Origin of the sequence: Novosphingobium hassiacum (genome assembly GCF_014196055.1) — a bacterium.
In the GTDB taxonomy this organism is placed as follows: Bacteria; Pseudomonadota; Alphaproteobacteria; order Sphingomonadales; family Sphingomonadaceae; genus Novosphingobium; species Novosphingobium hassiacum.
Map to the genome: position 1 here is coordinate 119497 of NZ_JACICY010000008.1, position 41788 is coordinate 161284.

The following is a 41788-nucleotide window of genomic DNA, read 5'->3' on the forward strand; positions in this document are numbered from 1 at the left end:
GCGGATTGGCCTTGGGTGTTTTTTTTTTTTCTGGTGTTTTGGGCGCGGGGCCGGACCCACCACCCCCCCCCCCGTGGGTCTCGCGGTGCCCCCCCCCCCGGGGGGGGGGGCCCCCCCCCCCCCCCCCCACGAACGGGGGTGGTTTGGCAGGAATGGATCAGAGTTGAGCGTCTGTTCAGTCTCGACAGCGCAAACCTGAACGGCTACCCGCCCAACCGAGCAACGGGGCACGCGGCATGAAGCTGATCATCGGCAACAAGAACTACTCGAGCTGGTCATTGCGGGGTTGGCTGGCGGCCAAGCAATCGGGCCTGCACTTCGAGGAAATCACCGTCCCGCTCTATGGCGAAGACTGGGACGAGGCGCGGCGCGATGACAGTCTTGCGCCATCATCGGGCAAAGTGCCGATCCTGTGGGACGGCGAGGCGGTGGTGTGGGACAGCCTCGCAATCATCGACTATCTGGCCGACAAGGTCGGGCGCGACCGGTTCTGGCCCAAGGACGATGTCGCCCGTGCGATGGCACGCTCGATGGTTGCCGAAATGCACTCGAGCTACCTGCCGCTGCGCCGCAGCCTGCCGATGAACATCCGCAAGCGCGTCGAAGGCGTCGAGATCGCGCCCGAAGTCCGCGCCGATATCGTCCGCATCCTCACGCTCTGGGCCGAAGCGCGTGCGCGGTTCGGCAAGGGCGGGCCGTTTCTGTTCGGCACGTTCTGCGCCGCCGACATCATCTATGCCCCGGTCGTCTCGCGGTTCATGACGTATGGTGTACCGGTTCCGGGCTTTGCCATGACGTACATGGAAGCCATGTGGACCCATGACTGGATGCAGGCGTGGATCGAGGCGGCGGAAGCCGAGGACTGGGTGATCGGGCAGTTCGAGGAGCCTGTCGCGTGAGCCTGGACCCTGTAAGTATCGCTGAACGCCTGATAAATTGCCCGAGCGTGACTCCGGCGACCGGACCAGTGTTCGACTGCCTCGCTGGCATGCTGGAGCCGTTGGGCTTTGAAGTCCATCGCTTCATTGCGGGCGAGGCGCCGGATGGTCCGGTCGAGAATCTGCTGGCGATCCGCACGGGGCCAGAAGGCTCGCGCCACTTCGCCTTTGCTGGGCACCTTGACGTCGTGCCGCCGGGTGAGGGTTGGTCCTCGGGACCGTTCGAGGCCGAGCGGCGCGGTGAACTGCTCTACGGGCGCGGCGCTGTTGACATGAAGGGTTCGATTGCCGCGATGGTCGCCGCTGTGGCCGACATTCCGGCGGACGCGGGAACGATCAGCTTCATCATTACAGGCGACGAGGAAGGGCCGGCGCGATTTGGCACGCTGCCGCTGATCGACCTGATCCGCGAACTGGGTGTCGAGCCCGATCTGTGCCTCGTCGGTGAGCCTACCTCGGTCAACCGCCTGGGCGACATGGTGAAAATCGGGCGGCGCGGGTCGGTCAACATGTGGATCACGTGCAAGGGCGCGCAGGGGCACGTCGCCTATCCGCACCTCGCGGACAATCCGATCCCGCGGTTGATTGCGCTGCTGGCCGAACTTGATGGGCTGAAGCTGGATGATGGGACCGAGTGGTTCCAGCCTTCGAATTTGGAAGTCACCGATCTGGAGGTGGGCAACCGCGCGACGAATGTCATTCCGGCGGAAGCGCAGGCACGGATTTCGATCCGCTTCAACGACTTGCATTCGGGTGCGTCGCTGGTGGCGATGGTCGAGGACATCGCTCGCCGTCACAAGGGCGAAGTGCGCGCGGTGATTTCGGGTGAGAGTTTCATCACGCTACCGGGTTCATTTTCCACGATTATCGCCGACGCCGTGCGGGCCGAGACGGGACTTGATCCTGAGCTGTCGACCTCCGGCGGAACTTCGGACGCGCGGTTCTTGCGGGCGGTCTGTCCGGTGGTCGAATTCGGGCTGTGCAACGCAACGATGCACAAGAAGGACGAGGCTGTGGCGATTGAGGATCTTCGGACACTTCAGCGCATTTACAAACGCATAGCGATCAGCGCGCTGGCCTGACAGTGCCCACCCGCTGTGACTAAACTCGGTCTCGCTCACCCCCCGCTAGCGGGACGGGTTGCGGGTGGGCCTTATCGGGACTTCCTGAGCACGATATAGACTGCGCCGGCGCCGCCGTGGCGGGGCTGAGCCGGGCGGACTGCGGCGATCTGGCTGGCGTGAGCGCTGTGGGCGAGCCAGTCGAGGAGCTTGGCGCGGATCGCGCCGCGTCTTGAGCCGCGCAAATCGTGTCCGTCGCTCGGGCGCTCTTTCCCAGCAATCAACAGGATAACCCGCGATCCCATGGCGAGGGCTTGGGCGATGCCGCCATTGAGCCGACCATGGGCCGCATCAAGGCCGAGGCCGTGGAGGTCGATGGTCACGTCGGGGACGATAGGCCCACGCGAAAGCCTACGATCCCAAGTCGAATCAAGGCCTTGGCTCTGCAAGGGTCGCGGATTGGGAGAAGGGGGAGGGACGGGGAGGACCCGGAGGGGCGGGACGCGGCCCTTGATGGCTTTGGGCGGTGTCAGCGTGGGAAGTGCCGTGACTTCGACGGGCACAACCTTCGCCTTGCGGACGGGGTGCATTGGCACCGTCGTCGCTGCCACTCTTTCCCACAGCGCAGCCTCCTCCACGGACAATCCGCGAGGGGGTTTCATCGCTGTTGAGCGAGACGCGCCAGCGTCCCCTTAGGCAGGAGGATGAGGGCGCGGCCGCGTGCGCTCATGCCGCCAGCGATGCGTCGGGCCTCGGCACCCGCGCCCCAGAAGCTGTCGAAGCGGTTCGCGCCCTGGATCGCGCCGCCGGTATCCTGCGCCACCCACAACCCTGATGCTTCCTTGCGGTCGAGCTGGAGAAACACGGGCGCGCCAAGTGGCACGAAGGCCGGATCGACGGCGACCGTCGAGCGTCCGGTGACGGGCACGTTTAGCGCACCGACCGGGCCCGCGCCGGTAAGCTCGCGGAAGAAGACGAAGCTGCGGTTCTGGCGCATCAGGGCGCGGCCTTCCTCGGGGTGTTCGCGCAAGTACTGCTGGATGCCCTGCATCGAGCCCGAGTACTGGCCGGGCGCGCTGCCGATCAGGCCGCGTTCGCGCATCAGCGAGCCGATGCCCGTGTAGGCGTAACCGTTCTGCCCGGCATAGCCGATGCGGATCACGCTGCCGTCGGGTCCGCGCAGGCGGCCCGAGCCCTGGATCTGGAGGAAGAAGAATTCGACCGGGTCTGCGGCCCAGCCGATTTCGAGGCCCTTGCCTGCGAGTTCGCCATCCTCGATCTGGCCGCGATCGTAGTACATCGTGAAGACGCCCGCATCGTCGTAGCGCCCGAGCGGCATCCGCCCATCGGCGAGTGGTTGCGCGTCGCCGGGGCGGGCGCGGACGAGGTCCGGCGGGAGGCGGTAGATGGGTACCTCGTAGCCGGGTTGGCGGTTGCGCGTGCCCGCAATCTCGGGCTCGAAGTAGCCGGTGACGAAGGCGTTGCCATCACCCACCTCGGCGGTTTCGAAGTAGGTGGCAAAGAAGTTCGCGGCATCGCTGGCGGGCCAGCCGGAGGCAGCGGCGCAGGCAGGTGCCCAGTCAGCGGGGCGGGTGAGGCCGGAGTTGTCGGCGCGCTTGGTCAGCCTGCCGCACGATTGGGTGAAAGTTGTCAGAGCCACTGAGGCGTTGTCGGGCCTGAAGCCCAGGCCTGCGGTGATGGGGCCACGCGAGACGCCGGTAAGGGCGGCCGTCGCGGGTCCAACCGGCTGGCCTGGGATGATCGGCGGCGCAACCGGGCCGGGGCGTGAGCCTTGCGGGATGATCGAGCCGCACCCTGCCAGCATCGCCAGCGACATGAGCGCGGCAACCATGCCGCCCATGCGCCGGGTCCAGATCACACCTGCCCCCGGCATGGCTTCGATCAGGCTTCGTCGGTCTCGTCGAGCAGCCAATCAGGATCGCGCGCGGTGAGGTCGCGGCTGAACGTCCACAGGTCCCGCGCATCGACAGCGTCATCGAGCGAACCTGCGATGACATGGCCATCCGAGTCGCGGGTGATCGAGGCGATGTCGGCAATGAAGCGCACGGTGATGCGCGCCATCTGACCATCGAGCGAGGCAGCCACGATGCGCGCTTCCTCAATGCGGACGAGGCGGGCATCGACCGACTCGCCAGCCGCAGTGCGGGCGTCGATGGCAGAGGCAAAGCCCTGATAGACGTCATCATCGCACAACTGCTTGAGCTCGTCCTTGTCACCACGCCAGAACGCTTCGAGGATCATGCCATATGCAGCCTTGGACCCGGCAAGGAACTGGGCCAGATCAAAACGGCGATCAGCCGCGATGATTGCGCGCACGCCGATTTCGGCAGCATTTTCGAAGGTATTGGGCTCGGGCGTGACCAGCTCACGAGGGCGAGCTGCGGCGTTGCCGCTCTCGGCCCCGCGTTGGGCGATCTGGCGCGGCTGAGCCGGCTGGTGCGGGTTGGCCGAAGGATCGGGCTGCTCGATCCGGCGACGCATCGGTTCCTCATCCCGCTCGGGCCGACGGCCGAGCACGGAATAGAGGCGCAGGCCGAGAAAGGCCGCAATCATCGCCAGGATCACAATTTGAACAATCACGCGCAGGTATCCCAATCTGGCCCCCGTTGGCAAAATCCCTTTGCCACAGGCGCTATGCGTCAATTCAACGTGCCTCAAATAGGTACGAAATACAAATGAACAACGCGTGGATGCCTCATTGGGTAGCCCATGCGTGCGCAATTTTCGCTGATCCGTGACCAATCGGTCGCAGTGGGGCACATCAACAGTGCATTGCCGCACGAATGCCTTGGTGCTAGGCGCGCGGCCAAGGAAAACCACTGGGAAAGTAGTCCTCACATGGCCGACGAAGGCAACATCATCTCGAATCTCAATCTGGACCACACCGAGGGCCCGCTGCAGAACGGCGAGGATACTTCGCCTGCTATCGGCCTGATTTCGCAGTATGTGAAGGATCTGTCGGTCGAGAACCCGAACGCGCCGGAAAGCTATCAGTGGACCGAAGCGCCCGAGATGGCGGTCGATTTCAACATTTCGGCACGCGCGATCCAGCCCGAGATCCACGAGATCGAGCTGAAGATCAACGTGACCTCGAAGGGTTCGCAAGGGACCGCATTCATCGTCGAACTGGCCTATTGCGGTCTGATCGGCATGCGCAACGTGCCCGAGGATCAGGCGCATCCGTTCCTGTTCGCCGAAGGTCCGCGCATCCTGTTCCCGTTCGCCCGCCGGATCATCGCCGACGCGGTGCGTGATGCAGGCTACCCGCCGATGATGCTTGAGCCGATCGACTTCAATGGCTTGTACCTGTCGCAATTGGCGCAGGCTCAGGCGACCGCCGAGGCAACTCCGGCCGGTCAGGCCTGAGTCCGATCTGCGCCCGATCAAGAACACGCTCATGCTGAGCTTGTTGGAGCAGGTGCGCCCGGCTTTTGGGGCGTGCGGCATCCTTCGACAGGCTCAGGATGAGCGGGTGCTTTTGGTTGGGGGCCGTCTGAAATGAACCTGCTCAAGGCCACTGGCACGGTGGGTGGGCTGACCTTGCTCAGCCGTGTACTCGGGCTGGTGCGCGACAGCCTGTTCGCGCGCTATGTCGGTGCGGGGTTTGCCTCGGACGCGTTTCTGGTCGCGTTTCGGCTGCCCAACATGTTTCGCGCGTTGTTTGCCGAAGGCGCGTTTTCCTCCGCATTCATTCCGATGTTCAACCGCAAGGTCGGCGATCCCGAGGGACGCGGGCTTCGCGACGGACTCGATTTTGCCGAAGCGGCGCTGGCGGTGCTGCTGCCGGTGCTGATCGTCATGACGGTGCTGCTCGAAGTGTTCGCCTGGCCGGTGACGCTGGTGCTTTCGGGCCGGTTCAACGGCGTCAGCCCTGAACAGTTCGCCTATGCGGTCGAGCTGTCGCGGCTGACCATACCGTACCTCATGCTGATCAGTGTGGTGTCGCTGTTCGGCGGCATCCTCAATTCCATGCACAAGTTCTGGGTCAATGCGGCGGCCCCGATCCTGTTAAACCTGACGCTGATCGTGGCGCTGCTGGGCTTCCATTCGGACGATCCGATGGTGACCGCGCGCAATCAGGCGATCGGCGTTTCGGTCTCGGGCGCGTTACAGCTGGCGTGGCTGGCGTGGGCCTGCCGTCGCAATGGCGTCCGTCTGAAACTGCGCCGCCCGCGCCTCTCGCCCGAGGTGAAGCGGTTGCTGAAGCTGATCTGGCCGGCTGCTGCAGGCGCAGGCGCGGTGCAGATCAACCTTGTAGTGTCGACAGCGCTTGCCGCGTCGCTGCTGGCGCATGGAAGCGTGACCTACATCTACATGGCCGACCGGTTGAACCAGTTGCCGCTGGGGCTGATCGGGATCGGGCTTGGCACCGTGTTGTTGCCGACAATCTCGCGCCAGTTGGGCGCGGGCGAAGACGCAGCGGCAATGGAGACGCAGAACCGGGGCATGGAACTGGCGCTGCTGCTGACCCTGCCCGCCACGATGGCGCTGGTGCTGTGCGGTGAACCGATTGCCGCCGCGCTGTTCGGCTATGGCAAGTTCGATGCGCTGGACACGCATTACACCGCGCAGGCACTGGCCGCGTTCTCGATCGGATTGCCGAGCTACATTCTGGTCAAGGTGCTGACGCCGGGCTTCTACGCGCGCCAGGATACCAAGACGCCGGTGCGCTATGCGATGATTTCGATGGCGGTGAACCTTGTCGGCAACCTGATCCTGATCCTGCCGCTGCAACACATGGGCCCGCCGCTGGCGACCGCGATCGCATCGACGGTCAACGTGTGGATGCTGTACCGGACGCTGGTCAAGCGCGGCCATTTCGTGGTCGATGCGCGGCTTAAGCGGCGCGCGTGGCGGCTGGCTCTGGCTGCGCTGGCGATGGGTGGCGTGCTGTGGGCCGGGCAGGGGCTGGTGATGCCCTATGTCCACGGCACGTGGACCGTGCGCATTGCGGCGATGGCCGGGCTGGTCACCGCTGGGGTGGTGGTCTATGGGCTCGCCACCGTGCTTTCGGGGGCATTCTCGAAGCAGGATCTCAAACTTCTCCTGCGGCGCCGCCGCACCAATTGAAGGCCATTTCGATGCGTATCGTTTCGGGTATCCAGCCCACGGGCAATCTCCACCTCGGCAATTACCTGGGTGCGATCCGGAACTGGGTGCGCATGCAGGACGAGTGGACCGCGCAGGGCCACGATTGCCTGTTCTTTCTGGCCGATCTTCACGCGATCTCGATGCCGCATGATCCGGCGGGACTGCGCGCGAACACGCGTGAGATGGTGGCGGCGCTGGTTTCGTGCGGGATCGATCCGGACAAGTCGATCCTGTTCAATCAGGCGCAAGTGCCCGCTCATGCCGAGATGCAGTGGCTGCTGAACGGTACGGCCCGCATGGGCTGGCTGAACCGCATGACGCAATGGAAGGACAAGGCGGGCAAGAACCGCGAAGGCGCTTCTGTCGCGCTGTTTACCTACCCGGTGCTGCAGGCCGCCGATGTGCTGCTCTATCAGGCAACGCACGTTCCGGTGGGCGAGGATCAGAAGCAGCATCTGGAACTGGCGCGCGACGTGGCGCAGAAGTTCAACAACGATTTCGGTTCGGAGGACGCGCCGGTGTTCACGCTGCCCGATCCGATCATCCCGCCCGAGGCCGCACGGATCATGTCGCTGCGCGATGGCAGCGCCAAGATGAGCAAGTCCGATCCGTCGGACATGAGCCGCATCAACCTGACCGACGATGCCGATGCGATCATGCAGAAGGTGAAGAAGGCCAAGACCGATCCCGAACCGCTGCCCGCAACGATCGAGGGGCTGGAGGGGCGTGCGGAGGCGCGCAATCTGGTCGGGATCTTTGCCGCGATGGCGGGCGTGACGCCTGCTGAGGTGCTCGTGCAGTTCGAGGGCAAGGGTTTCGGCGCGTTCAAGCCGGCGCTGGGCGAGCTGCTGGTCGAGACGTTGAGCCCGATGGCAACGCGCTATCGCGAGTTGCGCGAAGACATCGAGGCACTGGATGCGATCCTGTGCAAGGGCGCGTTGAAGGCGCGCGACCTTGCTGCACCGACCCTGGCGCGGACTTACGAAGCACTTGGGTTGGTAAGGGGCTGATTTTACTTTAAATTGTTGCGCATTGTGAATGCCCTGCAACATATGATGCAGGTGCCATTCAACGTGCATTCAGCACGTCGCGTCTAAACCGGCACCATGCTATGCAGCCCATGCGTCCTTAGCGGGAGCGGCGGATGCACACAGGAGTCGCAACGATGAAAAGTTCAATGCAGAGCAAGCGCCGCCGTCTTGTCGGCATGGTTGCTGTTCCGCTCATGCTGGCCGCCCTGGCCGGCTGCGCTACCCCGTTCAAAGCCGATGTTCAGCGGTTCCAGACGCAGCTCCCCGCGCCGCAGGGCCAGACCTTTGCGGTCGTCGCCGATGATCCGCGCGATGCGGGCGGACTTGAGTTCTCGCAGTACGCCTCGCTGGTTGCCGCTCGGATGCAGCAACTGGGCTACGTGCAGGGCAATCCCGAGAGCGCCGACCTGCTGGTGCGCTTCGATTACGGCGTCGATCAGGGACGCGACCGCATCCGCCAGACCGGTTTTAACGACCCGTTCTGGGGTCCGTGGGGCGGTGGCTACTACGGCCGTGGCTTCGGTGGCGGCTGGGGCCGTGGAGGCTTCGGCCGGGGCGGTTTTGGTCGCGGCTGGGGCTACGGCTGGTACGATCCGTTCTTCTTCGGCGGTGGCGGCTGGGGTAACCAGGTCGACGTGGTGACCGTCTACACCAGCGGCATCGACCTCAAGATCGACCGTCGCGCCGATGGCGCGCGTCTGTTCGAGGGCAAGGCCGAGGCGGCTTCGCAGTCGAACCGCCTGTCGTACACGGTGCCGAACCTGGTGGAAGCGATGTTTACCGACTTCCCGGGACATAACGGCGAGACGCTGCGCATCTCGATCGCGCCGGAAAAGAAGACCACGACGGTGAAGCGGATCAACTGAACTTCCTAGACGGGAAAACGAAAAGGCCTCGCAGCGATGCGGGGCCTTTTTCTTTTGCCCCCCCGTTCGTGTCGAGCGAAGTCGAGACACTTGCGCGCGGTGTTTCGACTTCGCTCGACACGAACGGAATCAGGGTTCAGCCGGGCAGCGCGGCCAGGCCGCCGGTCGAGCCGAAGCCGCCCTCGCCGCGCGCGGTTTCGTCGAGTTCGCCGACTTCCAGCCATGTGCCGCGGGTGACCGGGGCGACGACGAGTTGGGCAACGCGGTCGCCACGGCGGATCGCGAAGGTTTCAGGCCCGTGGTTGATCAGCAAGACCTTCAATTCGCCGCGATAGTCGCTGTCGATCGTGCCGGGGGTATTGGGCACCGTCACGCCGTACTTGAACGCCAGCCCCGAGCGGGGGCGGACCTGAATTTCGTAGCCATGCGGGATCGCGACCGAAAGGCCGGTTGCGACTGCGTGGCGCATTCCGGGCGCAAGCATGACGTCCTCGGCCGCGACGACGTCCATCCCCGCAGCGCCTTCGGTGGCGTAAGCTGGGAGGGGCAGGTCCTCGCCGTGGGGCAGGCGCTTGACGAGGATCGGAACTTCAGGCGATTGCATCACTTATCCTTTTCACCAGCGCGGTGGCGGCGGCGTCCTTGGTCATTTCGGGCAGGCTTTCGACGCCTGAGGCACTGACGATGTGCAGGGCGTTGACCTCGCCCCCCATCAGGTGCGTGGCGACATCGTTGGCGACGATCCAGTCGGCGCCCTTGCGCGCAAGCTTGGCGGTTGCGTGGGCCAGGACGTCGTTGGTTTCGGCGGCGAAACCGATGACGAGCGGCGGGCGGCGGTCCGATTTGGCGAGCGTGGCGAGAATGTCCGGGTTCTCGACCAGATGGAGCGGCGGGATTTTGCCCGAGCCGTCTTTCTTGATCTTCTGTTGCGCCTCGTCCGCGCTGCGCCAGTCGGCGACGGCAGCGACCATGATCGCGACGTCTGCGGGGAGCGCTGCATCGACTGCGGCGTCCATCTGGCGTGCGGTCTCGACATCGACGCGCGTAACGCCGGGGGGCGTGGGCAGGGTCACCGGGCCTGCGATCAGGGTGACCGTTGCGCCTGCGCGCGCGGCGGCGGCGGCGATGGCGAAGCCTTGTTTGCCGCTGGAGCGGTTGGCGATGTAGCGGACCGGGTCGATCGGTTCGTGTGTCGGGCCTGCGGTGATCAGGATGTGTTTACCGGTCAGCGGGCCTTGTACCGGTTCAAGGTGGCTGGCGATTGCCGCCATCACTGCTTCGGGTTCGGGCAGGCGGCCGGGACCGTACTCACCACAGGCCATCACCCCTTCATCGGGATCGAGCACGGTAACGCCCGAGCCGCGCAAGGTGGCGACGTTGCGCACCGTGGCGGCGTGTTGCCACATGCGTACGTTCATGGCAGGCACGGCGAGCACGGGCTTGTCGGTGGCGAGCAGCAGTGTCGTCGCCAGATCGTCGGCGATGCCGGCGGCCATGCGGGCCATCAGGTCGGCGGTGGCGGGGCAGACGACGACCAGATCGGCTGCCCGCGAGAGCTGGATGTGGCCCATCTCGACCTCGTTCTTGAGGTCCCACAGCGTGGTGTGGACGGGGTTTTCGCTGAGCGCCGCGAGCGTCATCGCGGTGACGAAGTGCGATCCGCCGTCGGTGAGGACGCAAGTGACGTCACCGCCCTGCTTGCGGATCAGGCGCACGAGTTCGCAAGACTTGTAGGCCGCGATTCCGCCGCCGACGATGAGAAGGATACGTTTGCCGATCATCGCGGGCGCTTGTGCAATGGCGCGCGGGCGTGCGCAATCCTTTTGCGCAAGGGGCGGGGTTGGGGCAGGATGTCTTGACGAAGAAGGGCCCCACCCCCGCCCCCTCCCGCCAGCGGGAAGGGGGGAAGAAAGAGGATTTACCGATGAGACTTGTCCTGACCGCGCTGGTGTTTCTGTTCGGGTTGTTCGACCTGTTTCTCGCGATCGGGTTCCTGACGGGGCCTGAGCAGGCCGGGACGACGCTGGGTGTGCTGGCGAGCGGGGCGGCAGGAATTTCGACGATCCGTGCGGACTTCACAGCGTTCTTCGGCGTGGCGGCGGTGTGCATGATGTGGGGCGCTTGGCGGCGCAACGCGGACCTGCTGCTGGTGCCTGCCCTGCTGTTCGGCATGTCGTTCGTGGGCCGGGCGACCGATCTGGTTGTGGCCGGGCCGTATCCGGGCTGGCCTTTTCCGATGGCTGTCGAGGCCGCGCAGGTGGTGCTGATGCTGGCGGCCTGGCGCTTGCTGCCGCATCACCGGTTGGGCGAGATTGCGGCGTGACGGCGCGCGCCTACAGGCTGGGTGAGTATTTCGCGCAGCTTGCGGGCGCGGATGGATGTTTGCCGGTCGCGGTGGACGCGGCTTTCTGGGAAACCGGGGTGCACGCCCTGCCGCCGGGACGGCTGGTCAGCATGTTCGAGAGCGCGAGCGACTGGCAGGTGTGGGAGATGCACCCCCAGGGCGAGGAGATGATCATCCAGATCGAAGGCGAACTGGTGCTGATCCTCGAGCAGGACGACGGCGAAGTGCGCGTCCCGTTGCGCGCAGGCGAGTTCGCGTTCGTGCCCAAAGGCGTTTGGCACACTGCCGATGCGCCGAGTGCAGGACGTGCGATCTACATCACCCCGGGCGAGGGGACACAGAACCGCGAACGTTAGGCCGTAGGCATCGTCCCGGGGCGGATGTACTGGAACATGTGTGCGACATAGTCCACCTTGCCGAGCGGGACGCCCTGTTGGCGCAGGATGGCGTATGCGGCCATCAGGTGAAAGTAGAACTGACCGAGCGCCCAGTCGCGCGCAAACTGGTCGACGGTCAGGTCGAACACCATGCCGTTGGGGATGTCGTGGGCAATGGCCCCGTCGGCTGGCGTGTCGACCGGAGATAGCGCGGTGATCAGCGCCAGGGTCTGATCGATGCGCACCTTGGCATCGGCGAGTGAGCCGGGGTTGTCCTGCGCGCCGCGTCCTTCTGCCAGCAGCTCATCGCGCATGGGCGGAAACGGCTCTCCGCGCAGGCGGCTCAGGCCCTCGAGAGCCTGCGCACACGTAAAGCGGATCTGGGTGGATAGCGGAAACATGTCGGGCGCAAGGCGTGCAGACATCAGCGCGTCGGTTTGCGCAGGCGCATGCTGTTCGGCCTTGGCGAGCCAGTTCGCCAGCGCGGCGAGCATCTGCAGGTAAGTGGGCGCGAGAAGGTCAGTCGGGGTCATGGCGCTTCCTTCAGGCTTTGCATCAATGGGTTAGCCCATTACGTCAGGTGCGCCGCTCTTTCCACCTGTTCCACAAGACGAAGACCGCGCGCTGGGCTGGCCGTTCGAATTTGGCGTGGCTGACAAAGCCTGCGATAATCGCGAGCGTTACGTAAAACACCATGAACCACGGCGTCCGGGCGATGTTGCGAGTGCCGCCGGTCGAATCGATCAGCAGGACGAGCAAAAGCTGCAGCGGGATGTGCCACAGGTAGATGCCGTAGGAGGCATCGCCCAGTTTCTGGCCGAATTTGAGGCAGCCCTTGGCGTCGGACTGGTCGAGCGCGAGCGTGAGGAACAGTGCGGCGAAAGTGCCCGCGATGGTGGCGGCATCGCCTTCGGGAAAGCGCGCCTTGAGCGCGAAGGCGATGGCGACGAGCGCCGCCCCCAGCGGCAAAAGGCTCGCCGGGCGCAGCCAGCCCTTGAGCGCGGCGCCGTATGCTGCGGCGCCGAGGAAGAAGTAGCCGACGCAGGACAGCACGTCCTTGTTCGGGCCGCCTTCCAGCATGATCCACAACAGGCCCGCTCCCAGTGCGAACGCAAGCACAAGCGGCGCGCGGCGTAGCGCCGGCAGGGCGAGCCAGAACACGAAGTAGGCGAGGATTTCGGTCGAAAGCGACCAAGACGGGCCGTTGAACGACTGGTTCTCCTGCCAGCCCCAATAATGCATCAGCGGGATCGACAGCAGGAAGTGTTTGAGGTCGTTGGTGTGGTAGATGAACTCGGTGCCGCTGCGGGCGAAGTACCACCCTTGCAGCAGCGCCATCAGGCCGAGCGTCAGCAGGTGCAGCGGCCACAGCCGCGCAACCCGCGCCAGCCAGAAGCGCCCCTTGGCATTGGGGTCGGCCAGGTAGACATGGGCGAAGACGAAGCCCGAGACTGCCCAGAAATACTGCACCGCGACGTGGCCGTGATTGTAGAACCAGCGCAGCGTTCCGTACCACGGCTGGATCGCGCGGTTGACGTCGACGTGGTAGGGCACCGGGGGAACGAAGAAGTGCTGGTAATGCCAGAACAGCACCATGATCGCCGCCAGCAGGCGCGACAGGTCGAGCGCGTGGAAATGGCGCTTGGGCAGGCGCAATTGCGAGATGTCGAGGGTGGGCAAGGGTGTTTGCTTACCTACAGATCTGTAACCGCACCCAACCCCGTTCGCTTCGAGCGAAATCGAGAAGTCGCGCGCAGTGTCTCGACTACGCTCGACACGAACGGGGTTAGGTAAAAGTTCAGCCCCACAGGCCGAGCGCGTGGGCGGCCGCGACAAGTGCGCCGCCTGCCAGGAACGGCAGGATCTGCGCGGGCCAGTTGCGGCGGCGGCGGTTTGGGCCGACGATCAGGTCGATTTCGGGCAGCGGTGGAGCTTCGGGTGCGCCGCCTTTGGGAGGATACTTGTCCTCGATGCGGCGGATCAGGCCGGGCAGGCGCAGGAGTGTGTCGATGTCCTCGCGCACGCGGTCGGCGATGGCGGCTTCGGGGCCGAGTTCGTCGCGGATCCAGCTGCGCACGAAGGGGGCGGAGACGTCCCACATGTTGATCTGCGGATCGAGTTGCGTCGCGATGCCCTCAACCATGACCATCGTCTTTTGCAGCAGCAGCAGGTGCGGCTGGGTCTGCATGTCGAAATCGCGGGTGATCGCGAACAGCCCGTCGAGCATCTGGCCGACCGAGAGTTCCGAAACCGGACGCCCGCGCATAGGTTCGCCCACCGCGCGCAGGGCCGTCGCGAATTCGTCGACCGAGTGATAGCTGGGGACGTATTGTGCTTCGAAATGGATTTCGGCAACGCGGCGGTAATTGCCCGTGGTCAGCCCATAGAGAATCTCGGCAAGCCACTGGCGGGCGCGCCGGTCGATCCGACCCATGATACCGAAGTCGATCGCGGTGATCGTGCCGTCGGCTTCGACGAACAGGTTGCCCTGATGCATGTCGGCATGGAAATAGCCGCCGCTGATCGCCTGCGTCAGGAACGCGATGACGAGGCGCTTGGCCAAGTCCTTGCGGTCGTGCCCGGCGGCATCAAGCGCGGCCGTCTCGCTGATCTTGATCCCGTCGATCCAGTCGAGCGTGAGCACGCGGCCGTTGGTCCGGTCCCAGTCGATGGCGGGTACGCGATAGCCTGCATGGGCGCGCATCTTGTCGGCCAGTTCCGACGCTGACGCCGCTTCGCGCCGCAGATCAAGTTCGCGCACGGTCCAGCGCTTGAAGTTGGCGATGACGAGGCGCGGGCGCAGGCGGCTGGCTTCGCCGCCCAAGGCTTCGAGGTGGGCGGCGGCCCATTCGTAGGTGTCGATGTCGCGCGCCAGCTTTTCGCGGACGCCGGGGCGCAGGACCTTGACCGCGACGTCGCGGCCTTCGATCGTCTTGGCGCGGTGGACCTGTGCGATCGAGGCGGCACCGATCGGGACCGGGTCGAAGCTGGCGTAGAGCGCTTCGAGCGGCTTTTCGAAGGTACGCTCGATCTCTGCACGGATTAGCGCGAAGTCGACAGGCGGTAGATTGTCCTGCAACGCCAGCAGGTTGTGCGCCGCTTCCTCTCCGACGAGATCGGGGCGGGTGGCGAGCGTCTGGCCGAGCTTGATGGCGGCGGGGCCGACCGCGCGGAAGGCTCCGGCGTAGTCTGGCGTCTTGGGTTGCCGCGTGCCGAACCTTGCGACCTTACACAAGGTGCGCACGGGCGCGGGCGTGTTGGGATCGGACTCGATCCCCCGCAGCGCGCCGTGGCGGGCAAGCGTGCGGCCCCAGCCGAGCAGGCGGCGCAGGTGTGTGGCGGGGTGAGTCATTGCGCGGGCTTAAGCCCTCTCCTTTTCAGAGGAGGGGGTTTGGGGGTGGTGCGGACTGGGCGGGGTGCGTTGGGCTGCACCACCCCCCGGCCCCCTCGTCCGAAGAGGAGGGGGGGAAGTAGGGACGCAGTATGCATCACACCTTCCAGCCCGAATGGATCGCGACGAGGCCGCCGAGAATCGGTTCGACCTTGGTGTGGCGGAAACCAGCATCGCGGATCATGCCTTCGAACTGCGGCATCCCGGGGAAGCGGCGGATCGATTCGATCAGGTAGCGGTAGGATTCAGCGTCACCCGCGATCATCTGGCCGAGCTTGGGGACCAGCTTGTGCGAATAGGCGTCGTAGACCTCCGAGAAGCCCGGCCATTGCGTGGTCGAAAATTCGAGGCAGAAGAAGCGGCCGCCGAACTTCAGGACGCGGTGCGCTTCGGCCAGCGCCTTGTCGATGTGGGTCACGTTGCGGATGCCGAACGCGATTGTGTAGGCATCGAAGAAACGGTCGCCGAAGGTCAGTTCCTCGGCATTCTGGCGCGACCAGACGAGGCCATCCAGTCGCTGCTTCATCGCGCGTTCGATGCCGACGTCGAGCATGTCCTGGTTGATGTCCGACACGGTGATCTGCGCGCCCGAAGGCTCCATGCGGAAGGCGATGTCGCCCGTGCCGCCCGCCATGTCGAGGATCGTCTCGCCCTGCTGTGGGCGGACGCGGCGGACGAACTTGCCCTTCCACAGCCGGTGCATGCCGACCGACATGGCGTCGTTCATCACGTCGTAATTGGCGGCGACGTTGGAAAAGATCGCGCCCACGCGGGCTTCCTTTTCCTGCGCGGGGATGTCGTCGTAGCCGAACGATGCGGTTTCGGAGGTCGTCATGCCTTGCGCCTTTAGTGGGGAATTGCCCGAACGGCAAAGGGTGTTAGGGGTGATCGGGATATGCCCGAATTACCAGAAGTAGAAACCACCGTTCGCGGTCTGGCAACGGTCCTTGATGGGCAGGTCATCGCGCGCATCGCGGTGCATCGCGCGGGGTTGCGGCGGGCGTTTCCCGTGGATCTCGCACAGGCACTGACCGGGGCGCGTGTGACGGGGCTGTCACGGCGGGCGAAGTACGGGCTGATCCATACCGATCGCGAACGGACGCTGGTGTTTCACCTCGGCATGTCGGGGCGCTGGCGAATCGATCCCGAAGATATCGGCAAGCACGACCATCTGGTGCTCGAAACCGGCGCGGGCCGCGTGCTGTCGCTGAACGACGCGCGGCGATTCGGGTCGGTGGATCTGGTCGATGAGGCGACGCTGGACGCGTGGCCGCAATTCGCCGCGCTGGGGCCTGAGCCTCTGGGCGAGGACCTGACGCCGCAGCATCTGGCCGGCGCGTTCAAGGGGCGGATCGCGGCGGTAAAGCTCATGCTGCTCGACCAGCGGATCGTGGCGGGGCTGGGCAACATCTACGTATGCGAGGCGCTGTTCCGCGCAGGGATTCATCCGGCGCGCGAGGCGGGAAAGGTCCCGCTCAAGGCGCTGAAGCTGCTGGTGCCTGCGATCCGCGACGTGCTTGAGGAATCGATCGCGGCGGGCGGATCGACCCTGCGCGACTATGCGCGGCCGAGCGGGGAGCTGGGCTATTTCGCCAAGGACTTTCAGGTCTACGGGCGCGAGGGTGAGCCTTGCGTATGTGGCGGGACCGTCGAGCGGATCGTGCAGGGCGGGCGTTCGACGTTTTTCTGCGCCAGATGCCAGAAGTAGACCGGTTAGTATTTCCACTCGGTCAGGATCTTGCCTGACTGTACGTCCTCGATGCCGACGCCGGTGAATTCGACTGCGACGACGCAAAGCGGAGGCGCTGAGGGATTGCTTGTGTGGCAGTGAACCGGGTGGCCGTCCGCAAACCCACTGATCCGGCCGGTGAGCCTCAGCCGCATCGCGCCGCCCAGCGCAGGGTCTGCCGGGTCCGGTTTTCCTACATAAGTGTACGGGCGGTTCCCGCGTTGCGAGGTTCGCGGCGCGTCGGGCTTAAAGAACTGTGCGATTGCGAGGGTCTGCGGCGCGGCAGGTTGTGGATTGGGCGCGTTTCCGGTCGATTGAACGGGGGCTGATGGAGCCGATTTGGGGCAGGTTTCCGCCGTCGTCCATGGCCGCTCGATCCAGAAACCTTCGATGGCATCGAAGGGCTCGCCGGCAGCGGTCGCAGCGATGCGCTGGTTTTGTCCGAAGCGTTCCGGCGTGACGGAGACACGGAGAACCGAGGTCGATGGATCGCGTCTGACCTGACCCCAGGCGCTGCCTGCGTCCGGACCGCATCCGAACGGGAGGTGGAGTTCGAACGTGCGATTGGCGAGCGTGAGATTCGCTTCGGGCAGCGGTAGCCCGGCGGCCGTGGCATCTGCCGCCGAGGCGACTGCGGCAACAATTTCGGTCCGCGTAGCAGGCCCAAGGGTCAAGGTCGGGGCGGGTGCCGGTGGCCGGATGGTCGGAATTGCAGTGGAGGCCTCGTCTGGCTCGTCGCCTGCCGGTGCCTTGACCTCGCAGCCTGAAACAAGCGCGACGCAGGCAAGCCCGGCGAGGGCACGTGGGATGAGGCTGATGCCGCTCAATTTATCGAAAAATCCGGCCATGGCATTGGATTAGCACGTTAGATTAACGCGGGCGAGAGGCTGCCGACATTGTCGGTGGGGCATTCTCTGCTACAGCCGGTGCGGATATGACCCTCGAACAGATCATAACTCTTGTCGTGCTGGTGGGCGTCGTTGCGGCCCTGATCGCCGATAAGTTGCGAGCCGATGTCGTGGCCCTGTCCGGTGCTGCGGTCCTGCTGATGAGCGGCGCGGTCAGGCCCAGCGAAGTGCAGGGGGCCTTCGCCAGCCCGGCCATCATCACGCTGGCATCGCTGTTCGTGATTGCGCATGCGATGGAACTGTCGGGCCTTCTGGACCGGGCCATCGCGCTGGCGGTAACGTTGTGCAAGCGGATCGGCGTGGTCGGACTATGGATAATCATCGGGTTGGCGGGGTTCGGTTCGGCGTTTCTGAACAACACGCCGATTGTCGTGGTCGCAGCCCCCGTCGTGCGCGATGTCGCGCAATCGCTGAAGTTCGACCCCCGACGCTTTCTGATGCCGCTGTCCTACGTGGCGGTACTGGGAGGGACGTGCACGCTTATCGGAACCTCGACCAACCTGCTGGTCGACGACATGGCGCGCTCGTCCGGGCAGGCCGGGTTCGGGATATTCGAGATTACGCCGGTCGGGCTTGCGATGGCTTTGGTGGGCGGCTTGTACCTCGTGCTCTTTACCGGACGCCTGCTGGGGCGTTCGGCGCCGCGACCGGCGCCGCAACGGAGCGATGTTGACCAGCACTCGGTCACGCACGTCGATATTTCGGGAGACAGTCTCGAGGATACCCGTGTGTTTGCCGATACGCATGTCTTCAAACCGGCAATGGCGGCTTTGTCGGTCGCGGTGTTCGTCGCGGTCATTCTGGTCGCGGCGCTGAACCTTGTGCCGATTGCCGCATCGGCCTTTGCCGGTGCGGTGCTGCTGATCCTGATGCGGGTCATCTCGCCCGACGAGGCCTATGGCGGACTGCGTCCCGAAATCCTGTTGTTGATCGCCGGGATGGTCGTGCTCGGCATAGCGATGGAGCAGACCGGCCTTGCGGCGCAGGTGACGGCGTGGATGATCGGTTCGGTCAATGGGGTCGAGCCGCTGACCGCGATGATCCTGCTCTATGGCGTGACGCTGCTTCTGACCGAACTGCTTTCGAATGCCACGGTCGCGGTTCTGCTGACCCCGGTGGCGGTTGCCCTTGCCGAGAGCCTTGGCGTCAGTCCGCGACCGTTCCTCGTCACGATCATGATGGCTGCCAGCGCGGCCTTTGCCACGCCATTCGGCTACCAGACCAATGTGCTGGTCTTTCAGATGGGCGGATATCGCTATCTCGACTTCGTGCGCGTGGGCCTGCCCCTGAACCTGATTACGTGGGCTGTTGCGGTTGTCGCCATTCACCACTGGTTTCCGTTCTGAACGGGTGAGGCCTGCGCGTGACAGGGGGGCGGGTCGAGCCCTGGTGCCAACAAAGGGGTTCTGCGTTTCGTGTCGGGCAGTTAAGCTGGGCGGCTTGAATGAGGGGGCTCCTTTGCGAAACGTCACGCGACAACTCATTGCAGCGCTACTGATGGTGGCAACGGCAATCATCGCAGCCCCGGCTTTTGCCGCCGAGCCGCCGCCGCTGTCGCTTTACGGCAGCCTGCCGGGGGTTGAGCGCGCGGCGATGTCGGCTTCGGGCGCGCGCGTCGCGCTGATCGGGCGGGTCGGAGAGAAGCGCACGCTGGTGTTGCTCGACGAAGCCAAGAAGCCGCTACGAGCAGTGGACCTAGGCGATGCCAAGGTGCGTGGCCTCTACTGGGCGGGCGACGACCGGGTGCTGCTGTACAAGTCGGATACAACCAACCTTGGCGCGGGTTTCACGACCGATCGCGCCGAGCTTTTTACGATGCTGGTGATTCCCGTGGGGCAGGAGAAGCCCTGGATCGTGTTCGACCATAACGAACGGATCACCGGCGGCGTGCAGGGGTTCTATGGCATCCAGCAGCGCGAAGGGAGGTATTACGGGTACTTCGGCGGGATCACGCTCGAAGGCGATTTCCGGTCCACTCCCTATCTCAGAACCACTGACCCGATGCTTTACGAGGTCGATCTGGTGACCGGGAAGACGCTCGAGATCGCGCGGCGCTATGAGGGTGAGGGCTTTCGCGACTGGTTGATCGGCAACGACGGCAAAGTGCGGGCGTGGCTGGATTTCGAGGCACGCAGCGGGAAGTGGGAAGTTCAGAACGCCAAGGGCCAGCGGATCGCGCAAGGCGTGAACCGGCTGGGGCAGGTCAGTCTTGTCGGGCTTGGCGGTACGCCGGGCACGGTGATTCTGGCAGAGGAGCCCGAGGGGCAGGACGGCCGTTGGACTGAAATTCCCGAATCTGGCGGCGAGGCAAAGGAGATCATGGTCGGCACGAACGTCGATCACGCGTATTTCGACGAGAATAGTCGCCAGTTCATCGGATGGCGGGAGGAGGCGGACCGGCCCGCGTATCACTTCAGCGATGCGTTCCGACAGAAAGTCGCGAACGCCACGGTGAAGGCGTTTCCGGGCCTGTCGGTGCACATCCAGGGCTGGAACGACGCGTTCGACAAACTGCTGGTGATGACCGAAGGCGTGGGCGATCCGCAGACGTGGTGGCGGGTGAACATTCGCACCGGGGCTGCGGGCGAGCTGGGTGTGTCGTATCCGATGGATGCAGGCTCGGTCGGGCCGATGCAGATGGTGAACTACAAGGCAGGCGACGGGCTGGACATCGCAGCGGTGCTGACGCTGCCGCCCGGGCGCGAGGCGAAGAATCTGCCGGTAATCGTGATGCCGCACGGCGGTCCGACCGCGCGCGATTATCCGGGGTTCGACTGGTGGGTACAAGCGCTGGCGTCGCGCGGTTATGCGGTTCTGCAGCCCAATTTCCGAGGGTCGGATGGCTATGGCGTGGCATTTCGGCGCGCGGGCAATCGCGAATGGGGCCGCAAGATGCAAAGCGATATTTCGGACGGGCTTGCCTGGCTGGCGGCGCAGGGCATCGCTGATCCCAAGCGGGCGTGCATCGTCGGCGCGAGTTACGGCGGTTATGCAGCGCTGGCGGGCGTCACGCTGCAACAAGGGCTTTATCGCTGCGCGGTGGCGGTGGCAGGCGTGAGCGATGTGGCAAAGCTGGTCGCGACCGACTTGCGCGCATCTGCCTACGACAAGACGATGAAGGCCGCGCTCGCCGAGGAAATCGGGGCGAAGACCGACTTGAAAGCGATTTCTCCGGTGGCGTTTGCCGCCCGGGCGGATGCGCCGGTCATGCTGATCCACGGCAAGGACGATCTGCGGGTGCCGTTCGAGCAGAGCAAGGCGATGGACGCCGCGTTGCGCGCTGCGGGCAAGCCGGTCGAGCTGGTCGTGCTACCGGGTGAGGATCACTACCTGTCCCGCAGTGCGACGCGGTTGGCGATGCTGGAGGCGTTGGTGCGGTTCGTGACCGCTCACAACCCGCCGGATGCTGGGCGGTAGTCTACGCCCCGGGGAGAGTGATGAACCGGGAAAGAAGGGTGGGAGCGCATCACCATAGGCTGCGCCCCCGCCCGGATCGATATGATTACCTTTTCACGCGCGCACGCGTTTCGAGGTCGACGATGCGGCGTTCGAGGTAGGCTTTATCATCGCTGGTCGGAGTGGACCGCGCATAGGCCGCTTCCAGACGCATCAGGTCGCCGAGTTCGACGCGCAGCCGCGTCTGCTGGGCCGTGCCGAGGCCGCTGGTGCTGACGGCGCGGTCGATATTCGCCAGACGGGTGCGGCTGTCGAGCGTCGCGGTGGTGCTGCCGTAGGCCGTGTCACCGACGCGGGCATCGAGTGCATCAAGGCGCTGGTCGAGCATGTCCTGCTCGCTGCTGCTGATGCCGTCGCGGGCGTATGACGCTTCGGCAGTGATCAGGGCGGCGTAGTCCGCTTTCAGGCGGGTGGCCTGGGTGCGGGTGAGACGGCGCGCGGTAACGCCGGCATCGACGCGGCGTTCGAAGTCGGCGCGGCCTTCGGCTACGGCCAGCTTGGTTGAAGTCGTCGTGTCGGCATAGCCGCCGTCGGTGAGGGCCTGAGTCAACGCACCGTAGCCATCGGCGAGTTCAGTGCGCTCCTGTGTGGTGAAGCGCCCATCGGCACCGTAGCGTGTCTCGAGCGCAACCAGCCGGTCGTATTCGGTCTTCATGCGCGTGCCGTTGGTCGCGGTCAATTTGCCCGAGCCGACTTCCGCGTCGATCTTCGTGTTGAATTCGGCGCGCTGCGTGGCGAGCGGCTTGCGCCCTGTGGCCCATTGCTGTTCGACCGAGGTCGAAACGCCGAGACGGTCACCGAATACCGAGCGCAGGATCGAACCGACAGTGTTCTCCTGCGTGCTGGACGTCTGTGCCTGAGCAACGCCGGGTGTGGCCGCAAGTAACAGTGCGCCAGATGTGAGTGCGAAAAGGGCTTTGGTCGAAACCATAAGAAATTCTCCTGTAATTGCAGGAGGTAACGCGCGCTCGGTGGATTGGTTTCATTCCGCAGGAGGTGCCTCGACTGCATCGGTATCGAATGGAGGCGCGAAGGTCAGGGCTTTTTGGCCATGCCCAGCTTTTCGGCTTCGGCGATTGCTGCCTTGGCGACAGGGTCCATCAGCGCGTAGCCGCGGGCGTTGGGATGGATGCCGTCGGGGGCGAGGTCGGCGTTGATCCCGCCTTCGGGATTGGCGAGCGCCTTGTAGTAATCGGCGTAGACCGCGCCGCGTGTCTTGGCGAAATCACGCAGCCACGCGTTGAGCGCGACGACTTGCCTTGCGGGTGCCAGAGCAGGCTTCCACGGGAATTTCGCGGCGGGCAGGACGCTGCCAAGCACCACCGCGATGCCGTTGGAACGCGCGATATCGACCATCGCGGCGACGTGGTTGGTATACATTTCAGCGCTGGTCGGGCCGGTGTTGCCGGCAAGATCGTTGGTGCCGATCATGATGTGAACGACCTTCGGGCGCAGGCGTACGACGTCCTGATAGAAGCGCACGAGGACCTGCGGGCTGGTCTGGCCGCTGATGCCGCGCGCCACCGCGCCGCTGACGAATAGCGTGGGCGCAAGGCCGACCCAGCCTTCGGTGATCGAATCGCCGATGAACACGGCGCGGGGGCGTTGCGGTGTCTGCTTGTTCGCCTCGGCATAGCGGCATTCCCACGCCCAGTCGTACTGGCGGACGTATTCGCTGGCAAAGTTCAGCCCGGCGGGTTGCGAGGTGCAGGGTTTGTCGACCATTCCGTCCGCGGGCAGGGCGACCGGAGCGGACGGGCGGACTTGCGCCGCCGCGGGTGCAGCGACCAGCGTCAGCGCGGCGAGCACCGCCAGGACTACTTTCATCAGATGATCCCCACGGCCTTTCCGGCACGCTCGAACATGCCGAGGATGGTCTGGACCTGTTCGGCGGTGTGTTCCGCACAGAGCGAGCAGCGCAGCAGGGTCATCCCCGCAGGCGTTGCGGGCGGGCGCGCGAGGTTGACGTAAAGGCCTTCGTGGAGAAGCGCCTCCCACATCGCCGCGCCACGTTCGAGATCGGGCATGATCACCGCGATGATCGCGCTTTGCGGTTCATCGGTGCCGAGCTGGAAGCCCAAATCGCGCATGCCTTTGTGTAGGGTGCGCGAGTTTTCCCATAGGTGCGCGCGCTTTGCCTCACCGTGCATCAGCTTGCGGATCGAGGTTGCTGCGGTGTGGACGACGCTGGGCGGGAGCGAGGCGGTGAACACATACGGACGGCAGACGAGGCGCAGGATTTCGAACTTGGGATGGTTCGACACGCAGAAGCCGCCGACTGTGCCGACCGACTTGGAGAAGGTGCCGATCACGAAATCGACGTCGTCGAGGCAGCCCTGATCTTCAGCCACGCCGCGCCCGTTGGGTCCGATGAAGCCCATCGAGTGTGCCTCATCCACCAGCACCATCGCGCCGTTTTCCTTGGCGATGCGGATCATTTCCTTGAGTGGGGCGATGTCGCCCATCATCGAGTAGACGCCTTCGAGGATGACCAGCTTGCCCGCGCCTTCGGGAATGCGCTTGAGGCGCTTTTCCATGGCTTCGATATCGTTGTGCTTGAACGGCACGACTTCGGCATCGCCCAGCTTGCAGCCGTCCCAGATCGAGGCGTGGCTGTCGATGTCGAGGATGATGTAGTCACCCTTGCCGGCCATCGTGCTGATGATGCCGAGGTTGGCCTGATAGCCGGTCGAGAACACCATGGCATGATCCATGCCGTAGAATTCCTTGAGCGCGTCTTCGCATTCGCGGTGCCCGCGATAAGTGCCGTTGAGCACACGGCTGCCGGTGGTGCCCGAGCCGAAATCGTCCAATGCCTGCTTGCCCGCCGCGATCACGTCGGGGTCGAACGTCATGCCCATGTAGTTGTAGGTGCCGAGCAGGATCGTCTCGCGCCCGTTGCACACGGCGACCGTGGGGCTGACCACGCGTTCCATCACGAGGTTGAACGGATCCTCGACGCCGCCTGCCAGGAGAGCGCGGCGCTGTTCGATCAGTGGGTCGAACTTGGAGAAAAGGTCGGTCATCGGTTTGTTCAACCCTGAAGCTTGGTTACCGCGTCGATCAGCTGGCCGTAGGTTTCGATTTCGGCCTGCTGGTTCATGCTGATGATGATATCGAAATCGTCCTCGATCGCGGCGACGAAGTCCATGACTGTCAGGCTGTCCCATTCGAGATCGCCGGCAAAGGTGGTCGTTTCGGTGACGTCCACACCCTTCTTGTTGAAGGGCTCGATCAGCTCGGCGATCTTTGCGGCGGTTGCTTCGCGATCCATTTTGTCATTCTCCAAGGGCGTGAGCAGGCGCACGGTGGCCCTGCCAGAGGAATACGGCGGAAAAGCGGCGATTGCGCGTGCTTGTCAAGCGCCGCCCCCCTGTGTCATCCCCGGTTTACAGACAAATGCCGCAAAAGCGGGAGGGGATGAATCATGGCAGAGACCGGAACGCAGGCTGAACGGCACCAGGAGCCGGTGCTGGCAACTCCTTCGCCGCTCTCGCCATCGGGCTTTTCCAATCATGCGATCCACCTGGTGCGCACGACGCAGCAGATCAACTTGTCGCTGAGCCAAATGGCCGATGCCAAGGCCTCGATTCTGATGGGCGCGACGTTCCTGGTGTTCACGATCGCGGTGGGGCAGGCCAAGAACGGATCGATGCCATGGTCGCTGGGCGTGCTGGCGATCTTTGCGTTCATATCGGCGATGTGTGCGGTGTTTGCAGTGCTGCCCTCGGTCAGCGGACCCAAGGCGGCGGCGCTCAACGACGGCAAGCCGAACAAGCTGTTCTTCGGCTATTTCACCCACATGGACGAGGACGTGTGGCTGGATTCGATCCTGGCAGAACTGCACGCCGACGAGACCGTGTTCCGCACGATGCTGCATGACATCTATCAGAACGGTCAGGTCCTGCAGCGCAAGAAGTACAAGTACCTCGCCTATGCTTACAAGAGCTTCATGGTCGGCCTGTGCCTGACTGCTGTCACATTTGTGATCGAGCATGTCAGCAACATGGCTGCTGCGATGTAGCGGTGGCGCTCCCCCGCGGAGGCGGGGGCCTCAGGCCGGATGGCTCCCACCTGGAGGCCTGAGGTCCCCGCCTGCGCGGGGACGCATTCTCGCAGGATAATCGGCAGCTATAACAGCTTGTTGACCGCGACCATGAACGGGCCAATCGAGACGGGCTTGGCGAGGTAGCCTTCGGCGCCGGCGTCGCGGATCGCGTCTTCATCGCCCTTGCCCGCATAGGCGGTGACCGCCAGGATCGGGATTGGCGCAAGTTCCGCGTCGGTCTTGAGCGCGATGATCAGGTCCATGCCCGAGACGTGGGGCAGCTGGATGTCCATGATCACCAGATCGGGCATGAACAGGCGGGTCTTGTCGATCGCTTCGCGGCCGTCGGCCACGGGCTCCACCTCGAACCCGTTGGCGCGGAGCAGATCGCAGAACAGTTTGCGGTTGAGGTCGTTATCCTCGACAACCAGAATTCTTTTTGCCACTGACACGCCTGTTCCGAGAGCGGCGGAAAATCGCCGCGATCGGCGCTCTCATATTGACCGCGAAAGGCCCTGACAATCATCCGCGACAAAGCCCCTGCGCCCGATGCTGCCGCGATCGCGCTCCAGGCGCTCGGCTGGGTGCTGTCCGATGGCGATCGGGCGGAGCGGTTCCTGGCGCTGACGGGGCTGACGCCGGACGATCTGCGTGCCGGGATCGGTGAGGGTTCGGTACTGGGCGCGGTGCTCGATTTTCTCAGCAATCATGAAGCGGACCTCGTAAACGCGGCCTTCGCACTCGATATGTCGCCAGCGGCCATCGTGGCTGCGCGAAAGGAACTAGGATGAGCCGTCCGCTGATCATCAGCGATTGCGACGAGGTGCTGCTGCACATGGTCGCCCCGTTCCGCGACTGGCTGGCGGAGAAGGAAGGCATCGTCTTCAGCATGAAGAACGCCGATTTCGCGCGCGCGTTGAGCTATGCCAAGGATGGCAGCCTGGTGCCGACCGAGCAGATCTGGGGGCTGCTCAACCGGTTTTTCGATACCGAGATGTACCGCCAGCAGGCGATTGCGGGTGCCGTCGCGGGGATCAACGCGATCGGGCAGGACGCCGATGTGGTGATCCTGACCAATCTCAACGATCATCGCCGCGAGATGCGTGCGCAGCAGCTGGCCGACGTCGGGATCAACGCGCGGGTATTCACCAACCAGGGGCCGAAGGGGCCGGCGCTGAAGGCGATCCTCGACGAATACAAGCCGACGCGGGCGCTGTTCATCGATGACTTGCCACAGCACCACGATTCTGTGTCGCAGTTGACGCCGGACGTGATCCGGTTGCACTTGTGCGGAGAGCCGTTGCTGGCACCGCACATCGATTGCGCACACCGCGCAGGGCATGCCCATGCACGGATCGACGATTGGGACGCGGCGCTGCCGTGGATACTGGCACAGATGCATGGAGAAGATGCGTGAGCGATACCATTGAAACCCGGCTGGCCGAACTGGGCCTGACCCTTCCGCAAGCAGCCGCGCCTGTTGCCGCCTATGTACCCACGGTCGAGGCGGGCGGGATGCTGTACGTTTCGGGGCAGTTGCCGTTCATCGACGGCAAGCTCGTGACCGGGCGTCTGGGCAAGGACGTCGAGCTTGAGCAGGGCACCGCAGCTGCGCAGGCCTGCGGGCTGATGATCCTGGCACAGGTCAAGGCGGCGCTGGGCTCGCTCGACCGGGTGGAGCGCGTGGTGAAGCTGGGCGCGTTCGTCGCGTCGACCAAGGACTTTACCGATCAGCCCAAGGTAGCCAACGGCGCCTCTGAACTGATGGCCGCGGTGTTCGGCGATGCGGGCAAGCATGCGCGCAGCGCGGTGGGCGTGCCGGTGTTGCCGCTGGGAGCAGCGGTGGAAGTCGATGCTATCATTGCCATTCGCCCTGCTTGACCGGTTTCTGGTCCCCGCGCCCGATCAGGCGCGCGTGGGCTGGCTGCGTGGGGTAAGCTACGCCCATCGCGGGCTGCACGGGAACGGTGTGCCCGAGAATTCGCCGACCGCCTTTGCCTTGGCGATCGAACGCGGGATGGGGATCGAGTGCGATGTGCAGCGCACGTCCGACGGGCACGCGGTGGTGTTCCATGACTGGGAACTCGACCGGCTGACTGGCGAAAGCGGGCCGGTGATCGAGCGGCGGTCAAGCGATCTGTCGAAGATACAGCTGACCGGCGGGAGCGACTGCATCCCGACGCTGCGGCAGTTCCTCGATCAGGTGGCAGGCCGCGTGCCGGTGCTGATCGAGATCAAGTCGAAGCGCGATGTGCGGGTGGTGCCGCTGTGCCTTGCGGTGCGGCGGACGCTCGAGGGCTATCGCGGGCCAGTGGCGGTGATGAGCTTCGATCCGCGCGTCTCGCGCTGGTTCTCGCGCCATTCGCCGCGCATCGTGCATGGGATGGTGGTGACCGAGAACGGCAACCGCGCGTTGCTGGCCACGATCAAGCTGCATCTGGCGTTCTGGCAGGCCAAGCCGCAGTTCCTGGCGTGGGACGTGCGCGATCTGCCGAGCCGGTTCGTGGCGGCGCAGCGTGAGCGCGGGTTCCCGGTGCTGACGTGGACGGTGCGCTCGGCGGAGTTGGCGCAGCGCGCGGCGGACTGTGCCGATGGACCTATTGCCGAAGGGGCGGGCGTCAGGGCATGACGCCCAAGTGACCTACACCGCGCGCATCCATCAGGCCGTTTCGCAGATCGCCGCCGGGGATTGGGACCGGCTGGCCGGGGCGGGTAACCCGTTCGTTTCGCACGCTTTCCTGACATTGCTGGAGGAGTCGGCGTCAGTCGGCGCGCGAACCGGGTGGTCGCCGCTGCCGATCGTGATCGAGGGTGATGACGGGCGTCCGGTGGCGGCCTTGCCTGCTTATCTCAAGAGCCACAGCCAGGGCGAATATGTGTTCGACCATTCGTGGGCGGATGCGTGGCAGAGGGCTGGCGGGGACTACTATCCCAAGCTGCAGATCGCCGCGCCGTTCACGCCTGCGACCGGGCCGAGGCTGCTGGTGGGCGACCGCCCCGAACTGGCGCTGCCGCTGCTGCGCGCAGCCGAGCAGTTGTGCGAGAGCAACGGGCTGTCGTCGGCCCACGCGACGTTCATCGCGCCCGATCAGTTGCCGCTGTTCGAGGAGGCGGGGTGGATGCTTCGCAGCGACATCCAGTTCCACTGGACCAACCGGGGTTACGCGAGCTTCGAGGAATTCTTGGGGGCTTTGTCGTCCGAGAAGCGCAAGAACCTGCGCAAGGAGCGCGCCAAGGCACAGGATGGCGTGGACATTCGCGCATTCACCGGCGCGGACATCCGGCCCGAGCACTGGGACGCGTTCTGGGTGTTCTATCAGGATACCGGCGCGCGCAAGTGGGGGCGGCCCTACCTGACCCGCGCCGCGTTCGACCTGATCGGCGAGCGTATGGCCGACAAGGTGCTGCTGGTGCTGGCTTTTTACGACGGTGAGGCGATAGCGGGCGCGATCAACTTCATCGGTGCCGATGCGCTTTACGGGCGGTACTGGGGCTCGGTCGTGGACAAGCCATTCCTGCATTTCGAGCTGTGCTACTATCAGGCAATCGACGCGGCGATTGCGCTCGGGCTGAGCCGCGTGGAGGCAGGCGCGCAGGGCGGGCACAAGCTGGCACGCGGGTACGAGCCGGTGCAGACGTGGTCGGCGCACTACGTGGTCGATCCGGGTTTCCGGCGGGCGATTGCGGACTTCCTGGAGCGCGAGCGGGCGGGAATTGCGCAGGACCAGTTGCTGCTGGGTGAGCGGACGCCGTTCAAGCGGGGGTGAGGGGGTTCTTTGCAACCGCAACCTGCGACGTTAGGCTCTCGTCTGGCGGAGTTAGGGGTGATGGACTCTGAGCCGAATATCAGGAACAAGATCAACCGGGGTGATTTTTACAGCGGTGTTTTGATCCAATGCTTAGAAGCTATCGGGGAGTCATCCTTGCACTTGGATTGATCTTATCCGGTCCAAGCCACGCCCAGCCCGGCGAGGACAATCAATCCAAAACCGAACAGGATAGCGCCAATCAACTTGCGCGCATTGCTGCGGCCATCGAGAAACAACCAATAACTACGGCTGCAGATCGCGGCTGCCCCCCCTCCCAAGATAATCGTCAAAGCGATCTTTGCGCCCAGTGGAAGGCCGCAGACGCCGCTGCTGAATCGGCACAATGGGCCTTGTGGTCGTTTTGGTTGACCGGGCTGGGGCTTTTGGTGGGCAGCGGGACTTTGTTTGCCGCTTGGCGTGCTGCCCATTGGGCTAAGAAGGCTGCGGAACACACTGAAACTGGCGCTAACCAATCTCGGCGCGCTGCTGACGCGGCAGAAGAAACCCTTTCTTTGACTAGGTTTCAAACCCAACAAACCCTCCGTGCCTATGTCGGACTGGAGAAGATGACCATCTCCATGCCACTTATGAAAAATGGTGAAGAAATGCGGCAGTTCGAAGCTGTGTTTAAAAACTATGGCTCTAGCCCGGCTCTCAACTTCCGCTTTGGTGGGGCAACGATCGTGACTAACCAAATTGACTTTGAGCCATCCTCCGATCCCAGGATCAAACCCGACGCGTTTGACCGGCCTGGATCTATGCTCGCTCAAGGAGGAGCAATTGTTAGGGGCCTTGGCCAGTCGAGCGTTGCCGAACTGATGTCTATTATTGGCAAGGAAAAGCATCTTTTCGTTGCTCTCTATTGCGCCTACTTTGTCGCTGGCGATGCGGAAGAAAAAGTATGGCGGCAGTTGTATCGTTTCGAGACTTATGGCCACGAAAGTTCGAGCGAATTCACTATCGCCAGTTTGAATTATGCCTTCGAAATCGCGGGTGATTGGCACAAAGCGACCTGAAGCAAAGCAAACAATGTCGCCTGCCACCAAAGGGCAATAAACGTGCCCAGCACGGTGCGTTTGCTACGTTATATCGGATAATTACATCAGAGGGCGCACTGAGCCGAATATCTTCGAGCACTACTGGCTCGAAGGCGAATTCAGCGCAGGCATTTACGACACAGTACGCCGTCTATGAGGCTTCAATTGCGCGAGGCTCAGAGGCCGGGTGATGATAGCGCCTCAAGCAGCGGCACGTCCCGCCCGCAGCCACTCGCGCGCACGCCGCTGCGCCTCGGCAATCTCACGCGCGGTCATCTCTTCAGCCACATCGGCGCGGCAGCTGGCGGCGTCTTCGTGGCCGCCGGTTGCGGCCAGGTTGAACCACTTGTGGGCTTCGATCATGTCGCATTCCACGCCGTGGCTGCCGGTCGAGTAGGCGACGCCCAGGTCGAACAGGGCGTTGCCGTCACCGTTGGCGGCGGCTGCGAGGCAGGTGGCGACGAGCAGGTCCGCGCCGTGCGAATCAACGCTGGCTGCGGGTGCGGAGTCGTCGGCTACGAGCTTGATCCAGGTCTGTCCCATTAAGCTTTACCCCTGTCGTGGAGCGCAATCCCCTTGCAGCCCCGATAGGCACAAAGTCACCAATCTTGGTCAATAAATGGTTAACGCGCGCGCTGGACTGTTTTCGTTTGAAACATAATCGATTGCGCGGCTGTTGGCGCCGTCCGCTTCAGCCGCCCTTAATGCGCTCGATGCTCCAAATCGCTTGTGCGGTTCTGGGGGCGACCCTATAGGCGCGCCATCCATGGAGCACGCCCGCCCGCAAGGGGAAGAGGCTGGCCCGGGAGGGGTTGATAGCTTGTGATGCGGAGGGCCGAATGGCTGGGGTCTTGAGTGACGAAATCGACGTTCTGGCCAAGGCGCGCCGCGCACTGGCAGGCGATTATGTGCCAAGTGACGACGAACCCTACATGAGCGAGCCGCAGCAGGATTATTTCCGCAAGCTGCTGCTCGAATGGAAGCGTTCGATCCTGTCCGCGTCTGCCGGAACGCTGTCCGCGCTGCAGGACGGACCGATGCGCGAGCCAGACCTGAACGACCGTGCATCGAGCGAAACCGACTGGGGAATCGAGCTGCGCACGCGCGATCGCCAGCGCAAGCTGATCGCCAAGATCGATTCGGCGATGCGGCGGATCGACGAGGGCGAGTATGGTTACTGTGAAGTGACCGGCGAGCCGATCGGCTTGGGTCGGCTGATTGCGCGCCCGATCGCAACGATGACCGTGGAAGCGCAGGAAGCGCATGAGCGGCGTGAAAAAATCTCGCGCGACATGTGACGCTGAGACCGACTTTGGTTGGTCTGTAGCATAACGTTCTGGTTAATTTGTTTCCACGCTAACGCGTTGTTTACTCTGCTCGTTTACGAAGCAGCGAGAAATTTCTGCGATTGCTTCGCAGGCAGGCGCAAGGGGCGTTCTGCAGAAGCGGAATTTCTCGAGAACGGCAGGTTCCTTGGTGACTGAGATGGACCATCGGCAGCTTGGGCGTGACAGCCTGTTCCTTCTGGCAGAGGTGCGCCTGGTCGGGACCGAGGTCGAGCACCGCGTCAAGGTTCGCAACCTGTCTGTCGGCGGCATGATGGCCGAAGGCGACATGAAGGTCCTGCGCGGCACGCGGGTCGAAGTGAACTTGCGTAATATCGGCTGGGTCGAGGGCGCTGTGGCGTGGATTCAGGACAACCGCTTCGGCATCGCCTTCGTCGAGGACGTCGACCCCAAGCTGGCGCGTGCGCCCGTGGGCGAAGGCCCGAGTACGCCGCGCTACGTCAAGCCGGTGTTTTCGCACATGCAGGCAGGCCCCCTGCGCAAGATCTGAAGCGTAAAATCTGAAATTGGCACGCTGACCGCGCCGAAGCCTTCTGCTAGGCTCGTTCGATGGTGGCGCGCATTCCGGCATTTCCGACGTTCCTGCTGCTGTCCGCTGGGCTGCTGGCATCGTGTGGCAAAGGGCAGGACGGTGAACTGGGCGTTGCGGTAATCGGCAACGCGAGCGCGATCAACGAACGCGGGGCGCGGCTTTCATCACCTGCACAACTGATCCGCTCGGCCACGACCGAGGGTTTGGTCGGGTTCGATGAGCAGGGGCGGGTGGTGCCTGCGCTGGCCGACCGCTGGATCGTGACCGACAACGGGCAGAGCTATATCTTCCGGCTGCGCGACGGCACCTGGCCCAACGGCAAGCGGATCACGGCCGATGGCGCTGCGGCGGCGGTCAAGAAGGCGATCGCGGCGCTGCGGGGCACGGCGCTCGGGCTTGATCTCGCGGCGATCGACGAAGTGCGGGTGATGGCCGACCGGGTTATAGAGATCGATCTTGCCGCGCCAGTACCCGAGCTGCTGACGCTGCTCGCGCAGCCCGAATTGGGGCTGCCGTTCGGCGGACGCGGGATCGGACCGATGGCGGTGAAGGCAGGTGAGGGCGGCGCGCGGGTATTCACGCTGATCCCGCCCGAAACGCGCGGCCTGCCCAAGCAGGCAAAGTTCGCCAAGCGCGCGCGACCCTTGCGCGTAACCGTGGCGCCTTCTGCCAAGGCAGTGGCGCTGTTCACCGATGGCACGGTCGACGTGTTGCTGGGCGGAAAGATCGATACGGTGCCGCTGGCGGGGCGGATCGGACTGACGCGCGGCAACGTGCGGCTTGACCCGGTGACCGGACTGTTCGGACTTGTGGTCGATCGCGCCGACGGGTTTCTGGGGGATTCGGCCAATCGCGAAGCATTAGCGATGGCGATCGATCGCGACGCCTTGCTGGGCAGCTTCAACATCGGTGGCTGGCAACCGACGACGCGGGTCGTGTCGGGCGACGTCGAGGACGATCTGGGCACGATCGGCGAACGCTGGCAGGGCATGACGCTCGACGAGCGCCGGTCGCAGGCAGCGGCGCGCGTGGCGGCATGGAAGGGGGCGGGCAGGGCCATTCCTACGCTCAATATCGCGATGCCGGATGGTCCGGGCTCGGGGCTGGTATTTGCGGCCTTGCGCGACGGGTTTGCCCGGATAGGCTTGTCGGTGCGCCGCCTGCCCGAGGGCGAGCGTGCAGATCTGCGGCTGGTCGACATCGCCGCGCGCTATGGCCGGGCGACGTGGTTCCTCAACCAGCTGTCGTGCGCGGTGCAGAAGGCGGTGTGCAGCCCGATCGGCGACGAGCGCGTGGCCGAGGCGCGCCGCGCGATGGACCCGCAGGCGCGCGCCGCGCTGCTGGCTGAGGCGGAGGCGGAGATTACGGCCGCAAATGGCTTCATTCCGATTGCGCGGCCGTTACGCTGGTCGATGGTGCGCAGCGGCACTACCGGCTTCGCGCAGAGCCCCTGGGGCTGGCATCCCTTGCCCCCGCTGGCATGGCTCCCCAAGTAAGGGGAATGGACAAACCCGCTTCTGCAGCTTCGCCAACCGCCACCGCCCGTCCGCAACGGATGCGGCCGGAACTTCCGCCGCTCAGCAATGATCCTGCAGCGGTGCGCCAGCGTGTGGAAATGCTCGAGCGCGTTCTGGAGCGCAGTTTCAAGATCCCGGTAATCCGCCGCGATGTCGGGCTGGATGCCATCGCGGGGCTGGTGCCGGTGCTGGGCGATGTGGTGACGGCCGCGATGGGCGCCTATGTGGTGTGGGAGGCGCGCAACCTGGGCATGTCGAAGTGGCAGCTGTGGCGGATGGGCGGCAACGTGGCGTTCGATACGGCCATCGGCGCGATCCCGCTTGTGGGCGATGCGTTCGACTTCTTCTTCCGTTCGAACACGAAGAACCTGAAAATCCTGCGCAAGCATCTCGATAAGCATCACCCATCAAGCGGCGTGATCGAGGGGTAGGCCACGGCTTCGGGGGGCCCTTTGTCTCCGCCCATGTTCTGACATCTCGGCTGGATCATCGTCATCCCCGCGAAGGCGGGGATCCAGTCATGCGCGTGGGCCGCTGGGTCCCCGCCTTCGCGGGGATGACGAGCGGGGTGGTGGTTGGCGCAACAGGAAGTGTCTAGCGCCCGCTCAGAAATCGATCGCTATCCCGTTCTTTTCCCAGTCGCCGAAGCGGGTGGGGTCCAGGCCGTCTGGATCGTTGCGATGTTCGGGCACCTTGGGCACGGGCGCGGGATCGTTGGTCCAGTGCGAGGGGCGCGTGAAGTCTGCCGGACGGGTGGTGGCGCGGGGCGTGGGCTTGTCCATGCCGCTTCAGATGGGCGCTCCCAACCTCAAGCGCAATTGCCATTTGGGGCAGCACGCGCGATAGGCCGCAGCCATGGCCCGTCCCGACACATCCGAAGATGCCTCGCCCCAAGAAATTCCCGGCGTTTCTGCGCGCAAGGCCGCGCTGCGCCTGCTCGATGCGGTGCTACGACGGGGGGAGCCGCTCGATCAGGCGGCGCCACCCATCCTGCGCGGGATTGAGCGCGGCGACGACCGCGCGCTGGCGACCGCGATTGCGCAGGAAGCGCTGCGCTGGATGAGCGATCTCGATGCGCTGATCGATCAGGCGACGCGACAGGTGCTGCCGCAGGATGCCAAGGCGCGCAACGTGTTGCGGATCATGCTGGCGCAGGCGTTGCGGCTGGGCTTGCCGGGGCACGCGGTGGTCGCGACCGGGCTGCCGCTGCTGATGGGCGGTCCGCGACGGCTGGCCCATGGCGTGTTCTCGGCCGTGACCAAGGCCAACCCCAAGCTGCCCGATGCGCCGAGCCTGCCCGATGCGGTTGCGGATCGCTGGGATGTGGCATGGCCCGAGCGGGTCGAGGCGATTGCACGCGGGCTGGCCTTGCCGCCGCCGCTGGACCTGACCTTGCGCAACCCTGCGTTGACGGATGACTGGGTGGCGAAGCTGGAAGGCGTATCGCTCGCGCCGGGGCATGTGCGCATCGCCCGGGCGGGGGCGATCGACGCGTTACCGGGCTTTGCCGAGGGTGCGTGGTGGGTGCAGGACCTGGCTGCCAGCGTGCCGGTCCGGCTGCTGGGCGCGGGCGAGGGGCGGCGTGCGCTCGATTTGTGTGCCGCGCCCGGTGGCAAGACGCTGCAACTGGCGGCGGCGGGCTGGCAGGTCACCGCGCTCGACAAGTCGGCGCGGCGGGTGGAGCGGCTGCGCGCCAATTTGGAGCGGAGTGGGCTGAGTGCCGAAGTGGTGGTGGCCGATGCCCTGACGTGGGAGCCGGACGCGTCGTTCGACGCGATACTGCTCGATGCGCCGTGCAGCGCGACGGGCACGTGCAGGCGGCACCCCGATGTGTTGCACCGGCAGGCGAACTTGGCTGAGCTTGGCGAATTGCAGCGTGCGATGCTGGAGCGCGCGGCGGGCTGGCTCGCGCCCGGTGGCCAGCTGGTCTACGCGGTGTGCTCGCTCGAGCCGGAAGAGGGTGAGGCGCGGGCTGCGGCGTTCGATCTGCTGACGCCGGTGGCGGTGCGTGATGACGAACTGCCGGAGGGGATCGTTGCTGCTGATGGGTATTTCCGCGCCGACCCCGGCATGTTGCCAGAGGTCGGCGGGATCGACGGGTTTTTTGCCGCGCGGTGGGTAAAGTCCGTGGAATGATCAGGGGTCGAGCACCCACCCCCGCCCCTCCCTTAAGGGAGGGGAGCGAGACTTATGGAGCCGCAGGCGAAATTAGTCGCAGCGGGGTGGGTGTTCGGCGCTTATTTGATGCACCTTACGCCTTCACCTTGTCCGCAAAACTCTTGCGCAGTTTCATCAGCTTGGGCGGGATGATCGCAAGGCAGTAGGGGTTGCGCTGGCCTTCGCCCTCCCAGTATTCCTGGTGGTAGTCCTCGGCGGGATACCACTTGGCCGGGCCTTCGATCGTGGTGACGATCGGCTGCGGCCAGTTTGCCTGGTTGCGCGCGATGCCGGCTTCGGCTTCGGCGCGCTGGGAGTCATCGAGCGGGAAGATCGCCGAGCGGTACTGCGTGCCGACGTCGTTGCCTTGCCGGTTCAATTGCGTCGGATCGTGCGTGGCAAAGAACATGTCGAGGATCTGGCCATAGCTGACCACGTCCGGATCGAACGTCACCGCGATCGCCTCGGCATGGCCGGTACTGCCCGAGCAGACCTGCTTGTAGGTGGGGTTTTCGACATGGCCGCCGAGGTAGCCGCTTTCGACCTTGCTCACGCCGATCACGTCGCGGAACACCGCTTCGGTGCACCAGAAGCATCCGCCGGCAAGAATCGCCGTTGCTTGTTCGCTCATGCGCATTAATCTCCTTGAATGATTGCAAGATAGGCAGGCGCACCGCGCTTGTCATCGGCACGAAGGAGATTCCGATGCGCAGACTTAGCCTTGCCGTGATGGTCGCCCTTGCCACTGCCAGCCTGGCCGGCCCGGTAGCCGCCCAGAAGGCGACGACGATCGATCCGGCGCTGGCGGCTGCGGTTGCCGATCCGCTGCGTGAAAAGGACCGTGCGCGCGACGTCTATCGCAAGCCTGATCAGACGCTGGCGTTCTTTCAGGTCGGCCCGACGATGAAGGTGGGCGAATACGCGCCCGGTGGCGGGTGGTATTCGCGGCTGCTGGGGCTGTACCTCGGGCCGAAAGGCAAGCTGGTGGGGCTGTTTTTCGATCCAAATTCGCCCGCGTTCGGCGACAAGATGAAGGCCGGTATCCGCGAAGGCGTGACCAAGTATCCCGGTGAAGTCGCCGGTTGGTCCAACCAACCTGCAGAGCGTTTCTCTGCCTTTGCACTCGACACCGTGCCCGAAGGAGAGAAGGGCACGTTCGACCGCATCCTGGTCATGCGCATGATGCACAACCTGTTGCGGTGGAATCTTGCCGACCACGAAATCAAGGCGATGCGCGAACTGCTGAAACCCGATGGTATGATCGGGATCGAGCAGCACCGCGCCAAGCCGGATGCACCTTATGCGTTTACCGATGGCTCGAAGGGCTACTTGCGTGAGGCGGACGTGATCAAGTTCATGGAGGTGAACGGGTTCACCTTTGTCGGCAAGAGCGAGGCCAATGCGAATCAGAAGGATCCGGCGAACTGGCCAGAAGGCGTGTGGACGCTGCCGCCTTCGATGGATGGCGCGAAGGATGACGCGACCAAAGCGCGGTTGACGGCCATCGGCGAGAGCGACCGGATGACGCTGCTGTTCCGCAAGCGGCCGTGAAGCACATGGCGACGGTTGAATCCGGCGCGCCGGGGGCTTAGGTCCGACCCATGAGCCAGATCACCGTCGCCGCCCTGCAACTTGCCCTCAACGCGGGCGAGGCCGAGAATATCGCCGCTGTTGCCGCGCTGGTCGAACAGGCGGCGGCAGGAGGCGCGCAAGTCGTACTGCCGCCCGAGCTGTTTGCAGGGCCGTACTTCTGCAAGGTCGAGGATGAGGCGCTGTTCGCGCTGGCCTATCCGCTCGATCAGGACCCCTCGGTGCGCGAAATGAGGAAACTCGCCAAGGCGCTCGGGGTCGCGATTCCGACCAGCTTTTTCGAGCGCGACGGGCACCACTATTACAACACGCTGGCGATGGTCGGGCCAGACGGCGAAGTCATGGGCATCTATCGCAAGAGCCACATTCCCGATGGGCCGGGGTACGAAGAGAAGTTCTATTTTCGCCCGGGTAACACCGGATTCAAGGTGTGGGACGTGTTTGGCACGCGCATCGGTGTGGGCGTGTGCTGGGACCAGTGGTACCCCGAATGCGCGCGCGCGATGGCGCTGATGGGCGCTGAAGTGCTGTTCTATCCGACCGCAATCGGATCCGAGCCCTATGACGAGGATCTCGACACCAGCCGGATGTGGCGGCGCGCGATGCTGGGCCATGCGGTGTCGAACTGCATGCCGGTGATCGCGGCCAACCGCATCGGGCGGGAAGACGGCCAGAAGTTTTATGGCCACAGCTTTATCAGCGACGAATGGGGCGATTACCTGGCCGAGTTCGGCGCAGGCGAGACCGGCGTGCTGAGCGCAACGATCGACTTGGAACGCGCAGCCAAGCACCGCGCGGGCATGGGCTTCTTCCGCGATCGTCGGCCGCAATTGTATACGCGCCTTTCCGAGGACGTGTGAACCGCTACCTGATCGCGTTGGGATCGAACCAGCGGCATGTGCGCTGGGGCGGGCCGAGGGCGATCCTGCGTGCGGCGGTAGCGGACTTGGCGACGCGACAGTTGGTGGTGGAGGGGGTGAGCGCTTGGACGCGGAGCCGTCCGCTGGGACCGTCGTTGCGGGAATACGCGAACGGGGCCGTGGTGGTGCGCAGCGGTCTGGAGCCGCGCGAGATGCTGGCGGTTCTGCAAGCCATCGAGGTTGCGTTCGGGCGCAAGCGACAGGGGCAGCGGTGGCGGTCGCGGACGCTGGACCTCGACATCGTGCTATGGTCTGGCGGGTGCTGGGCGGACGAGGTGCTGATGGTGCCGCACCGCGAGTTTCGCGCGCGGGCGTTCGTGCTCGGCCCTGCCGTGCAGATCGCGCCGCGCTGGCGTGACCCTGTGTCCGGATTGACGCTCAAACATCTGCGCGCCCGCTTGACCCGCCGCGCCCCGCCCCCTAGGTGACGCGCCACGTCAGGCGCTTTGCGTACCTGAACCGGTGTGGACCCGTAGCTCAGTTGGTAGAGCAACGGACTTTTAATCTGTAGGTCTCGGGTTCGAGTCCCGACGGGTCCACCATTTGATTTTCTGGCACTTTTTGGACTGTGTGGATCGCCGGAATTTCCATCGTTGTCACAAGCGAGTATCACTGGCTAATCACCAAGCCTTCCGGAGGTTGTCTGCATTGCATCTTGCCGACCGCCTTGGTCGCCCATAACACCACTTTGCACGCTGTTTTGTTCGCGGGCATATTGACACTCCTGGCCGTTCCGTGATTCTTATCCCTGCATACAACGGCGGCGTAAGATGGATGACGGGGCGCTCTGCAATCCACGGCGTGGTCGCAAGACCCAATTGCGACTCAATCTTTCAGTATGGCATTCACGATGCCACCGTTAACCCTGCTTGTGAGGGAACGGTAAGGGCGCCCAATAGTAGGAGATATACCATGGCTGTCGATACTCCTCCTCAGGACAACGAAATCCTCGATCTGATTGGCGCGCACGAGGGCCATATGGATCCGAACGCGCTTATCGCGGCCCTCTGCGATGCTCACCAGATGAGTAATGTGATCGAAGCGCTCCAGCGGGCGATTGAGCGTGGCAAAATCACCCTCGACAGTGAGGGGATGGTGATCTCCACTGTATCTCTGGCTCACGCCGCTTAAGCGCGCGCAGTAGTTTTGTCAGCCCTCGACGCGGATCGTACCGCTCGCTGTCATAGTACCGATGACGCCTCACCAACAGATCAACGGCGATCCTTCGAGCGGGACAGAGATCGTGTATTGTATTCCTCGGCCTTCCACAGGCTTGCTGGTGTAACGCAGATCGTCCGCGCCGGCGAGCTTGATATTTTCCACACACGCCAGCAACATACGTACAAGGTTGCCCAGATTGGCCGCCGATTGGCGGAGAATTTACTCCGCAAACAAGAAGCGGCAGCCCGGCTGCATGGCCTCGATCCCGAGGTGGTGGAAGCTGCATGCTTGGCGCACGATCTTGGGCACCCCCCATTCGGTCACGCTGCCGAATCAGAGTTGGACAAGATAGTTACGGATCCGACATGCTGCGGTGGCGTGAAAGAAGATGCCGCCCCAGACGGCTATGAAGGCAACGCGCAAACGTTTCGCATATTAACCAAGCTTTCAGTCCGGTATGGTCGCGAGAGTCCTGGCCTTGATCTTACGCGAGCAACCCTCGCGGCCACACTGAAATATCCATGGCTTCGAGATCGAAACGTGGAGAAAAAGGCTGGTAAATGGTCCGCATATGAGACCGAGCGCCGGGAATTTGAGTGGGCGCGACAGCATTGTCGAGGTGAATTCAAAACCGCTGAAGCCGAATTGATGGATTGGGCGGACGACATTTCTTATTCGGTGCATGATTTGGAGGATTTCCACAGGGTCGGCATCATTCCTTGGAGCGAAATACTCTCTGAGACTGATACGTCTGGTTTGATCACAGGGGCTGTAAAGTCTTGGACCAAAGACCCGTCCATGCCCGCTGATGCAAACGCACGAATGAAATCAGCGTTAGAGCGGATCAAGCGAAAGATCGTCATTTTCCCGAGCATGACACACGAAGTATACGACGGGTCGCGTGAACAGCGGCGGCAGCTTCGCAACTTCGGTTCAATCTTGATTGGCACCTACGTTCGTGCGGCATCCCTTGCCAATGGGCATGATGGACCGGCAGTGGTCATCGAGCAGACCGCAGAAGATGAAGTGCGGCTACTCAAATATTTCGCGCGCAAGTACGTCATCGGACTTCCGGCACTACATGCCCAGCAGTATGGTCAGAAGCGGATTGTACGAGACCTCTTTTCAATTTTTCTGGCAGAAGGGAAAGTCGGAGGTTCGAAGCTTTTACCAGCTCGAATGCGCTATATTTGGGAAGACAATTCCGGCGTTGCCCCGGCGCGTCTTGCAGCGGATTGTGTCGCATCCTTGTCCGAGAACGAGGCTTATCAGTTGCATCACCGCTTGACGGGCAGCAACAGCGGATTGATCTTAGATCCTATAGTTCGTTGAGTCTCGACGGATCGCAGTTTTGATAGCCTCGTAGTTTACCGGCAATGGAATGCGCTGGCCTTGGGGCTGGCTGGACTTTTAATCTGTAGGTCTCGGGTTCGAGTCCCGACGGGTCCACCATTTGATTTTTCGGCTTTTATCCATAATTTCCGGACCGGTGGAAAGAGCCGTTCGATCCGTCGCTGCTGGCCGGTCTCGCGGCCGAGCGAGCGCAGATTCTGGCGCAGATCGTCGCAGCCGAGCAGGCGATGGCCGACCGACCAGCGCAAATCAGGGTGTGCGGCGGGTGCGTGTCAGGTCGTCGCGACTGCGAGGGGCGTGCGTCTTTCGTCCAGATCGATGACGACGTCCGCCCGGTTCGGCATTTCGGCGAGAATGTGCCGCGAGAGCCGCTCGTAGAACATCACGAAGCGCTGGATCGCAGCTGTGTCCATGAGCGCCGTGGCATGCCGGGCGGCATCGCCGAGGCTCTGGCGCAGCGTTTCCTCCTGCTGTTCACGCCATCGTGCGACGACTTCGAAGCACGGGGCTCGCAGCATGACCAGCAGGTCGATCCGAGCGAAGAGATCCTGATATCCTCTGCCCAGACAGTCGTTCGCGTGGGTGCGCCAGCGGCAGTCGGCGTCTTCCTCTGCTTCGAGGACGTTGACTGGCGTTGCCAGCGCCGCTTCCTGTTCGGGCCTTGCGCCCACGCACCAGCCTTCGAACAGGATCACGTCGAACGGAGCATCGACCTTTCGCCACTGGTCAGGTGGGAGAAGATCGTCGCTCGACTTGTCGAACACGGGGAGGGCAACCGGTCCGGGCCGTTTCAGGGCATCGAGCAGTGCAAGCCCCAAGGGCACGTCGTGCGTTCCCGGCACGCCCCTCACGGCAAACAGGGGATGCACCCGCTCGGCAACCTCGGCGCGCGCGGAGCGCGACAGGTACAGATCGTCGAGAGACAGGCTCGCGCTACGCAGGCCCTTTTTTGCGAGCGCTTCGGTCAAGCCGCGCGTCAGCCAGGTTTTCCCGCTGCCCTGCGCACCGCAGTTAGCGTCCGCGCTCGTGGTGTAATTTCCGGTGTAGGCGATGGTGTATTCCGGGGTGGGGCATGCCCCACCCCGGAATGCGGCGTCGCTGGTGG

General features: G+C 64.1%; 48 protein-coding genes and 1 tRNA gene. 30 read left to right on the forward strand and 19 right to left on the reverse strand.

The features are described from left to right. Positions 1 to 236: 236 nt before the first annotated feature. Entirely contained in the window at positions 237 to 899 is a 663-nt protein-coding gene (locus tag GGQ88_RS15935) for a glutathione S-transferase family protein (protein WP_183614436.1), read from the forward strand. Further along, entirely contained in the window at positions 896 to 2020 is a 1125-nt protein-coding gene (gene dapE / locus GGQ88_RS15940; RefSeq protein WP_183614437.1) for a succinyl-diaminopimelate desuccinylase, read from the forward strand. Before GGQ88_RS15935 ends, dapE begins: the two co-directional genes overlap by 4 nt. A gap of 71 nt (positions 2021 to 2091) precedes the next feature. Here dapE and GGQ88_RS21675 read toward each other — a convergent pair whose 3' ends face one another. From GGQ88_RS21675 to GGQ88_RS15955, 3 genes are all read right to left on the reverse strand, one after another. Further along, positions 2092 to 2382 carry a Smr/MutS family protein gene (locus GGQ88_RS21675; protein WP_343057239.1) on the reverse strand — a complete coding sequence of 97 codons (291 nt, stop codon included), beginning with the start codon at positions 2380 to 2382 and terminating at the stop codon, positions 2092 to 2094. A 275-nt stretch (positions 2383 to 2657) separates the two neighbouring features. After that, positions 2658 to 3893 carry a murein transglycosylase A gene (gene mltA / locus GGQ88_RS15950; protein WP_246386105.1) on the reverse strand — a complete coding sequence of 412 codons (1236 nt, stop codon included), beginning with the start codon at positions 3891 to 3893 and terminating at the stop codon, positions 2658 to 2660. A gap of 8 nt (positions 3894 to 3901) precedes the next feature. Further along, entirely contained in the window at positions 3902 to 4600 is a 699-nt protein-coding gene (locus tag GGQ88_RS15955) for a Tim44/TimA family putative adaptor protein (protein WP_183614439.1), read from the reverse strand. A 258-nt stretch (positions 4601 to 4858) separates the two neighbouring features. Between GGQ88_RS15955 and secB the strand changes: the two genes are divergently transcribed. The 4 genes from secB (at position 4859) to GGQ88_RS15975 (ending at position 9008) form a co-directional block, all read left to right on the forward strand. After that, positions 4859 to 5386: a protein-export chaperone SecB gene (gene secB, locus GGQ88_RS15960; protein WP_183614490.1), complete on the forward strand. Its 528-nt coding sequence runs from the start codon at positions 4859 to 4861 to the stop codon at positions 5384 to 5386. Between the two features lie 132 nt (positions 5387 to 5518). Continuing rightward, positions 5519 to 7090 carry a murein biosynthesis integral membrane protein MurJ gene (gene murJ / locus GGQ88_RS15965; RefSeq protein ID WP_183614440.1) on the forward strand — a complete coding sequence of 524 codons (1572 nt, stop codon included), beginning with the start codon at positions 5519 to 5521 and terminating at the stop codon, positions 7088 to 7090. Positions 7091 to 7101: 11 nt separating this feature from the next. After that, a complete protein-coding gene (gene trpS, locus GGQ88_RS15970) occupies positions 7102 to 8121 on the forward strand; it encodes a tryptophan--tRNA ligase (protein WP_183614441.1) in 1020 nt (339 codons plus the stop codon). Positions 8122 to 8276: 155 nt separating this feature from the next. Next, complete coding sequence (locus GGQ88_RS15975) at positions 8277 to 9008, forward strand: DUF4136 domain-containing protein (RefSeq protein WP_183614442.1); 732 nt, start codon at positions 8277 to 8279, stop codon at positions 9006 to 9008. A gap of 136 nt (positions 9009 to 9144) precedes the next feature. On the opposite strand, the gene dut is transcribed toward GGQ88_RS15975, so the two are convergent. Next, positions 9145 to 9612 (reverse strand): dUTP diphosphatase, encoded by a 468-nt coding sequence (gene dut / locus GGQ88_RS15980; protein ID WP_183614443.1) that lies wholly within the window; start codon positions 9610 to 9612, stop codon positions 9145 to 9147. Beyond that, positions 9599 to 10789 carry a bifunctional phosphopantothenoylcysteine decarboxylase/phosphopantothenate--cysteine ligase CoaBC gene (gene coaBC, locus GGQ88_RS15985; protein ID WP_183614444.1) on the reverse strand — a complete coding sequence of 397 codons (1191 nt, stop codon included), beginning with the start codon at positions 10787 to 10789 and terminating at the stop codon, positions 9599 to 9601. Before coaBC ends, dut begins: the two co-directional genes overlap by 14 nt. 143 nt (positions 10790 to 10932) lie before the next feature. Here coaBC and GGQ88_RS15990 point away from each other — a divergent pair, with 143 nt between their 5' ends. Continuing rightward, positions 10933 to 11331 (forward strand): hypothetical protein, encoded by a 399-nt coding sequence (locus tag GGQ88_RS15990; RefSeq protein WP_183614445.1) that lies wholly within the window; start codon positions 10933 to 10935, stop codon positions 11329 to 11331. Beyond that, positions 11328 to 11708: a cupin domain-containing protein gene (locus GGQ88_RS21680; protein ID WP_183614446.1), complete on the forward strand. Its 381-nt coding sequence runs from the start codon at positions 11328 to 11330 to the stop codon at positions 11706 to 11708. Before GGQ88_RS15990 ends, GGQ88_RS21680 begins: the two co-directional genes overlap by 4 nt. Here GGQ88_RS21680 and GGQ88_RS16000 read toward each other — a convergent pair. The 4 genes from GGQ88_RS16000 to GGQ88_RS16015 form a co-directional block, all read right to left on the reverse strand. Continuing rightward, positions 11705 to 12262, reverse strand: coding sequence for a DUF1993 domain-containing protein (locus GGQ88_RS16000; RefSeq protein ID WP_183614447.1), 558 nt, complete (start codon positions 12260 to 12262; stop codon positions 11705 to 11707). The genes GGQ88_RS21680 and GGQ88_RS16000 overlap by 4 nt on opposite strands. Before the next feature lie 43 nt (positions 12263 to 12305). Beyond that, positions 12306 to 13409, reverse strand: a complete 1104-nt coding sequence (locus tag GGQ88_RS16005; protein WP_246386109.1) for an acyltransferase family protein — start codon at positions 13407 to 13409, stop codon at positions 12306 to 12308. A gap of 118 nt (positions 13410 to 13527) precedes the next feature. Further along, positions 13528 to 15081, reverse strand: a complete 1554-nt coding sequence (gene ubiB, locus GGQ88_RS16010) for a 2-polyprenylphenol 6-hydroxylase (RefSeq protein ID WP_183614448.1) — start codon at positions 15079 to 15081, stop codon at positions 13528 to 13530. A gap of 136 nt (positions 15082 to 15217) precedes the next feature. Beyond that, complete coding sequence (locus tag GGQ88_RS16015) at positions 15218 to 15955, reverse strand: class I SAM-dependent methyltransferase (RefSeq protein ID WP_183614449.1); 738 nt, start codon at positions 15953 to 15955, stop codon at positions 15218 to 15220. A gap of 60 nt (positions 15956 to 16015) precedes the next feature. Here GGQ88_RS16015 and mutM point away from each other — a divergent pair, with 60 nt between their 5' ends. Continuing rightward, positions 16016 to 16828: a bifunctional DNA-formamidopyrimidine glycosylase/DNA-(apurinic or apyrimidinic site) lyase gene (gene mutM / locus GGQ88_RS16020; protein WP_183614450.1), complete on the forward strand. Its 813-nt coding sequence runs from the start codon at positions 16016 to 16018 to the stop codon at positions 16826 to 16828. Positions 16829 to 16833: 5 nt separating this feature from the next. Here the strand turns inward: mutM and GGQ88_RS16025 are convergent, their stop codons facing one another. Continuing rightward, positions 16834 to 17697, reverse strand: coding sequence for a hypothetical protein (locus GGQ88_RS16025; protein WP_183614451.1), 864 nt, complete (start codon positions 17695 to 17697; stop codon positions 16834 to 16836). A gap of 86 nt (positions 17698 to 17783) precedes the next feature. Between GGQ88_RS16025 and GGQ88_RS16030 the strand changes: the two genes are divergently transcribed. Further along, positions 17784 to 19103 (forward strand): SLC13 family permease, encoded by a 1320-nt coding sequence (locus GGQ88_RS16030; RefSeq protein WP_183614452.1) that lies wholly within the window; start codon positions 17784 to 17786, stop codon positions 19101 to 19103. Positions 19104 to 19254: 151 nt separating this feature from the next. Continuing rightward, complete coding sequence (locus GGQ88_RS16035) at positions 19255 to 21174, forward strand: alpha/beta hydrolase family protein (RefSeq protein ID WP_183614453.1); 1920 nt, start codon at positions 19255 to 19257, stop codon at positions 21172 to 21174. Positions 21175 to 21259: 85 nt separating this feature from the next. Here the strand turns inward: GGQ88_RS16035 and GGQ88_RS16040 are convergent, their stop codons facing one another. From GGQ88_RS16040 to GGQ88_RS16055, 4 genes are all read right to left on the reverse strand, one after another. Continuing rightward, on the reverse strand, positions 21260 to 22144 hold the full coding sequence (locus GGQ88_RS16040; protein ID WP_183614454.1) for a hypothetical protein: 885 nt from the start codon (positions 22142 to 22144) through the stop codon (positions 21260 to 21262). A gap of 104 nt (positions 22145 to 22248) precedes the next feature. Further along, positions 22249 to 23040, reverse strand: a complete 792-nt coding sequence (locus GGQ88_RS16045) for a GDSL-type esterase/lipase family protein (RefSeq protein WP_183614455.1) — start codon at positions 23038 to 23040, stop codon at positions 22249 to 22251. After that, positions 23040 to 24239 (reverse strand): serine palmitoyltransferase, encoded by a 1200-nt coding sequence (spt, locus tag GGQ88_RS16050; protein ID WP_183614456.1) that lies wholly within the window; start codon positions 24237 to 24239, stop codon positions 23040 to 23042. Before spt ends, GGQ88_RS16045 begins: the two co-directional genes overlap by 1 nt. 8 nt (positions 24240 to 24247) lie before the next feature. Next, on the reverse strand, positions 24248 to 24487 hold the full coding sequence (locus GGQ88_RS16055; RefSeq protein WP_183614457.1) for an acyl carrier protein: 240 nt from the start codon (positions 24485 to 24487) through the stop codon (positions 24248 to 24250). A gap of 153 nt (positions 24488 to 24640) precedes the next feature. On the opposite strand from GGQ88_RS16055, the gene GGQ88_RS16060 reads away from it, so the two are divergent. Next, positions 24641 to 25237, forward strand: coding sequence for a Pycsar system effector family protein (locus tag GGQ88_RS16060; protein WP_183614458.1), 597 nt, complete (start codon positions 24641 to 24643; stop codon positions 25235 to 25237). 107 nt (positions 25238 to 25344) lie between these two features. Here the strand turns inward: GGQ88_RS16060 and GGQ88_RS16065 are convergent, their stop codons facing one another. Then, positions 25345 to 25707 (reverse strand): response regulator, encoded by a 363-nt coding sequence (locus tag GGQ88_RS16065; protein ID WP_183614459.1) that lies wholly within the window; start codon positions 25705 to 25707, stop codon positions 25345 to 25347. A gap of 114 nt (positions 25708 to 25821) precedes the next feature. On the opposite strand from GGQ88_RS16065, the gene GGQ88_RS16070 reads away from it, so the two are divergent. The 7 genes from GGQ88_RS16070 to GGQ88_RS16095 are packed head-to-tail and all read left to right on the forward strand — an operon-like array spanning position 25822 to position 30086. After that, positions 25822 to 26052 (forward strand): DUF3572 domain-containing protein, encoded by a 231-nt coding sequence (locus tag GGQ88_RS16070; RefSeq protein WP_343057244.1) that lies wholly within the window; start codon positions 25822 to 25824, stop codon positions 26050 to 26052. Then, complete coding sequence (locus tag GGQ88_RS16075; protein ID WP_183614460.1) at positions 26049 to 26678, forward strand: HAD family hydrolase; 630 nt, start codon at positions 26049 to 26051, stop codon at positions 26676 to 26678. The genes GGQ88_RS16070 and GGQ88_RS16075 overlap by 4 nt, the downstream gene beginning before the upstream one ends. After that, positions 26675 to 27142, forward strand: coding sequence for an Atu1372/SO_1960 family protein (locus tag GGQ88_RS16080; RefSeq protein WP_183614461.1), 468 nt, complete (start codon positions 26675 to 26677; stop codon positions 27140 to 27142). Before GGQ88_RS16075 ends, GGQ88_RS16080 begins: the two co-directional genes overlap by 4 nt. Further along, positions 27123 to 27890, forward strand: coding sequence for a glycerophosphodiester phosphodiesterase family protein (locus GGQ88_RS16085; protein ID WP_183614462.1), 768 nt, complete (start codon positions 27123 to 27125; stop codon positions 27888 to 27890). The genes GGQ88_RS16080 and GGQ88_RS16085 overlap by 20 nt, the downstream gene beginning before the upstream one ends. Before the next feature lie 7 nt (positions 27891 to 27897). Further along, positions 27898 to 29028 (forward strand): GNAT family N-acetyltransferase, encoded by a 1131-nt coding sequence (locus tag GGQ88_RS16090; protein WP_343057241.1) that lies wholly within the window; start codon positions 27898 to 27900, stop codon positions 29026 to 29028. A gap of 60 nt (positions 29029 to 29088) precedes the next feature. Further along, a complete protein-coding gene (locus tag GGQ88_RS21815) occupies positions 29089 to 29199 on the forward strand; it encodes a DUF6471 domain-containing protein (protein WP_221214708.1) in 111 nt (36 codons plus the stop codon). Further along, a complete protein-coding gene (locus GGQ88_RS16095; protein WP_183614464.1) occupies positions 29157 to 30086 on the forward strand; it encodes a hypothetical protein in 930 nt (309 codons plus the stop codon). The genes GGQ88_RS21815 and GGQ88_RS16095 overlap by 43 nt, the downstream gene beginning before the upstream one ends. Positions 30087 to 30308: 222 nt before the next feature. Here GGQ88_RS16095 and GGQ88_RS16100 read toward each other — a convergent pair whose 3' ends face one another. After that, positions 30309 to 30650: an SEL1-like repeat protein gene (locus GGQ88_RS16100; RefSeq protein WP_183614465.1), complete on the reverse strand. Its 342-nt coding sequence runs from the start codon at positions 30648 to 30650 to the stop codon at positions 30309 to 30311. Between the two features lie 296 nt (positions 30651 to 30946). Here GGQ88_RS16100 and dksA point away from each other — a divergent pair, with 296 nt between their 5' ends. The 4 genes from dksA to GGQ88_RS16120 all read left to right on the forward strand — a co-directional run bounded on the left by dksA (position 30947) and on the right by GGQ88_RS16120 (position 33933). Further along, on the forward strand, positions 30947 to 31405 hold the full coding sequence (gene dksA / locus GGQ88_RS16105) for an RNA polymerase-binding protein DksA (RefSeq protein WP_183614466.1): 459 nt from the start codon (positions 30947 to 30949) through the stop codon (positions 31403 to 31405). A gap of 187 nt (positions 31406 to 31592) precedes the next feature. Next, positions 31593 to 31943: a PilZ domain-containing protein gene (locus GGQ88_RS16110; RefSeq protein ID WP_221214723.1), complete on the forward strand. Its 351-nt coding sequence runs from the start codon at positions 31593 to 31595 to the stop codon at positions 31941 to 31943. Between the two features lie 59 nt (positions 31944 to 32002). Further along, positions 32003 to 33481, forward strand: a complete 1479-nt coding sequence (locus tag GGQ88_RS16115) for an ABC transporter substrate-binding protein (RefSeq protein ID WP_183614468.1) — start codon at positions 32003 to 32005, stop codon at positions 33479 to 33481. A gap of 5 nt (positions 33482 to 33486) precedes the next feature. Then, entirely contained in the window at positions 33487 to 33933 is a 447-nt protein-coding gene (locus tag GGQ88_RS16120) for a DUF4112 domain-containing protein (protein ID WP_425490456.1), read from the forward strand. Between the two features lie 174 nt (positions 33934 to 34107). Here GGQ88_RS16120 and GGQ88_RS16125 read toward each other — a convergent pair whose 3' ends face one another. Further along, the gene (locus GGQ88_RS16125) at positions 34108 to 34284 is read right to left on the reverse strand and encodes a DUF1674 domain-containing protein (protein ID WP_183614470.1); all 177 of its coding nucleotides are present in this window, start codon (positions 34282 to 34284) and stop codon (positions 34108 to 34110) included. 73 nt (positions 34285 to 34357) lie between these two features. On the opposite strand from GGQ88_RS16125, the gene GGQ88_RS16130 reads away from it, so the two are divergent. After that, positions 34358 to 35638 (forward strand): RsmB/NOP family class I SAM-dependent RNA methyltransferase, encoded by a 1281-nt coding sequence (locus tag GGQ88_RS16130; protein ID WP_183614471.1) that lies wholly within the window; start codon positions 34358 to 34360, stop codon positions 35636 to 35638. 115 nt (positions 35639 to 35753) lie between these two features. On the opposite strand, the gene msrA is transcribed toward GGQ88_RS16130, so the two are convergent. After that, the gene (gene msrA / locus GGQ88_RS16135) at positions 35754 to 36290 is read right to left on the reverse strand and encodes a peptide-methionine (S)-S-oxide reductase MsrA (RefSeq protein WP_183614472.1); all 537 of its coding nucleotides are present in this window, start codon (positions 36288 to 36290) and stop codon (positions 35754 to 35756) included. Between the two features lie 74 nt (positions 36291 to 36364). On the opposite strand from msrA, the gene GGQ88_RS16140 reads away from it, so the two are divergent. From GGQ88_RS16140 to GGQ88_RS16165, 6 genes are all read left to right on the forward strand, one after another. Further along, the gene (locus tag GGQ88_RS16140) at positions 36365 to 37210 is read left to right on the forward strand and encodes a class I SAM-dependent methyltransferase (protein ID WP_183614473.1); all 846 of its coding nucleotides are present in this window, start codon (positions 36365 to 36367) and stop codon (positions 37208 to 37210) included. 50 nt (positions 37211 to 37260) lie between these two features. Beyond that, a complete protein-coding gene (gene aguB, locus GGQ88_RS16145) occupies positions 37261 to 38109 on the forward strand; it encodes an N-carbamoylputrescine amidase (protein WP_183614474.1) in 849 nt (282 codons plus the stop codon). Between the two features lie 38 nt (positions 38110 to 38147). Then, complete coding sequence (gene folK / locus GGQ88_RS16150) at positions 38148 to 38597, forward strand: 2-amino-4-hydroxy-6-hydroxymethyldihydropteridine diphosphokinase (protein WP_425490457.1); 450 nt, start codon at positions 38148 to 38150, stop codon at positions 38595 to 38597. Positions 38598 to 38635: 38 nt separating this feature from the next. Then, positions 38636 to 38711 (forward strand) — tRNA-Lys (locus GGQ88_RS16155). 370 nt (positions 38712 to 39081) lie between these two features. Further along, positions 39082 to 39300, forward strand: coding sequence for a hypothetical protein (locus GGQ88_RS16160; RefSeq protein WP_183614476.1), 219 nt, complete (start codon positions 39082 to 39084; stop codon positions 39298 to 39300). Positions 39301 to 39315: 15 nt separating this feature from the next. Further along, a complete protein-coding gene (locus GGQ88_RS16165) occupies positions 39316 to 40662 on the forward strand; it encodes a deoxyguanosinetriphosphate triphosphohydrolase family protein (protein ID WP_183614477.1) in 1347 nt (448 codons plus the stop codon). 293 nt (positions 40663 to 40955) lie between these two features. Here GGQ88_RS16165 and GGQ88_RS16170 read toward each other — a convergent pair. Further along, on the reverse strand, positions 40956 to 41788 hold an 833-nt coding region (locus GGQ88_RS16170), incomplete at its 5' end, for a hypothetical protein (RefSeq protein WP_221214710.1).

Excerpts from the sequence above, each read along its gene's own strand:
- GGQ88_RS16100 (WP_183614465.1), bottom strand. The coding sequence starts at position 30,650 with ATGGGACAGACCTGGATCAAGCTCGTAGCCGACGACTCCGCACCCGCA.
- GGQ88_RS16125 (WP_183614470.1), bottom strand. The coding sequence starts at position 34,284 with ATGGACAAGCCCACGCCCCGCGCCACCACCCGTCCGGCAGACTTCACG.
- spt (WP_183614456.1), bottom strand. The coding sequence starts at position 24,239 with ATGACCGACCTTTTCTCCAAGTTCGACCCACTGATCGAACAGCGCCGC.
- GGQ88_RS16130 (WP_183614471.1), top strand. The coding sequence starts at position 34,358 with ATGGCCCGTCCCGACACATCCGAAGATGCCTCGCCCCAAGAAATTCCC.
- GGQ88_RS15975 (WP_183614442.1), top strand. The coding sequence starts at position 8,277 with ATGAAAAGTTCAATGCAGAGCAAGCGCCGCCGTCTTGTCGGCATGGTT.
- GGQ88_RS15935 (WP_183614436.1), top strand. The coding sequence starts at position 237 with ATGAAGCTGATCATCGGCAACAAGAACTACTCGAGCTGGTCATTGCGG.
- dksA (WP_183614466.1), top strand. The coding sequence starts at position 30,947 with ATGGCTGGGGTCTTGAGTGACGAAATCGACGTTCTGGCCAAGGCGCGC.
- GGQ88_RS16115 (WP_183614468.1), top strand. The coding sequence starts at position 32,003 with ATGGTGGCGCGCATTCCGGCATTTCCGACGTTCCTGCTGCTGTCCGCT.
- coaBC (WP_183614444.1), bottom strand. The coding sequence starts at position 10,789 with ATGATCGGCAAACGTATCCTTCTCATCGTCGGCGGCGGAATCGCGGCC.
- msrA (WP_183614472.1), bottom strand. The coding sequence starts at position 36,290 with ATGAGCGAACAAGCAACGGCGATTCTTGCCGGCGGATGCTTCTGGTGC.
- GGQ88_RS16030 (WP_183614452.1), top strand. The coding sequence starts at position 17,784 with ATGACCCTCGAACAGATCATAACTCTTGTCGTGCTGGTGGGCGTCGTT.
- GGQ88_RS16040 (WP_183614454.1), bottom strand. The coding sequence starts at position 22,144 with ATGGTTTCGACCAAAGCCCTTTTCGCACTCACATCTGGCGCACTGTTA.
- secB (WP_183614490.1), top strand. The coding sequence starts at position 4,859 with ATGGCCGACGAAGGCAACATCATCTCGAATCTCAATCTGGACCACACC.
- GGQ88_RS15990 (WP_183614445.1), top strand. The coding sequence starts at position 10,933 with ATGAGACTTGTCCTGACCGCGCTGGTGTTTCTGTTCGGGTTGTTCGAC.
- GGQ88_RS16035 (WP_183614453.1), top strand. The coding sequence starts at position 19,255 with ATGGTGGCAACGGCAATCATCGCAGCCCCGGCTTTTGCCGCCGAGCCG.
- GGQ88_RS16055 (WP_183614457.1), bottom strand. The coding sequence starts at position 24,487 with ATGGATCGCGAAGCAACCGCCGCAAAGATCGCCGAGCTGATCGAGCCC.
- aguB (WP_183614474.1), top strand. The coding sequence starts at position 37,261 with ATGAGCCAGATCACCGTCGCCGCCCTGCAACTTGCCCTCAACGCGGGC.
- mltA (WP_246386105.1), bottom strand. The coding sequence starts at position 3,893 with ATGCCGGGGGCAGGTGTGATCTGGACCCGGCGCATGGGCGGCATGGTT.
- GGQ88_RS16015 (WP_183614449.1), bottom strand. The coding sequence starts at position 15,955 with ATGACGACCTCCGAAACCGCATCGTTCGGCTACGACGACATCCCCGCG.
- GGQ88_RS16025 (WP_183614451.1), bottom strand. The coding sequence starts at position 17,697 with ATGGCCGGATTTTTCGATAAATTGAGCGGCATCAGCCTCATCCCACGT.
- GGQ88_RS16140 (WP_183614473.1), top strand. The coding sequence starts at position 36,365 with ATGCGCAGACTTAGCCTTGCCGTGATGGTCGCCCTTGCCACTGCCAGC.
- GGQ88_RS16075 (WP_183614460.1), top strand. The coding sequence starts at position 26,049 with ATGAGCCGTCCGCTGATCATCAGCGATTGCGACGAGGTGCTGCTGCAC.
- GGQ88_RS21815 (WP_221214708.1), top strand. The coding sequence starts at position 29,089 with ATGGACTCTGAGCCGAATATCAGGAACAAGATCAACCGGGGTGATTTT.
- GGQ88_RS16160 (WP_183614476.1), top strand. The coding sequence starts at position 39,082 with ATGGCTGTCGATACTCCTCCTCAGGACAACGAAATCCTCGATCTGATT.
- GGQ88_RS16000 (WP_183614447.1), bottom strand. The coding sequence starts at position 12,262 with ATGACCCCGACTGACCTTCTCGCGCCCACTTACCTGCAGATGCTCGCC.
- GGQ88_RS16045 (WP_183614455.1), bottom strand. The coding sequence starts at position 23,040 with ATGAAAGTAGTCCTGGCGGTGCTCGCCGCGCTGACGCTGGTCGCTGCA.
- GGQ88_RS16110 (WP_221214723.1), top strand. The coding sequence starts at position 31,593 with ATGGACCATCGGCAGCTTGGGCGTGACAGCCTGTTCCTTCTGGCAGAG.
- murJ (WP_183614440.1), top strand. The coding sequence starts at position 5,519 with ATGAACCTGCTCAAGGCCACTGGCACGGTGGGTGGGCTGACCTTGCTC.
- GGQ88_RS16095 (WP_183614464.1), top strand. The coding sequence starts at position 29,157 with ATGCTTAGAAGCTATCGGGGAGTCATCCTTGCACTTGGATTGATCTTA.
- mutM (WP_183614450.1), top strand. The coding sequence starts at position 16,016 with ATGCCCGAATTACCAGAAGTAGAAACCACCGTTCGCGGTCTGGCAACG.
- GGQ88_RS16060 (WP_183614458.1), top strand. The coding sequence starts at position 24,641 with ATGGCAGAGACCGGAACGCAGGCTGAACGGCACCAGGAGCCGGTGCTG.
- ubiB (WP_183614448.1), bottom strand. The coding sequence starts at position 15,081 with ATGACTCACCCCGCCACACACCTGCGCCGCCTGCTCGGCTGGGGCCGC.
- GGQ88_RS16120 (WP_425490456.1), top strand. The coding sequence starts at position 33,487 with ATGGACAAACCCGCTTCTGCAGCTTCGCCAACCGCCACCGCCCGTCCG.
- trpS (WP_183614441.1), top strand. The coding sequence starts at position 7,102 with ATGCGTATCGTTTCGGGTATCCAGCCCACGGGCAATCTCCACCTCGGC.
- dut (WP_183614443.1), bottom strand. The coding sequence starts at position 9,612 with ATGCAATCGCCTGAAGTTCCGATCCTCGTCAAGCGCCTGCCCCACGGC.